This window comes from Nocardia sp. NPDC051900 (genome assembly GCF_044452545.1).
Taxonomy (GTDB): Bacteria; Actinomycetota; Actinomycetes; order Mycobacteriales; family Mycobacteriaceae; genus Nocardia; species Nocardia sichangensis.
This window is the reverse complement of the sequence record NZ_JBITBU010000003.1, coordinates 228251-285246: the sequence shown is the minus strand read 5'-3', so window position 1 is coordinate 285246 and position 56996 is coordinate 228251. Positions and strand designations below refer to the sequence as shown.

The 56996-nt window shown below is 68.4% G+C and carries 52 protein-coding genes (2 of these 52 running past the window's edge); 29 read left to right on the top strand and 23 right to left on the bottom strand.

Translation table 11 applies throughout. The features are described from left to right. Positions 1 to 458 carry the beginning of an alkene reductase gene (locus tag ACIA5H_RS06050; protein WP_397074245.1) on the bottom strand. It extends 631 nt beyond the left edge of the window, so 458 of the gene's 1089 nt are visible here — the first part of the coding sequence; the start codon lies at positions 456 to 458; its stop codon lies off the left edge, out of view. Between the two features lie 46 nt (positions 459 to 504). Here ACIA5H_RS06050 and ACIA5H_RS06045 point away from each other — a divergent pair, with 46 nt between their 5' ends. The 3 genes from ACIA5H_RS06045 to ACIA5H_RS06035 all read left to right on the top strand — a co-directional run bounded on the left by ACIA5H_RS06045 (position 505) and on the right by ACIA5H_RS06035 (position 3901). After that, positions 505 to 876 (top strand): MerR family transcriptional regulator, encoded by a 372-nt coding sequence (locus tag ACIA5H_RS06045; RefSeq protein ID WP_397074508.1) that lies wholly within the window; start codon positions 505 to 507, stop codon positions 874 to 876. Positions 877 to 886: 10 nt separating this feature from the next. Continuing rightward, a complete protein-coding gene (locus tag ACIA5H_RS06040; protein WP_379250402.1) occupies positions 887 to 3055 on the top strand; it encodes a S9 family peptidase in 2169 nt (722 codons plus the stop codon). Between the two features lie 144 nt (positions 3056 to 3199). Beyond that, positions 3200 to 3901, top strand: coding sequence for a DUF2334 domain-containing protein (locus ACIA5H_RS06035; protein WP_379250403.1), 702 nt, complete (start codon positions 3200 to 3202; stop codon positions 3899 to 3901). Between the two features lie 121 nt (positions 3902 to 4022). Here ACIA5H_RS06035 and ACIA5H_RS06030 read toward each other — a convergent pair whose 3' ends face one another. Continuing rightward, the gene (locus tag ACIA5H_RS06030) at positions 4023 to 5414 is read right to left on the bottom strand and encodes a glutamate decarboxylase (RefSeq protein WP_397074242.1); all 1392 of its coding nucleotides are present in this window, start codon (positions 5412 to 5414) and stop codon (positions 4023 to 4025) included. A gap of 193 nt (positions 5415 to 5607) precedes the next feature. Here ACIA5H_RS06030 and ACIA5H_RS06025 point away from each other — a divergent pair, with 193 nt between their 5' ends. After that, positions 5608 to 6963 (top strand): dipeptidase, encoded by a 1356-nt coding sequence (locus ACIA5H_RS06025; protein ID WP_397074240.1) that lies wholly within the window; start codon positions 5608 to 5610, stop codon positions 6961 to 6963. A gap of 2 nt (positions 6964 to 6965) precedes the next feature. Here the strand turns inward: ACIA5H_RS06025 and ACIA5H_RS06020 are convergent, their stop codons facing one another. Next, complete coding sequence (locus ACIA5H_RS06020) at positions 6966 to 7610, bottom strand: MBL fold metallo-hydrolase (protein ID WP_356963656.1); 645 nt, start codon at positions 7608 to 7610, stop codon at positions 6966 to 6968. A gap of 131 nt (positions 7611 to 7741) precedes the next feature. Here ACIA5H_RS06020 and purS point away from each other — a divergent pair, with 131 nt between their 5' ends. After that, positions 7742 to 7978, top strand: a complete 237-nt coding sequence (gene purS / locus ACIA5H_RS06015; protein WP_195078153.1) for a phosphoribosylformylglycinamidine synthase subunit PurS — start codon at positions 7742 to 7744, stop codon at positions 7976 to 7978. Next, on the top strand, positions 7975 to 8652 hold the full coding sequence (purQ, locus tag ACIA5H_RS06010; protein WP_397074238.1) for a phosphoribosylformylglycinamidine synthase subunit PurQ: 678 nt from the start codon (positions 7975 to 7977) through the stop codon (positions 8650 to 8652). Before purS ends, purQ begins: the two co-directional genes overlap by 4 nt. A gap of 18 nt (positions 8653 to 8670) precedes the next feature. On the opposite strand, the gene ACIA5H_RS06005 is transcribed toward purQ, so the two are convergent. Further along, positions 8671 to 9747: a substrate-binding domain-containing protein gene (locus ACIA5H_RS06005; protein WP_397074236.1), complete on the bottom strand. Its 1077-nt coding sequence runs from the start codon at positions 9745 to 9747 to the stop codon at positions 8671 to 8673. Between the two features lie 49 nt (positions 9748 to 9796). Here ACIA5H_RS06005 and ACIA5H_RS06000 point away from each other — a divergent pair, with 49 nt between their 5' ends. Beyond that, positions 9797 to 10228 carry a MarR family winged helix-turn-helix transcriptional regulator gene (locus ACIA5H_RS06000; RefSeq protein WP_379250407.1) on the top strand — a complete coding sequence of 144 codons (432 nt, stop codon included), beginning with the start codon at positions 9797 to 9799 and terminating at the stop codon, positions 10226 to 10228. Positions 10229 to 10456: 228 nt separating this feature from the next. Continuing rightward, the gene (locus tag ACIA5H_RS05995; RefSeq protein ID WP_397074233.1) at positions 10457 to 11755 is read left to right on the top strand and encodes a M18 family aminopeptidase; all 1299 of its coding nucleotides are present in this window, start codon (positions 10457 to 10459) and stop codon (positions 11753 to 11755) included. Here the strand turns inward: ACIA5H_RS05995 and ACIA5H_RS05990 are convergent. Next, entirely contained in the window at positions 11704 to 13017 is a 1314-nt protein-coding gene (locus tag ACIA5H_RS05990) for a glycosyltransferase 87 family protein (protein ID WP_397074231.1), read from the bottom strand. The two genes, ACIA5H_RS05995 and ACIA5H_RS05990, sit on opposite strands and share 52 nt — an antisense overlap. A gap of 170 nt (positions 13018 to 13187) precedes the next feature. Between ACIA5H_RS05990 and purL the strand changes: the two genes are divergently transcribed. Next, complete coding sequence (purL, locus tag ACIA5H_RS05985; protein ID WP_397074229.1) at positions 13188 to 15482, top strand: phosphoribosylformylglycinamidine synthase subunit PurL; 2295 nt, start codon at positions 13188 to 13190, stop codon at positions 15480 to 15482. 61 nt (positions 15483 to 15543) lie between these two features. Here purL and ACIA5H_RS05980 read toward each other — a convergent pair whose 3' ends face one another. Next, positions 15544 to 15834 carry a YiaA/YiaB family inner membrane protein gene (locus ACIA5H_RS05980; protein WP_355076953.1) on the bottom strand — a complete coding sequence of 97 codons (291 nt, stop codon included), beginning with the start codon at positions 15832 to 15834 and terminating at the stop codon, positions 15544 to 15546. Positions 15835 to 16019: 185 nt separating this feature from the next. On the opposite strand from ACIA5H_RS05980, the gene ACIA5H_RS05975 reads away from it, so the two are divergent. The 3 genes from ACIA5H_RS05975 to ACIA5H_RS05965 all read left to right on the top strand — a co-directional run bounded on the left by ACIA5H_RS05975 (position 16020) and on the right by ACIA5H_RS05965 (position 19000). After that, the gene (locus tag ACIA5H_RS05975) at positions 16020 to 17753 is read left to right on the top strand and encodes an alpha/beta hydrolase (protein ID WP_397074227.1); all 1734 of its coding nucleotides are present in this window, start codon (positions 16020 to 16022) and stop codon (positions 17751 to 17753) included. Positions 17754 to 17767: 14 nt separating this feature from the next. Further along, positions 17768 to 18472 carry a CPBP family intramembrane glutamic endopeptidase gene (locus ACIA5H_RS05970; protein WP_379250417.1) on the top strand — a complete coding sequence of 235 codons (705 nt, stop codon included), beginning with the start codon at positions 17768 to 17770 and terminating at the stop codon, positions 18470 to 18472. Positions 18473 to 18610: 138 nt separating this feature from the next. Next, positions 18611 to 19000: a sterol carrier family protein gene (locus ACIA5H_RS05965; RefSeq protein WP_355076959.1), complete on the top strand. Its 390-nt coding sequence runs from the start codon at positions 18611 to 18613 to the stop codon at positions 18998 to 19000. 30 nt (positions 19001 to 19030) lie between these two features. Here ACIA5H_RS05965 and ACIA5H_RS05960 read toward each other — a convergent pair whose 3' ends face one another. Further along, positions 19031 to 20299 carry a YhgE/Pip domain-containing protein gene (locus ACIA5H_RS05960; RefSeq protein WP_379250837.1) on the bottom strand — a complete coding sequence of 423 codons (1269 nt, stop codon included), beginning with the start codon at positions 20297 to 20299 and terminating at the stop codon, positions 19031 to 19033. Positions 20300 to 20504: 205 nt separating this feature from the next. Here ACIA5H_RS05960 and purF point away from each other — a divergent pair, with 205 nt between their 5' ends. From purF to purM, 6 genes are all read left to right on the top strand, one after another. Next, positions 20505 to 22094, top strand: a complete 1590-nt coding sequence (gene purF / locus ACIA5H_RS05955; RefSeq protein ID WP_355076960.1) for an amidophosphoribosyltransferase — start codon at positions 20505 to 20507, stop codon at positions 22092 to 22094. Positions 22095 to 22505: 411 nt separating this feature from the next. After that, positions 22506 to 24077 (top strand): ABC transporter substrate-binding protein, encoded by a 1572-nt coding sequence (locus ACIA5H_RS05950; RefSeq protein ID WP_397074506.1) that lies wholly within the window; start codon positions 22506 to 22508, stop codon positions 24075 to 24077. A 125-nt stretch (positions 24078 to 24202) separates the two neighbouring features. Beyond that, positions 24203 to 25213, top strand: a complete 1011-nt coding sequence (locus ACIA5H_RS05945; protein ID WP_397074504.1) for an ABC transporter permease — start codon at positions 24203 to 24205, stop codon at positions 25211 to 25213. Beyond that, a complete protein-coding gene (locus tag ACIA5H_RS05940) occupies positions 25213 to 26211 on the top strand; it encodes an ABC transporter permease (RefSeq protein ID WP_379250419.1) in 999 nt (332 codons plus the stop codon). The genes ACIA5H_RS05945 and ACIA5H_RS05940 overlap by 1 nt, the downstream gene beginning before the upstream one ends. Beyond that, the gene (locus ACIA5H_RS05935; RefSeq protein WP_397074223.1) at positions 26204 to 27892 is read left to right on the top strand and encodes an ABC transporter ATP-binding protein; all 1689 of its coding nucleotides are present in this window, start codon (positions 26204 to 26206) and stop codon (positions 27890 to 27892) included. Before ACIA5H_RS05940 ends, ACIA5H_RS05935 begins: the two co-directional genes overlap by 8 nt. Before the next feature lie 130 nt (positions 27893 to 28022). Continuing rightward, on the top strand, positions 28023 to 29099 hold the full coding sequence (gene purM, locus ACIA5H_RS05930) for a phosphoribosylformylglycinamidine cyclo-ligase (protein WP_355076965.1): 1077 nt from the start codon (positions 28023 to 28025) through the stop codon (positions 29097 to 29099). A 149-nt stretch (positions 29100 to 29248) separates the two neighbouring features. On the opposite strand, the gene ACIA5H_RS05925 is transcribed toward purM, so the two are convergent. From ACIA5H_RS05925 to ACIA5H_RS05905, 5 genes are all read right to left on the bottom strand, one after another. Then, complete coding sequence (locus ACIA5H_RS05925) at positions 29249 to 29461, bottom strand: DUF3073 domain-containing protein (RefSeq protein ID WP_039794982.1); 213 nt, start codon at positions 29459 to 29461, stop codon at positions 29249 to 29251. 175 nt (positions 29462 to 29636) lie between these two features. Further along, complete coding sequence (locus ACIA5H_RS05920) at positions 29637 to 30590, bottom strand: asparaginase (RefSeq protein ID WP_355076967.1); 954 nt, start codon at positions 30588 to 30590, stop codon at positions 29637 to 29639. Then, positions 30587 to 31303, bottom strand: coding sequence for an MOSC domain-containing protein (locus ACIA5H_RS05915; RefSeq protein ID WP_397074220.1), 717 nt, complete (start codon positions 31301 to 31303; stop codon positions 30587 to 30589). Before ACIA5H_RS05915 ends, ACIA5H_RS05920 begins: the two co-directional genes overlap by 4 nt. A 101-nt stretch (positions 31304 to 31404) precedes the next feature. After that, complete coding sequence (locus ACIA5H_RS05910) at positions 31405 to 32517, bottom strand: YgfZ/GcvT domain-containing protein (RefSeq protein ID WP_379250427.1); 1113 nt, start codon at positions 32515 to 32517, stop codon at positions 31405 to 31407. 89 nt (positions 32518 to 32606) lie between these two features. Further along, positions 32607 to 32852 (bottom strand): hypothetical protein, encoded by a 246-nt coding sequence (locus tag ACIA5H_RS05905; RefSeq protein WP_355077071.1) that lies wholly within the window; start codon positions 32850 to 32852, stop codon positions 32607 to 32609. Between ACIA5H_RS05905 and ACIA5H_RS05900 the strand changes: the two genes are divergently transcribed. The 5 genes from ACIA5H_RS05900 (at position 32757) to cydC (ending at position 40201) form a co-directional block, all read left to right on the top strand. Beyond that, complete coding sequence (locus tag ACIA5H_RS05900; RefSeq protein ID WP_397074502.1) at positions 32757 to 33620, top strand: aminodeoxychorismate lyase; 864 nt, start codon at positions 32757 to 32759, stop codon at positions 33618 to 33620. The genes ACIA5H_RS05905 and ACIA5H_RS05900 overlap by 96 nt on opposite strands. Positions 33621 to 33796: 176 nt before the next feature. Continuing rightward, positions 33797 to 35287: a cytochrome ubiquinol oxidase subunit I gene (locus ACIA5H_RS05895; protein WP_379250428.1), complete on the top strand. Its 1491-nt coding sequence runs from the start codon at positions 33797 to 33799 to the stop codon at positions 35285 to 35287. Between the two features lie 9 nt (positions 35288 to 35296). Beyond that, the gene (gene cydB, locus ACIA5H_RS05890; protein WP_379250430.1) at positions 35297 to 36328 is read left to right on the top strand and encodes a cytochrome d ubiquinol oxidase subunit II; all 1032 of its coding nucleotides are present in this window, start codon (positions 35297 to 35299) and stop codon (positions 36326 to 36328) included. Positions 36329 to 36332: 4 nt separating this feature from the next. After that, positions 36333 to 38420 (top strand): ABC transporter ATP-binding protein/permease, encoded by a 2088-nt coding sequence (locus ACIA5H_RS05885; RefSeq protein ID WP_397074217.1) that lies wholly within the window; start codon positions 36333 to 36335, stop codon positions 38418 to 38420. Positions 38421 to 38491: 71 nt separating this feature from the next. Then, complete coding sequence (gene cydC, locus ACIA5H_RS05880; RefSeq protein WP_397074500.1) at positions 38492 to 40201, top strand: thiol reductant ABC exporter subunit CydC; 1710 nt, start codon at positions 38492 to 38494, stop codon at positions 40199 to 40201. 475 nt (positions 40202 to 40676) lie between these two features. Here cydC and ACIA5H_RS05875 read toward each other — a convergent pair whose 3' ends face one another. The 6 genes from ACIA5H_RS05875 to ACIA5H_RS05850 all read right to left on the bottom strand — a co-directional run bounded on the left by ACIA5H_RS05875 (position 40677) and on the right by ACIA5H_RS05850 (position 44771). Next, positions 40677 to 41384, bottom strand: coding sequence for an FABP family protein (locus ACIA5H_RS05875; RefSeq protein ID WP_355076977.1), 708 nt, complete (start codon positions 41382 to 41384; stop codon positions 40677 to 40679). Positions 41385 to 41573: 189 nt separating this feature from the next. Then, positions 41574 to 41879 carry a DUF1416 domain-containing protein gene (locus tag ACIA5H_RS05870; protein ID WP_063023277.1) on the bottom strand — a complete coding sequence of 102 codons (306 nt, stop codon included), beginning with the start codon at positions 41877 to 41879 and terminating at the stop codon, positions 41574 to 41576. A gap of 5 nt (positions 41880 to 41884) precedes the next feature. Beyond that, positions 41885 to 42718, bottom strand: a complete 834-nt coding sequence (locus ACIA5H_RS05865; protein ID WP_355076979.1) for a sulfurtransferase — start codon at positions 42716 to 42718, stop codon at positions 41885 to 41887. Between the two features lie 29 nt (positions 42719 to 42747). Further along, the gene (locus tag ACIA5H_RS05860; RefSeq protein WP_364425042.1) at positions 42748 to 43242 is read right to left on the bottom strand and encodes a DUF4395 domain-containing protein; all 495 of its coding nucleotides are present in this window, start codon (positions 43240 to 43242) and stop codon (positions 42748 to 42750) included. Positions 43243 to 43530: 288 nt separating this feature from the next. Continuing rightward, positions 43531 to 43974, bottom strand: a complete 444-nt coding sequence (locus ACIA5H_RS05855) for a thioredoxin family protein (protein WP_379250435.1) — start codon at positions 43972 to 43974, stop codon at positions 43531 to 43533. Then, on the bottom strand, positions 43971 to 44771 hold the full coding sequence (locus ACIA5H_RS05850; protein WP_379250437.1) for an LmeA family phospholipid-binding protein: 801 nt from the start codon (positions 44769 to 44771) through the stop codon (positions 43971 to 43973). Before ACIA5H_RS05850 ends, ACIA5H_RS05855 begins: the two co-directional genes overlap by 4 nt. Positions 44772 to 45065: 294 nt before the next feature. Between ACIA5H_RS05850 and ACIA5H_RS05845 the strand changes: the two genes are divergently transcribed. From ACIA5H_RS05845 to pstB, 6 genes are all read left to right on the top strand, one after another. Further along, a complete protein-coding gene (locus ACIA5H_RS05845; protein WP_355076986.1) occupies positions 45066 to 45830 on the top strand; it encodes a response regulator transcription factor in 765 nt (254 codons plus the stop codon). 114 nt (positions 45831 to 45944) lie between these two features. Continuing rightward, on the top strand, positions 45945 to 46865 hold the full coding sequence (mshD, locus tag ACIA5H_RS05840) for a mycothiol synthase (protein ID WP_397074213.1): 921 nt from the start codon (positions 45945 to 45947) through the stop codon (positions 46863 to 46865). A 241-nt stretch (positions 46866 to 47106) separates the two neighbouring features. Further along, positions 47107 to 48219 carry a phosphate ABC transporter substrate-binding protein PstS gene (gene pstS, locus ACIA5H_RS05835; protein WP_355076989.1) on the top strand — a complete coding sequence of 371 codons (1113 nt, stop codon included), beginning with the start codon at positions 47107 to 47109 and terminating at the stop codon, positions 48217 to 48219. A 90-nt stretch (positions 48220 to 48309) separates the two neighbouring features. Continuing rightward, positions 48310 to 49281 (top strand): phosphate ABC transporter permease subunit PstC, encoded by a 972-nt coding sequence (gene pstC, locus ACIA5H_RS05830; RefSeq protein ID WP_379250441.1) that lies wholly within the window; start codon positions 48310 to 48312, stop codon positions 49279 to 49281. Continuing rightward, complete coding sequence (gene pstA, locus ACIA5H_RS05825; RefSeq protein WP_379250443.1) at positions 49281 to 50183, top strand: phosphate ABC transporter permease PstA; 903 nt, start codon at positions 49281 to 49283, stop codon at positions 50181 to 50183. Before pstC ends, pstA begins: the two co-directional genes overlap by 1 nt. A gap of 21 nt (positions 50184 to 50204) precedes the next feature. Continuing rightward, complete coding sequence (pstB, locus tag ACIA5H_RS05820; RefSeq protein WP_039795034.1) at positions 50205 to 50981, top strand: phosphate ABC transporter ATP-binding protein PstB; 777 nt, start codon at positions 50205 to 50207, stop codon at positions 50979 to 50981. Positions 50982 to 51079: 98 nt separating this feature from the next. On the opposite strand, the gene ACIA5H_RS05815 is transcribed toward pstB, so the two are convergent. From ACIA5H_RS05815 to dusB, 5 genes are all read right to left on the bottom strand, one after another. Then, positions 51080 to 52615 carry a hypothetical protein gene (locus tag ACIA5H_RS05815; protein WP_397074209.1) on the bottom strand — a complete coding sequence of 512 codons (1536 nt, stop codon included), beginning with the start codon at positions 52613 to 52615 and terminating at the stop codon, positions 51080 to 51082. A 32-nt stretch (positions 52616 to 52647) separates the two neighbouring features. Next, on the bottom strand, positions 52648 to 52941 hold the full coding sequence (locus ACIA5H_RS05810) for a hypothetical protein (RefSeq protein ID WP_397074207.1): 294 nt from the start codon (positions 52939 to 52941) through the stop codon (positions 52648 to 52650). A gap of 119 nt (positions 52942 to 53060) precedes the next feature. Then, entirely contained in the window at positions 53061 to 53723 is a 663-nt protein-coding gene (gene phoU, locus ACIA5H_RS05805; RefSeq protein WP_355076998.1) for a phosphate signaling complex protein PhoU, read from the bottom strand. Between the two features lie 685 nt (positions 53724 to 54408). Continuing rightward, positions 54409 to 56175, bottom strand: coding sequence for an LCP family protein (locus ACIA5H_RS05800; protein WP_379250449.1), 1767 nt, complete (start codon positions 56173 to 56175; stop codon positions 54409 to 54411). Positions 56176 to 56930: 755 nt separating this feature from the next. Beyond that, on the bottom strand, positions 56931 to 56996 hold the 3' portion of the coding sequence (dusB, locus tag ACIA5H_RS05795; RefSeq protein WP_379250845.1) for a tRNA dihydrouridine synthase DusB. The gene runs 1062 nt beyond the window's last position; the window shows 66 of its 1128 coding nt (coding positions 1063-1128); its start codon lies beyond the right edge, outside the window — the gene reads right to left on this strand; the stop codon is at positions 56931 to 56933.

Sequence of the window (56996 nt, the reverse complement as noted above, 5' to 3'; positions counted from 1 at the left end):
ATCGTGGCCTCGATATCCGCGCGATCGAGTTCGGCGGGAGTGATCGGATCGGCCTTGCCGCCGTCGATCAGGTGCACTCTGTCGTCGTCCAGCACCGCCGACGGTCCGGCGGGCCAGGATCCATCGATCCGGGCGAGCGGATGACCCTTGCGCCCGCCGTGCATGAGCTGCGCGAAGATCCGTCCGCCGTGCGTGTGCACCGCCTCGGTGACCCGGCGCCACGCCGCGACGTGCGCGAGCGTCTGCAAGCCGGGCACCCACGCTTCGCTCTGGCCGGTCGAATGCGGCCAGATGCCCTCGGTGATGATGAGCCCCGCCGTGGCGCGCTGGGCGTAGTAGGCGGCGACGTCCGCCGTCGGCGAGCCGTCGGGCAGCGAGCGGAGCCGGGTCATCGGCGCCATGACGATCCGGTTGGGGAGGTCGAGCGGGTGGTTGCGGTATTCGGTCAACAGCAGCATGGCTGTACCGTAAAACCTGACATTGATGTTAGGTCAAGGAGCGATGGTGCGGATCGGTGAACTCGCCGAGCGGACCGGCGTGAGCGTCCGGTCGCTGCGGTACTACGAGACGAAGGGACTACTGGCCTCGGAGCGGACCTCCGGCGGGCAGCGAGAGTACCCGGAGGCGGCGGTCGACCGCGTCCGGCGCATCCAGCAGATGTTCGCCGCCGGCCTGCACAGCGACACGATCGGCGAACTGCTGCCGTGCATCCACGACGTCGACGGCACGCCCAACGCCAGGGCGACGCCGTTCCTGGTGGAAAAGCTCACCGAGGAGCGCGCCAGGATCGATCAGGCGATGCGCGATCTGCGCCGGACCGGTGACGTGCTCGACGGCATCATCCAGGCGGCGGGCGGCGAGGCATCCGAACAGTAGGGTGGACGCCATGGCTCTCGACAGCGGAACGATCTCCGAACCCGGTAGCGGCGCGGTGGCGCCGCCGGTCGCCAAGACGGTGCCCACCGAGCGGGTGCACCACGGCGACGTGTTCGTCGACGAGTACGAGTGGCTGCGGGACAAGGACAACCCCGACGTCATCGCCTACCTGGAGGCGGAGAACGCTTACACCGAGGCGCAGACCGAGCACCTGAGCACGCTGCGCGAGACGATCTTCGACGAGATCAAAGCGCGCACGCAGGAGACCGACCTGTCGGTGCCAACCCGGCTGGGCGACTACTGGTACTACTCGCGCAGCTTCGAGGGCAAGCAGTACGGCGTGCACTGCCGGTGCCCGATCGCGGCGAGCGCCGAAGGCATCGACGCGTGGACTCCGCCGCAGCTGAACGCCGAGACCGAGGTCCCGGGCGAAGAGGTGCTGCTCGACAGCAACGAACTGGCCGAAGGACACGATTTCTTCTCGCTCGGCGCGTTCTCGATCAGCCACGACGGCACGCTGCTCGCCTACTCGGTGGACAACGTCGGTGACGAGCGGTACGTGCTGCGCTTCAAGGACCTGCGCACCGGCGAACTGCTCGGCGACGAGATCGCGGGCACCGCTCCGGGCGCGACCTGGTCGCTGGACGGTAGCCACGTCTTCTACCAGACCGTCGACGAGTCGTGGCGGCCCGATACGGTGTGGCGGCACCGGCTCGGCGCCACCGATCCCGACGTCAAAGTGTTCCACGAACCCGACGAGCGCTATTGGGTCAGCATCGGCGCGAGCCGCTCGGAGAAATACCTGATGATCTGGGTCGGCTCCAAGATCACCAGCGAGGGCTGGGTCCTCGAGTCCGACGATCCCGAGGGCGAGTTCCGTGTGCTGCTGCCGCGCCGCGAGGGCGTCGAGTACTCCGCCGAGCACGCGGTGATCGGCGGCGAGCATCGCTTCCTGATCCTGCACAACGACGTGGTCGACGGCGTCAAGGCGGAGAACTTCGTGCTCGCCGAGGCCCCGGTGGACGACCCGTCGAACCTCACCCAGCTGATCGGCCATCGCGAGGACGTGCGGCTGGAGGATATCGACGCGTTCCGCGACCACCTGGTGCTCAGCTACCGGCGCGAGGCGCTCACCCGGATCGCGGTGTGGCCGCTGACCGACTCCGGTTACGGCGAGCGCCGCGAACTCGACTTCGATCTGGAACTCTTCGCGGTCGGCGTCGGCTCCAACCCGGAGTGGGCGCAGCCGACCCTGCGCATCGGTGTGACGTCGTTCATCACGCCGATGCAGGTGTTCGACTACGTCCCGGTCACCGGTGAGCTGCTGTTGCGCAAGGAACAGCCCGTGCTCGGCGGCTACGACGCGAACGAGTACGAGCAGCACCGGGATTGGGCCGTGGCCGAGGACGGCACCCGGATTCCGATCTCGCTCGTGCGGAAGAAGACGACCGCCGACGGGCCGAAGCCGCTGCTGCTGTACGGCTACGGCTCCTACGAGGCGAGCATCGACCCGTCCTTCTCGGTTGCCCGATTGTCGCTGCTGGATCGCGGCATGGTCTTCGCGGTCGCGCACGTGCGCGGCGGCGGCGAGATGGGCAGGCTCTGGTACGAGCACGGCAAGACGCTCACCAAGAAGAACACCTTCACCGACTTCGTCTCCGCCGCACGGCATCTCGTCGACACCGGGGTCACGGCCCCGGACCGGTTGGTCGCCGACGGCGGCAGTGCGGGCGGCTTGCTGGTCGGCGCGGTGGCGAACCTGGCTCCCGAACTGTTCACGGGCATCCTGGCGAACGTCCCGTTCGTCGATCCGCTCACCTCCATCCTCGATCCGTCGCTCCCGCTCACCGTGATCGAGTGGGACGAATGGGGGAATCCGCTCGCCGACGAGGACGTCTACGCGTACATGAAGTCCTACTCGCCGTACGAGAACGTCGAGGCCAAGGACTATCCGGCGATCCTGGCCATCACCAGCCTGAACGACACCCGCGTGCTCTACGTCGAGCCCGCGAAGTGGATCGCCAAGCTGCGCGCCACCGCGACCGGTGATGCGCCGCTGTTGCTGAAGACGGAGATGAGCGCGGGCCACGGCGGGGTCAGTGGGCGCTACGAGAAATGGCGGGAAGTGGCCTTCGAGCACGCTTGGATTCTGGACACGCTCGGTCTCGCAGGCGCGTAGCGCACCGGCGCGCCGACGCCCGCCATCGGGTGGCATCGGCGCGCCGACCGCGGGGCGACCACTCGGCACAGGCGTGGCGGAGTGTTCGCCACGTGGTCATACACTCTGCACATCACGGACACGTGCGGCTGGCACCGTGGGGTCATGAACGCTGAGTTGATCGTGTCGATTTCCGGGATCAGGGACACCACCCGGGACACGGCGATCGAATTCGCCGAAGAGATGGATCGGCGCGGCGTGCCGCTCTCGCTGCTGGTCGCGCCGCGGCTGAAGGGCAAATACCGGCTGCTGGCGGATCCCGCGACGCAGGCCTGGCTGCGCGGCAGGCGGGCTCGCGGCGACGCGATCGTGCTGCACGGCTACGACCAGGCGGCCACCAAGCGGCGGCGCGCCGAGTTCGCCACGCTGCCCGGCCACGAGGCGCGGCTGCGGCTGACCGCCGCGGACCGGGTACTGGAGCAGGCCGACCTGCGCACCCGGCTGTTCGCCGCTCCCCGCTGGGATGCCTCGACGGGGGCGCTCGAGGCGCTGCCAGGAGCCGGTTTCCGGCTGGCGCTCGGCCTCACGTCGATCGTCGACCTGGAGCGCAACACGGCGCAGAAGGCCAGGGTGTACGGCATCGGGGAGGGTTTCCGCGCGGAACCGTGGTGGTGCCGCGCCCTGGTCATGGGCGCCGCGCGCACCGCCCGTCGCGGCGGGGTGCTGCGGCTGGCCGTGTCCGCCGCCCAGCTGGGGCGGTCCGGCCCGCGCCAAGCCGTGCTCGACGCCGTCGACCTCGCGCTGTTCCACGGTGCGGTGGGGGCCACCTACCGGTGGGAGCCCTTCGCGGCGGCTCGGGCTGCATGACTGACGCCGCGGGCGACGGTGGGTCGGCTCCGTCGCCCGCGGCCGGTCGGGACCGCCTTCGCGCGACCGATCGGCGCCGCCGCCCGCGAATGGCGTAGCCGGGCGGCGGCGCTGTCATTGCTCAGGACGCGGCGATCGATGGCTTCGCTACGGCGGGCGCCGCGTCGTGTGTGAATCCGCCCGCCTCGGCGCGCGTGAGCGAGGTCGAGAACGGCCGCTGCCGCAGCTGCCGCATGCAGCGGTCGAGGTCCGCGAGCAGCAGGTCGGCCATGTCGATGGTGAAGCCGTGGCGCAGCACCGCCCGCATCACCGTCTCGTCGTTCCGGTCGGCGGGCAGCGGATAGGCGGCGATCAGCCAGCCTCGGGAACGCAGCCGGTCGGACAGGTCGTAGAGGTTGAAGCCGGGATCGCCGGTCAGACGCCAGCACACCGCCGTGATGCCGCGTTGCGGGTCGCCGTCGTGGATCAGTTCGAAGACCCCGAGCCCGCGCACTCCCGCGGCCAAGTGCTGCGCCGCGCGGTAGATCGCGGACTGCACCCGCGCGTAGCCGGTGCGCCCCAGCCGGATGAACTGGTAGTACTGCGTGATCGCCTGCCCGCCGGGCCGGGAGAAGTTCAGGTTGAAGGTGGCCATGCTGCCGCCGAGGTAGTCGACGTCGAAGATCAACTCCTCCGGCAGGTCGCCGGCTTCGCGCCAGATCGCCCAGCCCGCGCCGAGTGGGGCCAACCCGGTCTTGTGGCCGGAGGCGTTGATCGACTTAACCCTGGGCAGCCGGAAATCCCAGACCAGATCCGGTGCGGCGAACGGGGCCAGGAAGCCGCCGCTGGCCGCGTCGACGTGAATGGGGATGTCCAGGCCCTTCTCGCGCTGCAAGCCGTCGAGCGCCGCGCTGATCCCGGCCACATCCTCGAACAGGCCGGTGTAGGTCTGCCCGAAGGTGGGCACGACCATCATGGTGTTCGCGTCGCAGTACTGGGCGAGGTCGTCGGGGTGCATGGTGAGCCGCTCGCCACGTAGCGGAATCTGGCGGATCTCGACATCGAAATAGCGCGCGAATTTCTCCCAGCACACCTGGACCGGTCCACAGACGAAGTTGGGCGTCCCCGTGCCGCCGCGCTTGCGCCAGCGGAATTTCGCCGCCAAGCCGCCGAGCATGGCCGCCTCGCTGGATCCGGTGGTCGAGGTTCCGTGCGTGACGGCCGGATCCGGCGCGTGCCACAGATCGGCGACCATCCGGACGGCTCGGCGCTCCAGTTCGGCGGTCTGCGGATACTCGTCCTTGTCGACGATGTTCTTGTCCAGGCATTCGGACATCAGCCTGCGCGCCTGGTCGTCCACCCAGGTGGTGCAGAACGTGGCCAGGTTCATCCTGGAGACGCCGTCGAGCATCAGTTCGTCGTGCACGATCTCGTAGGCGACCTGAGGGAACATCTCGTGCGCGGGGAATCCGGACCGGGGCGCGGACCGGCTGAGCCCCGGCAGGGCGAACAGGTCATCGGCTGCTTCGGACATGAGAACGGCCTCCCGATTAGACGTTGTGCGGGTGTGCCTGCCGAGGATGCCGACAGTTAGCCAACGCCCTCGACGCTCAGCTTGGCACACCCTTTCCACCATCGGGCGCACTTCCCGCTTCCGCGCGCGGACCGTCCGAACACCCGGTCGGCGGCGCGAACTCCGCCCGAGGAACGGGGGATAGGGTGGGGGAATGGCGGAGGATGTGCGGGTGGCGGAATTGCGCGGTGCCGTGGCCGGATTGATGGACCAGGCGAAAACCGATTTGGCGCAGCTTGTTTCGTTCCAATCGGTGGCCGATCCACGGCAGTATCCGATCGAGGAGTGCGACATGGCGGCCCAGTGGGTGGCGGACGCGTTCGTCGCCGCCGGGCTGACCACGGTCGGCTTACACGAAACGCCGGACGGCACCAAGGCGGTCGTCGCGTCCCGGCCTGCCCCCGACGGCGCGCCCACGGTGTTGCTCTACTGTCACTACGACGTTCAGCCCCCGATGGACGAGGCGGCGTGGCGCACCCCGCCGTGGGAACTGACCGAGCGCGACGGGCGCTGGTACGGACGCGGCAGCGCCGACTGCAAGGGCAACATCGTCATGCACCTGACGGCGTTGCGCGCGCTCGGCCCGGATCTGCCGTTGGGGGTGACCGTCGTCGCCGAAGGTTCCGAGGAGCAGAGCACCGGAGGACTGGAGCGCTTCGTCGAGGCCAATCCGGAACTGCTGCGCGCGGACGCGATCGTGGTCGGCGACTGCGGCAACTTCGCCGCAGGTGTGCCGACCCTGACCCAGACGTTGCGCGGCGGCGTGAACGTGGTGGTCGCCATCGAAACGCTCTCCAGCCCTTTGCATTCCGGCATGTTCGGCGGCCCCGCCCCGGATGCGCTGGCCGCGCTGATCCGCTTGCTGGCCTCGCTGCGCGACGAGCGGGGCAACACCACCATCGACGGGTTGTCGAACGATCAGGTCTGGCCGGGGGTCCAGTACCCGAGCGAGCAGTTCCACGCCGACGCGCGCGTCCTGCGCGACGTCGAACTCATCGGTGACGGCACCGTCGCCGACATGCTCTGGGCGCGACCGGCGCTGACCGTGCTCGGCATCGACGCGCCGCCGGTGGTCGGGTCGGCCGCCGCGATCCCCGCGACCGCGCGGGCCCGCCTCAACCTGCGTATTCCGCCCGGCACCGACCCGGAAGACGCGTACCAGGCGCTGCTCGCGCATCTCGAGGCCAACACGCCGTGGCGCGCCAGGCTGACCGTCGAACTAGAAGGCACCGCAGCGCCGTTCCGTTCCTCGACCGGCGGACCCGCGCGCGCCGCGATGGAAGCGGCGCTGGCCGCGTCCTACGGCCGCCCGGCGACCACCCAGGGGCAGGGCGGCTCGATTCCGCTGTGCAACGTCTTCGCCACCACCTATCCGGACGCGGAGATCATGCTGATGGGTGTCGAGGAGCCGAAGTCCTTGATCCACGCGCCCAACGAGAGCGTGGATCCGAAGGAGATCGAACACATGGCGCTGGCCGAGGCGATATTCCTCGCCACCTACGCCGGGTAGCGCTACAGATCGGTGTCTTTCTCCGCCTCGAGCACCCGGAATTCGGTTCCGGCCGGGGCCATCTCCGACAGCCTGCCGAAATAGATGCCCTGGGCCTCCTCCCGGATGATGCCGTAGTGGATGGGCAGCGCCACACGCGGAGCGACCGCGCGGAGGTAATCGACGGCTTCGCTGATCCGCATCCAGGGCGCGGCGGCCGGAGCGGCGAGCACGCCGACCGGGACCGGCGGCACCCACAGCGAGTCGCCGGGGTGGACGAGCTGGGCCGGGTCGTCGGCGGTGCCCAGCTGGAAGACGGTGTTGTCGATCACGGGGATCTCCGGATGGATGACCGCGTGCCTGCCCCCGCCGCCGGTGATCCGGAGATCGCCGAGGGTCAGCACGTTGCCCGCGTGCACCGCCTCCCACCGTTCGCCGCGCTGCTCGGCGGTCTGCGGGTCCGACAGCAACCGTGCGCCTGGGTTCGCGTCGATCAGCGCCTCGATCCGGTTCGGGTCGATGTGGTCGGGATGCTGATGGGTGACCGCGATCGCGTCCAGGCCGGTGAGGCCCTCGAAGCCGTGCGAGAAGGTGCCCGGATCGAACAGGATCTTCTTGCCGTGCAGCTCGACGAGGAGGCAGGAATGACCGAAGTGGGCTATGCGCATGCCGCCATGCTAACCACGCCAGGTGTGTTCTCCACGACAGCGCCACGGTCTCGGCCGACCCCGCGGATGACGCACGCGACCAGCACAACTACGCTGCTGAGGTAACCCCCCAACCACATGAGGAGCAACGCGTGGCACGAGTCGTGGTCGAGGTGATGCCGAAGGCCGAGATCCTGGATCCGCAGGGGCAGGCCATCGTCGGCGCACTCCCGCGTCTGGGATTCGAGGGCATCTCGGACGTGCGGCAGGGCAAGCGATTCGAACTCGACGTCGACGACAGCGTCGACGACGCGGCGCTCGAGCAGATCGCCGAATCGCTGTTGTGCAACACGGTGATCGAGGAGTGGAAGGTGGTTCGCGTCTCATGACCGCGCGCATCGGGGTCATCACGTTCCCCGGCACGCTCGACGACATCGACGCGGCCAGGGCGGTGCGTCTGGCCGGCGCCGAGGCGGTCGACCTGTGGCATGCCGACGCCGACCTGAAGGGCGTCGACGCGGTGATCGTGCCCGGCGGCTTCTCCTACGGCGACTACCTGCGTGCGGGCGCCATCGCCCGTTTCGCCCCGGTGATGGGCGAGGTCGTGCGAGCGGCGGGCTCCGGGCTGCCGGTGCTCGGCATCTGCAACGGCTTCCAGGTGCTGTGCGAGGCCGGCCTGCTGCCCGGCGCGCTGACCCGCAACGAGGGGCTGCACTTCATCTGCCGCGACGAGTGGCTCGCCGTGGAGTCGGCGTCGACCGCGTGGACCTCCCGCTTCGAGACGGGCGCGCAGATCCTCGTCCCGCTCAAGTCCGGGGAGGGGCGCTACCAGGCGTCGGAGGCCGTGCTGGACCAGCTCGAAGGCGAGGGCCGCGTGGTCTTCCGCTACGCGAGCGACAACCCGAACGGCTCGCAGCGTGGTATCGCGGGTATCGCCTCGGCCAACGGTCGCGTCGTCGGCCTGATGCCGCATCCCGAACACGCCACCGAGCCGCTGACCGGCCCCAGCGACGACGGGCTCGGCCTGTTCCTCTCGGTGCTGGACACGCTGGTCGGGGTGTGATCGTCCCGCGGCGTCGGGTCAGCTGATCCGGTCGACGATCTCGAAGTCGACGCCGTTCGCGCGGGCGATGTAGCCGTGCTGAATCGCCTGATTGCCTCGGAAACCCCTGATTCCGGAAGGGGTTTCGAGGTGCAGGCCGTGGTCGAGGGCGTCGAGGATCTCCGGCACCTCCAGTGATCCGACCGTCCGCGCGAGCGCGCCCAGCGTGTGGACGGCTTCGTAGGTGGCGTTGCTGAAACTGGTCAGCGCGGGAGCGAACGCGCCGTGCCGCGCGCGATAGCGGGTCATCCGGTCGCGTCCGTCGGACATACGGTCGTCGAGGAAGAAGCTGGACGCCACGAAGAAGTCGTGGTTCGCCTCCGCACCCGCTGCCAACAGCACGTTTTCGTCGGCGGCCGGACTCACCCGCAATTGCGTCGCGGCGCGGCCACTGGCCGCGTACTGCCGGTTGAAGCGGGCGACATCGGCGCCGACCATCAGGATCACCACGGCGTCGGCCAAGTCCAGCGCCGGATGGGCGAGGAAGTCCGCGAAATCCGCGTATCCCAGTGGCACATACCTTTCCAGCACGATCGCGGCCGGGTCGGACAGGCTTTCCCGAATCACCTTGGCGGACCGGCGCGGCCAGATGTAGTCGTTGCCGATGACGGCCCAGCGCCGCACGCCGTACTCGCGTTCGAGCCAGTGCACGGCGGCCACGGTCTGTCCGGCCGGGTGCTCGCCGAGCATCAGCACGCCGGGTAGCTCGTCGGTCAGTCCCTCGTGGCTGGTGGCGTACAGGTACGGCACCCGGCCCGCACCGGCTCGCGCCACGGCCCGCCGCACCGCGGAGGTGTGCCAGCCGGTGATGGCGTGCACCATGCCGGTGGCCAGCAGGGCGGAGACCTCGGCGGCCACCTCGTGCGGCGACCGTCCCCCGTCGATATTCGTAGTACGAATTTCCCGCCCTAGAATTCCCGCGCCTCGGTTGATTTCGTCGACCGCGAGCGATATCGCCGCATCGCAGGACGGCGCGACGATACCCCCAGGTCCCTGCCGTGGCACTATGTTCAGGACCTCGATCGTGCCGTCGGGGCTCTCGATCGGCGTCGACATTCGGTACTCTTCTTCTCGTTCGAACGGAATTCACGGCAGGCGGGAAATAATGACGTCCATTGTAAGCGGAAATTCGACGCTGCATGGCGCGCTGCGTGCCGCGGAGCGCGGTTGGGTACGGAATTTGGACGCGGCGCTGTGCGCCAGGCAGCTCTCGCCGGATCAGTGGTCGATGCTGTCGAATCTGTGCGGCGACGCGGGTATCACGATGACCGAGCTGGCGGCCAAATCGCAGCTCGCGCCGTCCTCTGCCACCAGGCATGCCGACTATCTGGCCGAGCGCGGCCTGATCTTCCGGCTCGCCGCGCAGGACGATCGGCGCCGCATCCTGATCGGCCTGAGCAGGCTCGGCGCCGACTTGGTCGGCGAGGTGCGCGCGGAGGAGGCGCGCGCCGAGCAGGAGTTGCGCGGCCGAATCGGCGCACGCCGATATACCGAACTCATGCGATTGCTCGACCTGGTTTCCATCGCCTCGGAGTAAATACTCCGGCGTACCGGACATTCGTCCGATGAATGCCGCGTACGTCCGATTCGTGATCGGTCGCCGGACCATTATTGCCCTTATGTTGTGGGATGAATCGACGGGCGCCTCGAGCTGATCTCGGTGCGGCTATAACGGCATAGTCCGCACCGTTTCGGACGGTATTCGCCACGCGTGCCCAGCGACCGGGACACGCCGGTCGCGCCCCGCTTGCCTAGGATCGCAGGCATGCCCGTCTCCACCACCGCAGCCACGGCCGCCGGGCTGTGCGCGTTCATCGATGCGTCCCCGTCGCCGTTCCACGTCTGCCGCACGGTCGCCGCGGAATTGGACGCGCGCGGGTTCACCCGGCTCGCGGAGTCGCAGACCTGGTCTGCGGAGAGCCCGGGCAGGCATTACGTGATTCGCGGTGGGTCGCTGGTCGCCTGGGCGGCGGGGGACACCGAGGCCCCGACGGGGTTCCGCGTGGTCGGAGCGCACACCGACAGTCCCAACCTGCGCGTCAAGCAGCATCCCGACCTGACCTCGGCGGGCTGGCAGCTGGTCGGGCTGGAGCCCTACGGCGGTGCGTGGCTGAACTCGTGGCTCGACCGGGAGTTGGGTGTTTCCGGTCGGCTGAGCGTGCGGGACGGAAACTCGGTGCGCGAGCGTCTGGTTCGCATCGATGAGCCGATCCTGCGGGTGCCGCAGCTTGCCATCCATCTGTCCGAGGACCGCAGGGGTGTGACGCTGGATCCGCAGCGGCACGTCAACGCGGTGTGGGGCGCGGGGTACGAGGCGGCCGCCTTCATCGATTTCGTGGCCGACTGGGCCGAGGTCGATCCGGGCGACGTGCTCGGCTGGGAGCTGATGACCCACGACCTGACGCCGAGCAGGCTGATCGGGCGGGACCAGGACTTGGTCAGCGCGCCGCGACTGGACAACCAGGGCACCTGCTTCGCGGGCTTGCAGGCGTTCCTGGCCGCGATCGAGGAGCCGGGCACGGTCGTCCCGGTGCTGGCCATGTTCGACCACGAGGAGGTCGGCAGTCAGTCCGACCGCGGCGCGCAGTCCGATCTGCTGCCCGCGGTGCTGGAGCGGATCGTGCTCGCGCGCGGCGGCGGCCGCGCCGAATATCTGGCCGCACTGGCCGGTTCGGTGTGCGCGTCCGGCGACATGGCGCACGCGACGCATCCGAACTATCCGGAGCGGCACGAGCCCGCGCACCGGATCGAGGTGAACGGCGGGCCGGTGCTGAAGGTCAACCAGAATCTGCGCTATGCCACGGACTCCACCGGCGCGGGCGCGTTCGCGCTGGCCTGCGCGCAGGCCGCGGTCCCGTTGCAGCGTTACGTCCATCGCGCCGACCTGCCCTGTGGCTCCACCATCGGGCCGATGACCGCGGCGCGTACCGGCATGTCGACCGTCGACGTCGGTGCGCCGCAGCTGGCGATGCATTCGGCGCGCGAGCTGATGGGCGCGTTCGACGTTCCGGCCTACACCGCCGCGCTGGCCGCCTTCCTCACGCCCGAGACCACCGGGCGATAGGTGAATACCGCGACGACGAACACGGCGAAAGTGGCGAGCACGTAATTGCTTCCGATGATCTGCTGCCACCAGGCCCAGTCCAGCTCGCGGTCGCGCGAGTGCGGCAGCAGCCAGTGCGGGCCGACCAGGAACAGCGCGGCGACGACCGTGACCACGCCGATCGCCCGCGGGCTGCGCGCACCGCGCACCATGAAGTCGGCGGCGACGACCAGTGCGGGCGCGATCCACACCCAGTGATGCGACCACGACACCGGCGAGACCAGCAGCACCGCCGCGGCGTTCACCAGCAGCGCCGCCACGGTGGCGCCCGCCTCGATCAGCCTGCGCATCCACACCGCGGCCAGCGCGACCGCCAGCACCGACAAGGTGATCCACACCAGTGTGGCCGCCGTGTCGCCGATGCCGAGGCGGAAGGCCATGCCTTTGATGGACTGGTTGCCCGCGAAGTAAGGAGGTCCGATCCGGCCGGTGTCGGCGAGGGTGTGAAACCAATAGTCCACGGAATCGCTAGGGAACAGCAGGAATCCGAGACCCACGGCCGCGATCGCGGAGACCACCAGCGTGCCCGCGGCTTTCCAGTCCTTGCGCAGCACGAAGTACAGCAGATAACCGGCGGGGATCAGCTTCACCGACACCGCGATGCCGATCAGCATGCCGCGCGGCCAGAAAGGCTTGCGCGCCAGGCAGTCCAGTGTGATCGCGGCCATCAGCACCAGGTTGATCTGGCCGAAGCCGAAGGTCTGGCGGATGGGTTCGAAGAACTGCGCCACCGCGACCGCGCCGATGACCAGCGTGAGCAGGATCGGGCGCGACAGCTCGGGCCGCAGGCGGGTCAGCACCAGCCACAGCGAGATGCCAAGGCTGACTACATTCGTGACGACCACCAGCACCTCGGCGGCGACCAGCGGCATCAGGGCCAGCGGCGCGAAGAACAACGCGGCCAAGGGTGGATAGGTGAACGGCAGTCCGATTCCCTCGACCGGCGGCATCGGGCCGTACAGGTCGCCGTTGTCCAGCCAGACCCGGGCGCCGTTGCGATACACCTGGAGGTCGATGTAGCCGTGCCACCAGTGCGCGAGCAGCGAGACTATCGCCGACACCGCGAACAACGCGATCGCAGCAATCAGCCAGCGTACTTGCGGGGTCAGTGGGTTCGGCGACGCCTGACCGGATGCGGTCCCCGATCCGCCGCTGCCGGTCGGCGCGGCATCCGAGGTGACCGATCTCTCACCCGGATTCGCGACCCCCGATCCTTCGTTCACGGGCCCAGAGTAGCCGGTGCGCATGGTCGGTACCCAGTGCCTCTAGACTTACACCTAGGCATCTCGCCGCCGCCCAGTGACAACGCTCGTCGCTTCGCTGAGCTCGCCCACCCCGCCGGCTCCGCCGGCTTGCCGACCCCCATGCCCGGCCGAAAGGACCCTGGTACTCCGTGACTCCGCAGGTCGACACCGTCAGCGCAGCCGCAGCAAACCCCGACGTGGCGCAACCCTACAAAGAACTCGGCCTCAAAGACGACGAGTACGCCCGCATCAAGGAGATCCTCGGTCGCAGGCCGACCGACGCCGAGCTGGCGATGTACTCGGTGATGTGGAGCGAACACTGCTCCTACAAGTCCTCCAAGGTGCACCTGCGCTACTTCGGCCAGACCACCACCGACGAGATGCGCGAATCCATGCTCGCGGGCATCGGCGAGAACGCGGGCGTCGTCGACGTGGGTGACGGCTGGGCGGTCACCTTCAAGGTGGAGAGCCACAATCACCCCTCCTACGTGGAGCCGTACCAGGGCGCGGCCACCGGCGTCGGCGGCATCGTGCGCGACATCATGGCGATGGGCGCGCGCCCGATCGCGGTGATGGACCAGCTGCGCTTCGGCGCGGCGGACGCGGCCGACACCCGTCGCGTAGTGGACGGCGTGGTGCGCGGCGTCGGCGGCTACGGCAACTCGCTCGGCCTGCCGAACGTCGGCGGCGAGACCGTGTTCGACGCCTCCTATCAGGGCAACCCGCTGGTGAACGCGCTGTGCGCCGGCGTGATGCGAGTCGAGGACCTGCACTTGGCCTTCGCCTCCGGCACCGGCAACAAGATCGTGCTGTTCGGCGCGCGCACCGGCCTGGACGGCATCGGCGGCGTCTCGGTGCTGGCCTCGGACACCTTCTCCGGCGACGAATCCGGCTCCGGCCGCAAGAAGCTGCCGTCGGTGCAGGTGGGCGACCCGTTCACCGAGAAGGTGCTCATCGAGTGCTGTCTCGAGCTGTACGCGGCGAAGCTGGTGGTGGGCATCCAGGACCTCGGCGGCGCCGGATTGTCTTGTGCCACATCCGAACTCGCGGCGGCCGGTGACGGCGGCATGCACATCGAGCTGGACAAGGTGCCGCTGCGCGCGACCGGTATGACGCCCGCCGAAGTGCTCTCCAGCGAATCGCAGGAGCGCATGTGCGCGGTCGTCACTCCCGAGAACGTGGACGCTTTCATGGCCGTGTGCCGCAAGTGGGACGTGCTGGCCACGGTGATCGGCGAGGTCACCGACGGTGACCGGCTGGTGGTCACCTGGCACGGCGAGACGGTGGTCGACGTGCCGCCGCGCACCGTCGCGCACGAGGGTCCGGTGTACGAGCGCCCGGTCTCGCGCCCCGACGAGCAGGACGCGCTGATCGCCGACGCCCCGGACCGGCTCGCCCGTCCGAAAACCGCCGACGAACTGCGCGCGACGCTGCTGCGGATGATCTCCAGCCCGCAGCTGTGCAGCCGCAAGTGGATCACCGAGCAGTACGACCGCTACGTGCGCGGTAACACCGTGCTGGCCGATCAGGCCGACGCGGGCGTCATCCGGATCGATGAGGAGACCGGCCGCGGCATCGCGCTGGCCACCGACGCGTCCGGCCGCTACACCAAGCTGGACCCCTATGCCGGTGCGCAGCTGGCGCTGGCCGAGGCCTACCGCAACGTGGCCAGCACCGGTGCCACGCCGAAGGCGGTCACCAACTGCCTGAACTTCGGTTCGCCCGAGGATCCCGGCGTGATGTGGCAGTTCCAGCAGGCGGTGCGCGGCCTGGCCGATGGTTGCGTGGCGCTCGGCATCCCGGTCACCGGCGGCAACGTCAGCTTCTACAACCAGACCGGCCAGACGGCGATCCTGCCGACCCCGGTGGTCGGCGTGCTCGGCGTGATCGACGACGTGCACCGCCGCATCCCGACCGGGATCGGCCTGGAGCCGGGCGAGACGCTGATCCTGCTCGGCGAGACCCGCGACGAGTTCGGCGGGTCGATCTGGTCGCAGGTGGCCCACGACCATCTCGGCGGCGTCCCGCCGAAGGTCGACTTCGCCCGCGAGCAGCTGCTCGCCGAGGTGCTGACCGCCGGTTCGCGCGACGGCATGATCAGCGCCGCGCACGACCTTTCCGAGGGCGGTCTCGCTCAAGCTGTCGTCGAAGCGGCGCTCGCCGGTGAGACCGGTTGCCGCATCCTGCTTCCCGAGGACGCGGATCCGTTCGTCACGCTGTTCTCCGAGTCGGCGGGCCGTGTGCTGGTCGCCGTTCCCCGCTCGGAGGAGACCAGGTTCACCCGCATGTGCACCGCGCGCGAACTGCCGTGGGTGCGCATCGGCGTGGTCGACCAGGGCTCGGATTCGGTCGAGGTGCAGGGCCAGTTCTCGATCACCATGGACGAGTTGCGGACCGCGCACGAGGGCACGCTGCCGAAGCTGTTCGGCGCCGGAACCGTCTGACGAGACGCCCACCTGGGCGGGCCTGAACCCCTCGTTGCCGGGCCCGCCCAGGTGCGCGTACTCAGGCGACGGAATTGAACGGATCGTGCTCGGAGAGCAGCTTCTCCATCCGCGCCTGATCGATGCGACCGTGAACGGTCGCCGCCTCGTGCTGGTCGCGCACCACTTTCGCCAGCGTGAAGGTGCTGGTCACCAGGAAAAACACGGACATACCGAGGAATCCGCGCTGCCAGACGTCCAGCGGCAGCGCGTAGATCCCGATGCCGATGCCGACGAAACTGATGCCGAAGGCGATCGCGGCCTGTGCGACGTAAGCGGCGCTGGCTTTCTGCGCCGCGGTCGTTGTGCTCATGGACCAAAGTTTCCGGATGGCGCGACCCGCGCACCCGTGTACAACTACTCGAGCGAAATGGGTAGTTGCCATCCGCGCGAAGGCGTCCGATCACGGGGTCGCGCAGGGTGTGATCCGCGTCGTGCGCGCCCGCGTCACGGTGGGCGACGCGCCGGGCCGTCGGTGGCGACCGCCATACTGATCGAATGCTGGAGACCGCCGGGACCATGCGGAAACTGCGCACGCGCGCGGTCGCGGTGATCCGGCGCGTCGAGGACGTCATCGATCTCAATTACGTCGGCTTGGTGGTGGCGACGGTGTTCTTCGCGCTGTCGGTGACGCCGTCGCTGCTGCCGCGCGACTGGCTGTTCCAGGGGCTGATCAGCGGGATCAATGCCGCCATCGGATACGGCGCCGGCTGTTTGCTGGAGTGGCTGTTCCGGCTGTGGGTGCGGCCGCGGCTGAAGATCGCGCCGCCGCCGACGTGGGCGCGTTACGCCGTCAAGTCCGCAGTGCTGCTCACCGCGGCGCTGAGCGCCGCGCTGATGCTGGTGCAGTCGGCGCGCTGGCAGCGGGAGATCACGGCGTTGATGGGCATGGCGGGCACCACCACGCCCGCCTATCTGCGCACCGGACTGCTGAGCATGGCGGTCGGCGCCGCGGCGGTCGCGGTCTACCGGACCGTGCGCGAGTTCATCCTGTTCCTGGCCCGCCTGCTCAACCGGTGGGTGAAGGTGCCCCGCGAACTCGCTCCGGCCGCCGGATTCCTGGTGCTGGTGGTGCTGGCGGTGACGATCTTCAACGGTGTCGCCACGCAAGCGTTCTTCGCGGTGGCCAACTCCGCGTTCAGCGTGCGCAACGACCACACCTCAGCGAACGCGGTGCAGCCGCAGCAACCGGAGCGCTCCGGCAGCCCCACCTCGCTGGCCAAATGGGAGACCCTCGGATTCGAGGGGCGCTGGTTCGTCTCGCACGGACCCACCGCGAGCCACATCACCTCGCTCACCGGCCGCCCGGCCAGGGAGCCCATCCGGGCCTACGTCGGTCTGGAGTCGGTCGACGGGAACCAGGAACCGGCCGAGCTGGCGGTGTCCGAGCTCGAGCGAACCGGTGCGTTCGACCGGAAGGCGCTCGTGGTGGTCACCACCACGGGGACCGGATGGGTGAACTCGCTGGCCGCGTCCGCGCTCGAGTACATGTACGACGGCGACACCGCGATCGTCGCCACCCAGTACTCGTATCTGCCCAGCGTGCTGTCCTTCCTGGCCGACCGGAGCAAGGCCGCCGCGGCGGGCAGGGATCTGTTCGACGCGGTGTACCAGCATTGGACCGCACGCCCGCCGCAGGCACGACCCAAATTGCTGGTGTACGGGGAGAGTCTCGGTTCGCAGGGTTCCGAGGCGGCGTTCGACGGTCTGGCCGATCTGCGCGCCAAGGTCGACGGCGCGCTGTGGGTCGGCCCGCCCAATTCCAACCGGCTGTGGCAGCAGTTCGTCGCCCGCCGCGATCCGGGCTCCCGTGAGGTGGAGCCGCTGTACGCCGACGGGCTGGTGGTCCGGTTCGCCTCCGACAGCGGTGACCTGGCGCGCCCGTCGTCGGAATGGCGGCCGCCGCGCATCGCGTATCTGCAGCACGCGTCCGATCCCATCGTCTGGTGGTCGCCGGATCTGATCTTCTCGCGGCCGGATTGGCTGTCGGAGCCGCGCGGTTCGGACGTCTCCTCCCAGATGCGCTGGTGGCCGTTCGTCACCTTCTGGCAGGTGGCCGCCGATCTGACCAACGCGCAGGGCGTCACCGACGGGCACGGACACCGCTACGGCAGCCTGGTCCTGGACGGCTGGGCCGCCATCGCCGCGCCACCGGACTGGACCGCCGAGCGTTCCGAACGGATCCGGGTCGAAGTCGAGGCCGCGGAGGAATTCGAGCGGAAGATCAAGTGAGCCGGGAACGGGCCGTGCGAACCATTGCGGCCGTTGCCGTTCCGTTGTTCTGGAGCAACGCGGTCCTGCCCCGCCTCCGTCTCGGCATCCGCGGACGAACCGCCGCCAATGCCGGTTTCGCCACCGCCTACGCAGTCGCGCTGCGCGCCGAACCTGGCCGGTGGTCGAAGAGCGGCGTGCGCTGCGGGCTGCTCGCCGCCTCGGTCGTCGTGGTTGGTTACGCAGCGGCCCTTGCCGTTCCGTCGCTGCGATGGCAACTGGCCGAACTCGCTGAACGGGGGCCCGCTGTGTCGACGCAGGAGTGGGTGGCTGTGCACATTCCCCTCGGGACTGTCTACAGCGAGGAACTCGTCTTCCGCGGCACGCTGGATCCCATGCTGGACCGCCTTTTCGGTCCGCGAGCCGGTGCATTGGTCGGCGCGACGACCTTCGGACTCTGGCACATCACTCCCGCGCGGGCCGTGGGCGACAGTGTTCCCGCCACCGTGGCGGTGACTACGGCGGGCGGACTCGTGTTCGGTTTGCTGCGCCGCCGCACCGCGGGCACCGCCGCCCCCGCGCTGCTGCATCTCGCCATGAACGCGGGCGGAGCGATCGCTCCGCGCCTGGCCCGCCACTTCCCCGGTTCCGCGCGTGCGATGCGGGTGGCACGTTCGGACCTCGGGACGACTGTGGATGAATTCGCAACTCCGGCTTCGGATATACCGCGAGCCCGTTGACGGGCGGCCGACGCCGGGCACCGCGCCGCCGCCGTTCCGAAGCCGCGCCGACACCGTCGTGTCGACCGCCCTCGCCGAAGCACGGCTGAGGTCGATCACGTGCGCGAGGCGAACGGAGCGCGAAGTAGGGTCGGGCAGGTGGCAGGACGAGGCACGGTCGACCCCGCGCAGACGCGGGCAGCGGTAGCGGTGGTGAGCGAATGGTTGCGTGACGAGTCGGTCGACGCGCCCGCGCGCGCCGAACTCGCGGCGGCTGTGCGTACCACGGCGCGCTCGCTGGCGGCCTCCGCGCCCGGGCACTCGGTCGAGGTCCGGGTGCCGCCGTTCGTCGCGGTGCAGTGCGTCGAGGGCCCGCGGCACACCCGGGGTACACCGCCGAACGTCGTGGAGACCGACCCGCGTACCTGGCTGCTACTGGCCACCGGACTGCTCGAGTTCGACGACGCGCTCGACTCCGGCGCGGTGAGCGCATCCGGCACCCGCGCGGCCGAGATCACGCACTGGCTGCCGATCGTCCGAGTCGACTGAGACCGAGCCGATCGTTTCGGCGCGGACAGTTCACGCCCGGACGATATTGCGGCGCTCCAGCCCCTTGCGGTCGTAGAAGCGGGTGACCGACGCGCCGAAGATCAGCCCGATCGCGAGCCCGAGGACCGCCATCCATACACCGCGCGTGAGCCCGGCCTCGAAATCGGCGTCGAAGTACAGGATCGACCGCACACCGAGGAACACCTGGTGCATGGGTTCGAAGGAGGCGAGCCAGCCGAAATATCGCGGCGTCGCCTCGATCGGCACGGTGCCGCCCGAGGACGGCAAGCCGAGGATGACGAACAGGATGAGGTTCACCAGCAGGCCCGCCGAGCCGATCGCCGCCAACATGGACAGCCCGGTCACGCCGACGGCGATCATGGCGAGCGCGCTGTAGAGGTACAGGGCCAGCGGATTGCCGATCGGCATGTCCAGCAGTTCGCCCACGATGAGGAAAACCCCGGCGACGATGTTCGCCGCCAGCACGAACACGCCCCACTTGATCAGCAGCGTCCTGAACCGCGAGATCGGCGTGGGCGGGTAGTGCACGTACCACGGGCCGTACTCGGTGGGCACGAATCCGAGCTGCGCATCGATCATGGTGTGGATGACCATCGCGCCGACCACGCCGGCCAGCAGCAGCAACAGGGAGTAGAAGAACGCGGTCAGGCCCTGGCCGCTACCGTGCGGCAGCGGGTGGTACTGCTGATGCACCACCTCGATCGGCGACGCCAGCGCCACCCTGGTCGCGCCGGTCAGTTCGGGCGCGGGCGGACCGCCCGGACGCGGAGCCAGCTGCGCGTTCACCTGGTCGAGCAACTGCTTGCCGACCTGCTTGTTCACCTCGGTCAGCGCCTCGTTGCCGACCCGCAGCACGATCTGCGTGCCGAACGCGCCCGCGCGCGGGTTGGTCTGCACCGTGATGATCGGGCGCGGGATGTCACCGGGTATGACACTGCCCACACCCAGATTGCCGAGCTGCTTGCTGAAATCGCCCGGGATGACGATCGCGCCGTAGACCTGTCCGGACTGCATCTGCCGCTCGGACTCGTTGATGCTGAGCACGCGCAGGTCGACCTTGTCCGACGGCACTCCGGCGGCCAGCGCCTTGGTGATCTGATCGCCGAAATTGACCTTCTGCTCAGCGCTCCCGCTGCCGATGGTGTCGCCGACATCCTGGTTCACCAGCGCGATCGGGAAGTCGTGCAGGTTCTGCTCCGGGTCGACGACATAGTCGAGGTACATGATGCCAAGCAGCGCGGTGAGCAGGCTCAACACCGCGACGGGAAACAGCACCATCCGAGGCCATGGCCTGCGCACCGGCCCCGTCGCGCCCGCGTCGTCCGTAGTCGTCACGGTCCGCACCGTAACAGCCGAAGGCGTCGCGGCGACCCCGCTTCGGTCACCTGGAATTGCTGCTCGGATGCGGCGGCGGTGCGCGGGCACCGCCGTGGCATCCGTAGAATGAAATCTGCCCCCAGCCCGCCCGAACAGGGAGCAAACGGTGACCAACGCCGAACTGCCGGTCCAGAGCATTTCCGCCGCCTCGTGTCCCACCCCGGACGTCGACGAGAACGAGCCGCGCGAGGAGTGCGGAGTCTTCGGAGTCTGGGCGCCGAGCGAAGAAGTGGCGAAACTCACGTATTACGGGCTTTATGCTCTGCAACACCGTGGACAGGAGGCGGCGGGCATCGCGGTGTCGGACGGCTCGCAGATCCTCGTGTTCAAGGATCTCGGTCTGGTCAGCCAGGTGTTCGACGAGCAGACGCTGGCGGCCATGCCGGGTCACATCGCCGTCGGTCACTGTCGCTACTCCACAACGGGCGGGGTGACCTGGGAGAACGCTCAGCCCATCTTCCGCACCACCGCGGTGGGCTCCGGACTTGCCTTGGGGCACAACGGCAATCTGGTCAACACCGCCGAATTGGCGGGCCGCGCACGGGAACTCGGCCTGCTCGCCTCCGTCCGGGGCGGGCGCCCGCAGCCCGCCGCGGCGACCTCCGACTCCGACGTGGTCACGGCGCTGCTCGCGCACGCCGCCGCCGACTCCAGCATCGAGCGGGCCGCGATGGAACTGCTGCCCACCCTGAAGGGCGCGTTCTGCCTGACCTTCATGGACGAGCACACCCTCTACGCCGCGCGCGACCCGCACGGCGTGCGCCCGCTGTGCCTGGGCAGGCTGGAGCGTGGCTGGGTCGTTGCCAGTGAGACCGCCGCGCTGGACATCGTCGGCGCCGCCTTCGTCCGCGAGATCGAACCCGGCGAATTGCTGGCGATCGATGCCGACGGCGTGCGCTCGATGCGCTTCGCCAACCCCGAGCCCAAGGGCTGCGTCTTCGAATACGTGTACCTGGCGCGGCCGGACAGCACCATCGCGGGCCGGTCGGTGCACGCCACCCGGGTGGAGATCGGCCGTCGCCTGGCGAAGGAGCACCCGGTCGACGCCGACCTGGTGATCCCGGTTCCCGAATCCGGCACACCGGCCGCCGTCGGCTACGCGCAGGGGTCGGGCGTGCCCTACGGCCAGGGCCTGATGAAGAACGCCTACGTCGGCCGCACGTTCATCCAGCCCAGCCAGACCATCCGTCAGCTCGGCATCCGGCTCAAGCTCAATCCGCTGCGCGAGGTCATCCGCGGCAAGCGCCTGATCGTCGTGGACGACTCGATCGTGCGTGGCAACACCCAGCGCGCGCTGATCCGGATGTTGCGCGAGGCGGGGGCGTTGGAGATCCACGTGCGGATCGCCTCGCCGCCGGTGAAGTGGCCCTGCTTCTACGGCATCGACTTCGCCTCGCGGGCGGAACTGATCGCCAACGGCGCGGGCACCGAGGGCGACGTCGCGGACATGGTCGAGGGCGTGCGCCGGTCGATCGGCGCCGATACCCTCGGCTACATCTCGCTCGACGGCATGATCGCCGCCACCGAACAGCCGCGCTCGCGGCTGTGCGCCGCGTGTTTCGACGGCAACTATCCGATCCCGCTGCCCACCGAGGCCGCGATCGGGAAGAACGTGCTCGAGGGCATGCTCACCGGTCAGACCGAGGCCGAGCTACTGGGCGACAACGCGAATGCGAGCGCGCTGAGCCGTCCGTGAATCGCTGATCATGTGCGCCGGGCGGTCACCGACTCTCGGTAATCGCCGTAAGGCCGATCGCTTCGGCGCGTGATGGTTTCCACCGATGCGTTTGTGGGTACGGTCGGTTGCTGTCGCGCGCCGTGATGTGGCCTGCTCGAGACATCGCGCCGTGCACCGTCCGGCGATTCTGGACGTACGACCGGTTTTTGGGCCGGTCGTAGTCGCCGCGCATAACACCTGCTGAGAGCGCCGCGGATTTTCTTCGAAAACGTAACGTGCCGAAAATGCTTCGTAGGTACGGTGCCGATCAGATCGGAAGTTCACCCGTGTCCGCACCGGGCCTGCGATCCAGGGCAACGCGTGCGGCGCTCGAGAAGTGGGGCCGTGATGAGGAATTCGAGGTTGGGGCGACAGATCGGGACGCGAACCATCGCGGCCGTCGGCTTGCTGGCATTGGCGGGTTCGGTGCTGGCGGGATGCGGTTCCGGGCGAACCGGGGAGGGCGGTGATGGCGGCGGCTTGGTGGCGGGCACCACCGACAAGATCTTCTCGCTCGATCCCGCGGCCGCCTACGACAACGGGTCGCTGGTCGCCGAGACGCAGATCTATCAGTACCTGCTCAACTTCGCACCCGGTGACGCGACGCCGAAGCCGGACGCGGCCCAGAAGTGCGAGTTCACCACGCCCACGGTGTATACCTGCACGTTGAAAGACGGCCTGAAGTTCGCCAACGGCAACCCGCTGACCGCGACCAGCGTGAAGTTCTCCTTCGACCGGATGCTGCGGATCAACGACCCGAACGGTCCCGCCTCGCTGCTCGGCAACCTGGAGAAGACCGACGTAGTGGACCCGCGCACCGTCGCGTTCACGTTGAAGGTGGCCGACGACCAGACCTTTCCCGCGATCCTGCCCACCCAGGCCGGGCCGATCGTCGACGAGAAGGTATACGCGCCGGACAAGGTGATGCCGGACGAGGACGTGGTGAAGGCCAAGGGTTACTCCGGCCCGTACGCCATCGCCAGTTACGACAAGAACAAACTCGTCGAGTACCAGGCGTTCGCCGATTACAACGGCATCCTCGGCAAGCCGAAGACCGAGACGGTGTCCACCAAGTACTACGCCACCACCGACAACATGAAGCTCGACCTGCAGAACGGTTCGCTCGACGTCGGATATCGGTCGTTCACGCCCACCGACATCGAGTCGCTGCGCAACGATGGCAAGGTCGCCGTGCACGAGGGTCCCGGCGGGGAACTGCGCTACATCGTGTTCAATCTGAACACCATGCCGGGTGGCACGCCCGCGCAGAAACTGGCCGTGCGCAAGGCCGTCGCGGCCACCGTCGACCGTGCCGCGCTCGCCGACGGCGTCTACAAGAAGACCTACCTGCCCGCGTATTCGTCCGTGCCGCAGGGCATGCCGGGCGCGGCCGAGCCGTTCAAGGAAATCTACGGCCCCCAGCCGAACAAGGACCAGGCGGCGAAGTTCCTCGCCGACGCGGGGGTCGCGACGCCGGTCGAGCTGAATCTCCAGTACAACCCCGACCACTACGGGTCCAGCAGCTCCGAGGAGTACGGGGCGATCAAGTCGCAACTGGAGGCCACGGGTTTGTTCAAGGTCGATCTCCAATCCACCGAATGGGTGACCTACCAGCGAGAACGCGCCCGTGATGGCTACCCGCTCTTCCAATTCGGCTGGTTCCCGGACTTCCCGGACCCGGACAACTACCTTTCCCCGTTCTTCGGGCCGAACAACTTCCTGCAGTCGCATTTCGAAGACCCCGGCATCTCCGCCCAGCTGATCGCCCAGGCGACCCAGCCCGACAAGGACAAGCGGCTCGCGCAGATCCAGCAGGTGCAGCGTGATCTCGCGCAGAACTTCCTGCCGATCGTTCCGCTGCTGTCCGGCAAGCAGATCGCGGTCTCCGCCACCGGGGTGCGGGGTGTGGAACAGACGCTCGACGCATCGTTCAAGTTCCGCTATACGGTGCTGAGCAAGTGAGTTCCGGCGGTCCGGCCGGGCCCGGGACGACCACATCGGCGGACATCGCGCCGACACCCGTCCGGGCCCGGCCCTTCGCCCTGCGGCGAACCGGCAAGGGTGGCGACGATTCTCGCCACGGCGCGTTGCTGCGCTATCTCGGCGTCCGCCTGCTGCTGATTCCGGTGACCGCGTGGATTCTGGTCACGGTCGTGTTCTTCCTGATGCGCGTGGTCGGCGACCCGATCAGCGCGGCGATGGGCGGACGCATGACCCAGGAACAGATCGAGGCGCGCAAGGAGGCGGCCGGGCTGAACCGGCCGATGCTGACCCAGTACTGGGACTATCTGTCCGGGCTTCTGCACGGGGATCTCGGTCGCTCCCAGGACAACCGGGAGATCAGCGAGGTGGTGGTCACCTACGGCGCCGCCTCGCTGGAACTGGTGTGCTGGGCACTCGTGGTCGCGTTCGCGATCGGCGTCCCGCTGGGCGGGTACGCTGCCACCCGGCGGGATTCCGCCGCCGACACCACGTTGCGGTTGCTGGCCATCTTGTTCTACGCCGCGCCGGTGTTCTTCGTCGGCCTGCTGCTGAAGCTGGTGTTCGCGGTGCGACTCGGCTGGCTGCCGGTGGCGGGCCGGGCGAGCACCAACGTGGAACTGCGGCTGCAACACGTCTCGCCGAAGACCAACATCATGGTGATCGACGCGATCCTCTACGGCGACGCCGGATACCTGATCGACGTGCTGGAACACGCCGTGCTGCCCGCGATCGCGCTCGGCTTGCTCACCGCGGGCATCTTCTTGCGGCTGGTGCGGATCAACCTGATCCAGACCCTCCGCGCCGACTACGTGGACGCGGCACGGGCCCGTGGCTTGTCCCGCCGCGTGGTGACCGGGCGGCATGCCTTCCGCAACGCGCTGATCCCGATCGTCACGGTGATGGGCATGCAGATCGCCATGATGCTCGGCGCCTCGGTGCTCACCGAGACCACGTTCGAGTGGAAAGGCCTCGGCTATCAATTCGCGCAATACCTCTCGGCGCGCGACTTCATCGCCGTGCAGGGCATCGTCGCGTTCATCGCGCTCATCGTGGCGGTGATGAGCTTCCTGGTCGACGTCCTGGTGGCGCTGATCGATCCGAGGGTGAGGTTCTGATGACGGCTCCGGAACTGCTGAACGAAACCCTGGTCACGCCACCCGCGGCGCGGCGGGGTGTACCCGGCCTCCGGTTGTTCTCGATGACCTCCGGTTTGCAGCGTGCGACGCTGGTCCTCGGACTGGCTCTGGTCGGTGTCTTCGTGGTCGCCGCGCTCTTCGCCCCGCTGATCGCACCGTACGGATTCGCCCAGAGTGCCGCCGACGGCGTCGATTTCGTTCGCCAGCAAGCACCGTCGGCCGAGCATTGGTTCGGCACCTCGGTGCGCGGGGAAGACGTGTTCTCCCGGGTGATCTATGGCGCGCGGACAGCCTTGTGGGTGATCACGATCTCCCTGCTGCTCTCGCTGCTGATCGGGGTACCGCTCGGACTGCTGTCCGGCTACGTCGGCCGGTGGCCGGACCGGTTGCTCGTGCTGTTCATGGACGCCATGTACGCGTTCCCGACACTGTTGCTGGCGATCGTGGTGTCCATCGTGGTCGCGGGCGGTCGCTCGACCAGCCTGGGCGGTGTGCTGTCCGCGGCGGTGGCCATCACGGCGGTCTTCGTCCCGCAGTACTTCCGGGTGGTACGCAACGCGACCGTGGCCGTGAAGCAGGAGCCGTACGTCGACGCGGCGCGGGTAACCGGCGCGTCGACCACGCGAATCCTGTTCCGGCACATCCTGGCCAATGTCACTCAATCGCTGCCGGTGATCATCACGCTAAACGGGTCGGAAGCCATCCTCACCCTGGCCGGCCTGGGTTTCCTCGGTTTCGGCATCGAACCGACCCAGGCCGCGGAATGGGGTTTCGATCTGAACAAAGCGCTGCCGGACGTGTCCAACGGCATCTGGTGGACGGGCATCTTTCCCGGTGTCGCCATCGTGCTCGTCGTGCTCGGCATGACCTTGGTAGGTGAAAGCCTCAACGAAGTGCTGAACCCCGTCCTGCGCACCCGCCGCGCCGCGGCGGTGGCCGGACCGGACGGCGGCGGAAAGGACGCGACCGATGCCTGAGTCCTCCGCGACGGAGCGGGGCCGCCCCGCCCTGTCCATCGAATCGTTGTCGGTCACCTTCGCCACCGACGCGGGGCCGGTGCACGCGGTCACCGACGTCTCCTACGAGGTCTACCCCGGCGAAGTGCTGGCCATCGTCGGGGAGTCCGGTTCGGGCAAGTCCGTGAGCTCACGCACCGCGATGGGCTTGCTGCCGGAGACGGCCACGGTGCGCGGCCTGGTCACCCTGGGGACCGAGCAGGTCACCACGATGAACGAGAGGCAGCTCACCGCATTGCGCGGCGGCGCGATCTCGATGGTGTTCCAGGAACCAGGCCTGGCCCTGGACCCGCTGTTCACCGTCGGCTTCCAGATCGGCGAGGCGCTGCGCGCCCACACCGACCTGACCAAGAAGGCGGCCAAGGCGCGGCCGGTGGAACTCCTGCGCCTGGTCGGGTTGCCCGATCCGGAGCACCGGGTGGACTACTACCCGCATCAGCTCTCCGGCGGGCAGAAACAACGCGTGGTGATCGCCATCGCCATCGCCTGCGAGCCGAAGGTGATCATCGCCGACGAGCCGACCACGGCGCTGGACGTCACGGTGCAGGCCGAGATCCTCGCCCTGCTGCGGGACCTGCGCGACCGGATCGGCAGCGCGATCGTGCTGATCACCCACAACATGGGCGTGGTCGCCGACATCGCCGACCGCGTGGTGGTGATGCGCGACGGAGCGGTGGTCGAGCAGGCGCCGGTGGACGAACTGTTCGCGCGTCCCACGGCGGACTACACCCGCGCCCTGCTTGCCGCGGTCCCGCACCTGGGTACCGAGCAGATCGAGCACGGCCCGCCCGACAGTGCCGAGACCGAGGGCGATCCGGTACTCGAGGTCCGTGATCTGGTGGTCGAATTTCCCGGCCCGTTCGGCAGGCCGCGTTTCCGCGCTGTCGACGGCGTGAGTCTGCGCATCGGTCCCGGCGAGACGCTCGGCCTGGTCGGTGAGTCCGGCTCGGGCAAGTCGACCATCGGCCGCTGCGTCGCGGCGCTGCAACGGCCCACCTCCGGAACGGTGCGAGTGCGCGGGCAGGACATCGTGGGGTTGTCACAGCGCGAGCTGCGACCGATTCGGCGGCGCTTCGGATTCGTCTTCCAGGACCCGGCCAGTTCGCTGAATCCCCGGCTCACCGTGGGCGAGTGCGTGTCCGAACCGCTGCTCGTGCACAAGGCGGGCAACTCGGCGGAGATTCGCGCCAGGGTGCGCCTGCTACTCGACGACGTGCGGTTGCCCGCGGGCGTCGAACGCCGGTACCCGCACGAGTTGTCCGGCGGGCAGCGTCAGCGTGCCAGCCTCGCCCGCGCGCTGGTGCTCGACCCGGACCTGCTGGTCGCCGACGAGCCGACCAGCGCGCTGGACGTCTCGGTGCAGGCCGCGGTGCTGGAGCTGTTCGGTCAGCTACAGCGCGAGTGCGGCTGGGCCTGCCTGTTCATCAGCCACGACTTGGCCGTGGTCGACCAGCTCGCCGACCGGATCGTGGTGCTGCGCGACGGTGCGGTGGTGGAAGCGGGCGATCGGAATCGCATCCTGCGCGCCCCACGGGAGGAGTACACCCGCCGCTTGGTCGCCGCGGTGCCGGTACCGGATCCGGTGCGGCAACGCCACCGCCGGGCACAGGCCGCGGGGTTCGATGGCGACGAGACGGACTGATCGTCCGCTTTACGGTTGGCTCTGCCCTATTGTCAAGAGGGCGAGCCAACACCGGTGCGGGGTCGTTATCCGGCTCCGGTAGCGTGAGCAGGCATCTATCCGCCGATTCGGTTTGGAGCTTTCCCCGAAAATGACTGAACAGACCCCCAGTGGTGGTGCTTCGTACGCCGCGGCAGGCGTGGACATCGAGGCAGGTGATCGCGCAGTCGAGTTGTTCGGGCCATTGGCGAAGAAGGCGACCCGGCCCGAGGTCCAAGGCGGCCTCGGCGGCTTCGCCGGGCTGTTCGCGCTGAAGGGCGGCTACCGGGAACCGTTGCTGGCGGCCTCCACCGACGGCGTCGGCACCAAGATCGCGGTCGCGCAGGCGATGGACAAACACGACACCGTCGGCCTCGACCTGGTGGCCATGGTGGTGGACGATCTCGTGGTCTGCGGCGCGGAGCCGCTGTTCCTCCAGGACTACATCGCCATCGGCAAGGTCGTCCCGGAGAAGGTCGCCGAACTCGTATCCGGCATCGCCGAGGGCTGTGTGCGCGCCGGGTGCGCGCTGCTCGGCGGCGAGACCGCCGAGCATCCCGGGCTGATGGATCCGGACGACTACGACCTGTCCGCCACCGGCATCGGCGTGGTCGAAGCCGACGCGGTGCTCGGACCCGACCGGGTCCGTCCCGGCGACGTGGTGATCGCCATGGGGTCCTCGGGACTGCACTCCAACGGCTACAGCTTGGCCCGCAAGGTGCTGCTCGAGATCGATCGCATGTCGCTCACCGGCCACGTCGAGGAGTTCGGCCGCACCCTGGGCGAGGAACTGCTCGAGCCGACCAGGATCTACGCCAAGGACTGCCTCGCGCTGATCGCCGAAACCGATGTGCGCACGTTCGCCCACGTCACCGGCGGTGGCTTGGCGGCCAATCTCGCCCGGGTGCTGCCCGCGGGCATTGTGGCCGAGCTGGATCGAGGCACCTGGAACCCGGCGCCGGTGTTCAAGATGATCGCCCAGCGCGGCCGGGTCGAGCGGCCCGAGATGGAGAAGACGTTCAACATGGGCGTCGGCATGGTCGCCGTCGTCGCTCCCGAGGATGTGGACCGGGCGCTGGCGGTGCTGACCGCACGGCATATCGAGTGCTGGACGCTGGGCACGGTCAAGAAGGCCAAGGACGCCGACGCCGCGCGCGCCGTGCTGGTGGGTGAGCATCCGCGGTTCTGATTCGCGGCGAAGACACGTGAGAGTCCCGCATCTATGTACGATGCGGGACTCCGGTGTGTTGCAAGCCTTTTCGGCGCCAGAGACGTCAACCCGCGACAACGATCGAAGGGGGAGGCCCGTCGGCCTCCCCCTTCAGACGTAAATCCGAGTCAGCGGCGCCAGTCGTCGTAGTCGTCGTCCTCGTCCCAGCGGGACAAGGAGTCGTCCGCGTCGTGCTCATCGGACAGCACACCACCACTCCGCTGGGAGTTGGGGCTTCCCGAAAGCTCGCGCTGAAGGCTCGCGAAGTCGGTCGTGGGCGAGCTGTACTTCAGCTCGCGTGCGACCTTGGTCTGCTTTGCCTTAGCCCGGCCACGGCCCATGGCTGACCCCCTCGCGTCACAGCGGGGCGGCCTGGGGTTTGGTGGCGGCCCCGTTCGAATTAATACTCTTCCTGACAGACACTTTAGCGTGTGTCCGGCGGTCTCGCTTCCAGGAGTGGGTGAAGAACTCCGGAACCAGTGCCGTTTGCCCGCTTGTCGCCCTGCCGTGGAATACCTAGACGACCCCGGGTATAGCACGAATCACACCGACTCGGATACCCCCGCCCAGCACCGCGGGGGCCGCCAGCTCCGCGTGCGCATCGGTCCACTCGATTCCCATTCGATGCAGAATCGCCAGCGTCAGCGGCATTCGCGCGCGATCGTGGCCGTCTTCGATCTTGTACGCGAAAGCCGATCCGTCCGGCAGCGCGCCCGCGTGCACACCATCCGCGCCGATCTTGCACACCAGCCCGGGAGTGGCCAGCATGGTCAGCAGATCGGGCGCGTTCGTGCCGGAAATCACTCGCGGATGCGCGCGCACCGCGTCGGCGACCCGGCGTTCCGGGCTCCCCGGCTCGGCCGTCGCGATGGTCGAGAACACCCGCGCGAGGTTGACGAGTGAGACCGGGATGATCGGCAATCCGCAGCCGTCGATGCCCAGATCGGCTTCCGGCTCGCCGGTCAGGTCGGCCACGGTCGCGATCACCGCGCGCTGCAGCGGATGCGCCCGGTCCTGGTAGCCCTCGGTCGGCCAGCCGTTGATCGCGCAGGTCGCGAGCATCGCCGCGTGTTTGCCCGAGCAGTTCATGTAGATGGGGCGGGGTTGTCCTCCGCCGGACAGCAGCGCGGTGCGGGCGCCCTCGTCGTACGGCAGATCGGCCGGGCAGGCCAGGGCGGATTCGGGCAGGCCGAACCGGTCCAGCAGCCTGCGCACCAGCGCGACATGGTCGGGTTCGCCGTAGTGCGAGGCGGTGGCGATCGCCAGTTCGGCGTCATCGACCGGCTGGAAACCATTGCGCAGCAGGGTGATCGCCTGCATCGGCTTGTTCGTCGAGCGCGGGAAGATCGGCAGGTGCACTTCGCCGAGTTCGAGGGTGGGCTCGCCCGCGGCGTCGAGCACCACCACCGAGCCGCGGTGCACGCATTCACGGAAGCCCGAGCGGACCACTTCGACCAGTTCCACACTCACGATTTCGCTCCCGTGCCGATGTCGTCGGTGCTCGTCGTCGCGTGCCGGTGCGCGGTGGCGCGCACGGCGTTGCCATGCCTGCGCGCGTGCCGTTCCACTTGCATGCGCACGTCGTCGGAGATGGTCGGCTCGTCGGCGAGCAGGATCGCCAGCAGATCCGGATCGGCGCCGGTGAACAGATCGCGGACCGTGATGCCGTGCTCGGGGACGTGCACCACCGAGATCCGGTCGCCCGCCGCGATCGTGCCCTCGGTGAGCACCCGCAGATAGGCGCCGGTATCGCTGCGCAGGGCGAACCGTTTGACCCACTGCTGCTCGCCGCTCCAGTGCTGGAACGTGGCGCACGGCACGCGCGGAGCGCTCACCTCCAGCACGGTGTCACCGACCGCCCAGCGCGCGCCGATCACCGAGTCGCTGACCGGAAGGCCACGCACGCGCAGGTTTTCGCCGAACCAGCCCGCGGGCAGTTCCCGGCCGAGCTCCGTGCCCCAGCGGCGGGCGTCCTCGTCGGCGTAGGCGTAGACGGCCTGGTGCACGCCGCCGTGATGCTTGGTGTTGCAGACGTGATCGCCGTCCAAGCCGAGGGCGCGTACCGCGACTCGTCCCGCCGCCGGGCGCTTGTCGATGGCGCTGCGACCGACTCTTCCCGGTACCTCGATATCGGCGTGCACGACGCACGCCGCGAGCACCTCTCCGGAATCACCGACGCGCATGAACGGCGCTCCTCTCGTCGCGAATGGGGAGCTCGGCGCTGAGCAAGAGTGCGGATGTCGGCTGAGGAAAACGTCCCGTTCGCCGGTGGCCGGTCAACAGGTCAGCGCCCACGCAGCCGGTCGACCGCGAGCCGGCCCGCTTGCGGTTCGTCGTCGGAGGGCATCGAATCGGGATCGATGGACGCCGCGACCGGGCCGGCGACCAGCGCGGTGTCGGCCGGAACCGCGCGCTTGACCAGCGCGAGGGCGATCGGGCCGAGTTCGAAGTGGTCGACGACCGTGCCGAGCCTGCCGACCGCGCGGCCGCCGGCGGTGACGTCGTCGCCGATGACCGGGCGCTCGTCCGCCGAGCCGTCCAGGTGCAGCAGCAACAGGTGCCGCGGCGGCTTGCCGAGGTTGTGCACCCTGGCCACCGTCTCTTGGCCGCGGTAGCAGCCCTTGTCCAGGTGGACGGCTCCGTGTTCGGCGACGCCGCCGATCCAGCGGGCCTCGTGCGGGATGGTCCGATCGTCGGTGTCCAGTCCGATCCGCGGCCGGACGGCCGCGACGCGCAATGCCTCGAACGCCCACATTCCGGCGGGAACGGCGCCTGCCGCGGTGAGCCGGCCCCACAGGCCGGTCAGCTGATCGCGCGGGACGACCAAGTCGAAGGAGTCGGCCGTCGGCCACGGCATCCGGCGCAGGAATCCGCCGCCGGGCAGCGGCGTCGCCTCGTACACGCCGGGAAGGGCGGTGATGCCGAGTGTTTCGGCCAGGTCTGCCACTCCGGGGCCGAGCAGGCTGAGTACCGCGTGGTCGGCGGCTTCGGGTTTGGCATCGGCCCAGAAGACCATCTTCTGCAGGAACGCGAGCAGGTCGGGTCCGCGCTCGGCTTCGGTATCGATCCAGACGGCGCCGTCCAGTTCGGTGAGCACGAAGTGATGCTGGACCCGGCCGTTCAAATCCAGGTCGAGGTTCTCGGCGGACTGCCCGTCGCCGAGGGCGGCGACATGCTGACTGGAGATGGTGTGCAACCAGGAGAGCCGCTCCGCGCCGGTGATGCGCAGTACGAATCGGTGTGACCGGTCGACGATCGCGGCGCGCTGCGTCGCGGCGCGCTGCTCGCCGAACGGATCGCCGTAATGCCACGCGACGGCGGCGTCGGGCGAACCCGCCGCTCCCGCGACGGCTCCCGACACACTGAGGATGGGGCTGGGCGCAACGACCACGGACACCTCTCCCACTCTAGGCGGGCCCGCCCGGCGGTGCGCGAACCGGGCCAGGGCGCCGGAGAACGGCATAGCCGATCGGCATTGTCCGAGCATTACAGCGGGCCTCGTGGGGCGGCTGCACAAAAGGTCTGGCAAAAGCGGCCGTGACATAGGCATTGTCCGCTCACACCGCCTACGCTCGTCGCATGGTGGATCGAGTTCTGGTAACTCTCGATGGCGCGGTCCGGGATGCGGATGCGCCGTTGTTGTTTGCGGACGATATTGGCGTATTGCGTGGCGATGGTGTCTTCGAAACGGTGCTCGTGCGCGCGGGCGTCGCGTGTGCGATCGAATTTCATCTAGGCAGATTGCGCCGCTCCGCCCAGGCGCTCGATCTGCCCGAGCCGGAACTGGGCAAATGGCGCGAGGCGGTGGAGACCGCCGCCAAGGAGTGGGGCAGCGAGCGCGAAGGCGTGATGCGGCTGGTGCTCACCCGCGGGCGCGACTCCGAGCTGGCCGCAACGCCCGACAAGGTCAAGACCGGTGACCTCGCCGCCGCCGTGCCCGTGCCGACCGCTTTCGTGCTCGTGGTGCCGGTGCCCGAGCGCGTCGAGAAGGCCCGCACCGAGGGCGTCGCCGTGGTGAGCCTGTCGCGGGGCATCTCGGTCGACCTCGCGCAAGCGGCGCCATGGCAACTGCTCGGTGCCAAGACGCTGTCCTATGCCACCAATATGGCCGCCCTGCGGTTCGCCGCGCGGATGGGCGCGGAGGACGTGATCTTCACCAGCACGGAGAACCGGGTGCTGGAGGGGCCGCGATCCACCGTGGTGATCGCCCGCGACAAGCAGCTGATCACGCCGCCCGCGAAGAACGGGGTGCTGCCCGGCGTCACCCAGCGCGCGCTGTTCGCCGAAGCCGAGAAGGCCGGCTGGCAATGCCGCTACGACTCGCTGTTCACCGCCGACCTGCTCACCTGCGACAGCATCTGGATGCTGTCGAGCATTTCGCTTGCGGCGCGGGTGAATTCGCTGGACGGGCTGCGGATGTCCGCGCCGGACAACGCCGAAGAGATCATCGGGCTGGTCGATCGCGGTATCGAGCGGGCAGGAGCCATCGGCGACTGGTGAGTGTGCGCCGCTCCGTGATCTCCGTCCTACTCGGGCGGGCACGGGGCGGTGATGAGCACGGAAAACAGGCCGAACAGGCCGTATCAGCCCTGGTGGCGTGGCCTAGGACTCATTTTTCGAGGTCTGCTCCGGCGTAGGCTTTACTACGACATGTCGTAGACACGCAGGAGGTCGGCTTGAACGCCTTGGACATCTCCCGATGGCAGTTCGGCATCACAACCGTTTACCACTTCCTGCTGGTGCCGCTGACCATCGGTCTCGCGCCGCTGGTCGCTGCCATGCAGACGGCATGGGTCGTCACCGGCAAGCAGCACTGGCTGCGGCTGACGAAGTTCTTCGGCAAGCTGTTCCTGATCAACTTCGCGCTCGGCGTCGCGACCGGCATCGTGCAGGAGTTCCAGTTCGGCATGAACTGGAGCGAGTACTCCCGCTTCGTCGGTGACGTGTTCGGCGCCCCGCTCGCGCTGGAAGGGCTGATCGCCTTCTTCATGGAGTCGACCTTCCTCGGACTGTGGATCTTCGGCTGGACCCGGTTGCCGAAACTGTTGCACCTCGGTGCGATTTGGATGGTCGCGATCGGCGTGAACGCCTCGGCGTACTTCATCGTCGCGGCCAACTCGTTCATGCAGCATCCGGTCGGCGCCCGCTATAACCCGGAAACCGGTCGCGCGGAGCTGGAGAGCATCGTGAAGGTGCTCACCAACAACACCTTGCTGGCGGCTTTCCCGCACGTGGTGGCCGGATCCTTCCTCACGGCGGGCACCTTCGTCGTCGGCATCGCCGGCTGGTGGATGGTGCGCAACGCGCGCAGTGGCGACGAGGCGAAATCGGCTGACGCGCGCGAGATGTGGCGGCCCGCCGCGCGTGCGGGCATCGTCGTGGTGATCGCGGCGATGGCCGCTCTGGTCTACACCGGCGACGTGCAGGGCAAGCTGATGTTCGAGCAGCAGCCGATGAAGATGGCCTCGGCGGAATCGCTGTGCCACACCGCCCTCGACCCCGATTTCTCCGTGCTGACCGTCGGCACGCACAACAACTGCGACAGCGTGACGCACGTGCTCGAAGTGCCCTATGTGCTGCCCTGGCTGGCGAAGGGGGAGTTCACCGGTGTGACGCTGGACGGCGTCGTCGACCTGCAGAAGACCTACAACGAGAAGTTCGGTGTCGGTGACTACCGGCCCAACCTGTTCGTCACCTACTGGTCGTTCCGTGCCATGATCGGGCTGTCGGCGGGTTCGGTGCTGCTCGCGCTGGCCGGGCTCTGGCTGACCCGCCGCGGACGAGTGCCGGACCAGCGCTGGTTCGCCTGGCTGAGCCTGCTGGCCATCCCCACCCCGTTTTTGGCCAACAGCGCCGGGTGGGTGTTCACCGAGATGGGGCGGCAGCCCTGGGTGGTCGCGCCCAACCCAACCGGCGACCCGAATCTGCGCCTCACCGTTCAGCAGGGCGTCTCCGATCACGCGCCGGGCGTCGTGCTGTTCTCGCTGATCACCTTCACGCTGCTGTACGGCGCGCTCGCGTTCGTGTGGTTCTTCCTGATGCGCCGGTACGTGATCCACGGACCGGATCCGGCGGCGCCCGCCGCCGAGCCGCACGACACGGATACGACTTCGGGCGACCGCCGCCTCGAAGAGCCCGCCGTCGAACAACTTTCGTTCGCCTACTAGGAGCCGGCGATGAGTTTGCAAGAGTTCTGGTTCGTCCTGATCGGTGTGCTGTTCACCGGCTACTTCGTGCTGGAGGGCTTCGATTTCGGCGTCGGCATGCTCATGCCGATCCTCGGCAAGGGGTCCGACCGGCGCAGGCGCGCGGTGCTCAACACGATCGGGCCGGTGTGGGACGCCAACGAAGTCTGGTTGATCACCGCGGGCGCCGCGATGTTCGCGGCGTTCCCGGAGTGGTACGCAAGCCTGTTCTCCGGCTTCTACCTGGCGTTGCTGCTGGTGCTCGTCGCGCTGATCCTGCGGATCTGCGCCATCGAGTACCGCGGCAAGATCGATGATCCGCGCTGGCGGGCCCGCTGCGACATCGGCATCGGCATCGGCTCCTGGGTTCCGGCGCTGGCGTGGGGCTGGGTGTTCGCCAATGTGGTGCACGGTGTCCCGCTGAACGAGAAGAAGCAGTTCGCGGGCTCGGTCGCCGACTTGTTCGGGCCCTACGCCCTGCTCGGCGGGCTGGCGACCGGACTGCTGTTCGCGCTGCACGGAGCGATGTTCCTGGTGCTCAAGACCGCGGGCGAGGTCCGCGACGACGCACGACGCACCGCTCGGCTGCTGCTGGTCCCGACCGTGGTCGTCGTCGGCGGATTCGGATTGTGGACGCAGCTGGCCTACGGGAACGGCTGGACCTGGATCCCATTGGGGCTGGCCGTGCTCGGTCTGGTCGTGGCGGCGGCGGCCGATCTCGCGCAGCGCGACGGGTGGGCGTTCACCGGCACCACGGTGACCGTCGCGGCGGCGACCGCGCTGCTGTTCGGTTCGCTGTTCCCCGCGGTGCTTCCCTCGACGATCGATGCGGCGTTCGACCTGACGGTTTACAACGCGTCCTCCACGCCGTACACGCTGAAGGTGATGAGCTGGGCCGCCGCGCTGGTCACGCCGGTCGTGCTGGTGTACCAGGGCTGGACGTACTGGGTGTTCCGCAAGCGCATCACCGTCGAGCAGATCCCGCCCCCGGTCGGCCTGCCCCTGCGGGTCGCGCAGGATTGACGCCATGGCCCGCCCGCCGATCGATCCGCGCCTGTGGCGTTATGCCCGCTCGGCGCGCAGCTACCTCGCGCTGAGCGTCGCGCTGTCGCTGGTCGTCACCGGCGCGATCGTGGTCGCGGCGGTGACGATCGGGCGGGTGCTCGCCGGGGTGGTCACCGATCCGAGTGCGCGCACGCTCGGCGCATGGACGGTCGAACTCGTCGTGCTCGCGGTCGCGATCGCGGCCCGGGTGCTCGCCACGTGGGCGCAGTCCCGGCTGGCGCACCGAGCGGGCGCGAGCGTGGTGGCGGAGCTGGAAGGCGCGGTGCTCGGTGCGGGCGCACGGCTGTCGCCTCGCGAACTCGACGCGCGTCGAACCGAATTGGCCGTGGTCGTCGGCTCGGGCCTGTCCGGGCTGCGCGGATATCTCGTCGGCTACCTGCCCGCTCTGCTGCTGGCGGTGCTGGTTCCGCCGATCGTGCTCGCGGTCATCGCGGCCCACGATGCGACTTCCGGTGTGATCGTGGTGATCACCTTGCCGCTCATCCCGATCTTCATGATCCTCATCGGGCTGCTGACCCAGGGCCGGGCGGAAGCCACGCTCGCGGCCACCACCCGGCTGTCGGACCAAATGCTCGATCTGTTCGCGGGCATGCCGACATTGCGTGCGCTCGGCCGGGAGACCGGCGACGCAGAACCCGAGCCCACTGCGCGGGGCCAGCGGAACGACACCGGGACGGGCGGTTCGACCGGACACGCGCACACCATGCGGCACCGTGTTCGCGATCTCGGCGACGCGCTGCGCCGGCGCACCATGGGCGCGCTCCGCATCGCCTTTCTGTCTTCCATGGTGCTGGAGTTGCTCGCCACGCTGAGCGTGGCACTGATCGCGGTCTCCATCGGGCTGCGACTGGTCTTCGGTGAGATGAGTCTTTACGCGGGCTTGGTGGTGCTGGTGCTCGCCCCGGAGGTGTATCTGCCGCTGCGTATGGTGGGCGAACGTTTCCACGCCGCCCAGGACGGTATGGCGGCCGCGGACCGAGCGTTCGCGATCCTCGAGTCCACGCCCGGCGAGCCGACCGAGCGGCTACCCGGCCGCGGCGCGCGGCGAGCGGCGGCGCACGCCGGTGTGGGCGCACCGGACGAGTCGGCCCACGCGGGTACATGCGACTGTCGACGCACCGAGCCGGAGAAGGCCGTGGTGACGGCTCGCCGCAGCAGTCCCCAGGACTCCGGCACGGCGACGGCGCCTGACCACGAGCCGGTCGAGTCGCTGCACAGCCGGGGCGTGCAGGGGGCGGCGCTCATCGGTGCGGTGCGGGACGAGTCGGCGCGCGCCGGTGCATGCGACCGCTGTGCCTTGCCGGAGGAAGCCGTGGTGACGGCTCGCCGCAGCAGCTCCGAGTGCCCCGGCACGGTCGAACTCCGCGACCTGTCGGTCCAGGCGCGGGACGGGTTCGCTCCCGCGGGCCTGTCGGCGATCTTGCGGCCCGGTGCCCTCACGGTGCTCGCCGGTCCCAACGGAAGCGGTAAATCTACCGCGATACAGGCGATTCTGGGCCTGATCACACCCGACCGAGGTGCCGTGACCGTCGACGGAGTGGACGTCCGCGAACTGGACCAGGACCAATGGTGGGCGCGTGTGGCTTGGCTGCCGCAGCGGCCGGTGCTGGTGCCCGGCACATTGCGCGACAACCTCGAATTGCTCGGCGCGCGCACGGTGGACCACGCCGCACACGGCCCGGCACGCGTCCCCGATGATCTCGAAGTCGCTTGTCTGGCAACCGGTTTCGATGCCGTGCTCGATGACCTACCCGAGCGCTGGAACACGGTGGTCGGCCCCGGCGGCGTCGGCCTGTCGCTCGGTCAACGCCAACGCCTCGCGCTGACCAGGGTGCTGGCCACCGATCGCCCGATCCTGCTGCTGGACGAGCCGACCGCGCACCTCGACGCCGCCGCCGAAGCCACCGTGCTGGCCGCACTCCAAGCCAGGGCCCGTATGGGCGCGACGGTCGTCGTCGTCGGCCACCGCCCGACCGTGCTGGCCGCCGCCGACCATGTCGTGCAGGTGCGCGCGGACCTGCGCACCTCGCGAGAGGAGGTGCCGGGATGAACACCGGCGGACGCGCGACGCGGGCCGTTCCGCGTGCCACCGGTTGCACGGTGCCCGGTGATCTGCGCCGAATGTGGGCGCTGCTCGAATTGTCCCGTTGGCGGGTCGCGGTGGCGATCGGATGGGGCGTGCTGGCGCTCGGCAGCGGGCTCGGGCTCGCCGCGTTGGCGGCCTGGCTGATCGCGCGCGCCTGGCAGATGCCGCCGGTGCTCGATCTGAGCATCGCCGTGGTGGCGGTGCGCGCGCTCGGCATCTCCCGTGGCTTGTGCCGGTACCTGGAACGTCTCGCCACGCACGACGTCGCACTGCGCGCTATGACAACAGCGCGAACCACGGTCTACCGGACGCTGGCTCGTTCGGATTTCTGGCTGCGCCGACCCGAGGTGTCGCCGAGTGGCGGCGATCGGTCGGGCAAGCCGCTGCGCCGCGGAGATCTCCTGGTCCGGATCGGCAGCGACATCGACGACTTGGGTGCCGTGGTGGTCCGCGCGTTCGTGCCGGTCGCGGTCGCCCTCGTGCTCTCACTCGCCGCCGTCGCTCTGCTGGCCACGATCTCGCCTGCCGCCGCCGCGATCCTGGCGGGTGCGCTGGTCCTCTCGGGCATCGTCGCACCGTGGTTGTCGGCCAAGGCGGCGTCCGAGGCGGAACGGGCCGTGCGGGCCGACCGGGCGGAGTTCACCGCTGCGGCCCTCACCATGCTCGACCACGCCGCGGAACTACGCGTAGCCGGTCGCCTGGATGCCGCCCTCGCCGCGGCCGGGCAAGCGTCGCGCCGTGCGGTCGCCGCGGAAGACCGGGCGGCCGCGCGCAGCGCCTGGTCGGCCGCGGCCACGCCCCTGTCCATCGGCGCGGCTGTCCTCGGCGCGCTGCTGATCGGCATCACCCTCTACGGCCCGGACGGCGGCTCGCCAGGCGCGATGACGCCCATGGCGCTCGTCGTCCTGGTCCTCTTGCCCTTGTCGGCCTTCGAAGCGGTCGGCCCGCTGCCCACGGCGGCGCAGACGCTGACCACGGCCCGCGCGGCCCTGCATCGCCTGGATGGACTCGACCCCGATTCGCCCCCGAGCGCGTCGGTCGGCCCGTCGGCGCGGCAGACCACCCGCCCCTCACATGCCGAAGACGCGGCGAACGTCGCTCGGACTCCTCCCATCGACGCCCATGTGCCGGAACGGCCCTGCGGACGGCGGATCGCGGTGGTCGGCCCAAGCGGCGCGGGCAAGACGACTCTGCTCATGAAGTGGGCCGGGTTGTTCGACACGCCGCGCCCCGGCGTCACCTTCTTCGCCGAAGACGCGCACCTGTTCGGCACCTCCGTGCTGGAGAATCTGCGGGTCGCCCGCGGTGATCTGACCGCGGAAGAAGCCGAAGAAGCTTTGCGAACGGTCGGTCTCGGGAACTGGTTGGACGGGCTTCCGCAGGGTGTGCACACCGATCTCGTCGGGGGAGCGGCCGCCGTGTCGGGTGGCCAGCGTCGCCGGATCCTGCTCGCGCGCGCCCTGGTGTCACCGGCGCGGGTATTGCTGCTCGACGAACCGACCGAGCACTTGGAAGCCGAAGCCGGGGCGAAGCTGCTGCGCGACCTGTTGGACGCCGACAGCGGTCTCGTGGAACCGGATCGGATCGTGGTCGTCGTCACGCATCAGCTCCCGGAAGACCATCGGGCCGACGCGGTGCTGCGAGTATCCGCATCAGGGCAGGTCACGACGGACTTCGCGGGGCACGGAACGCCATGTGGCAGCGCCGATTCAGCCCAACGAGAAAATCCGTTGCCGAGCTACTGACGCATCGCTAGATTCGTTCGTACACAGGAAGGAGGTGGTTCGAAGAATGATTATTCATAGGACACGTGAGGTGGCTGTCCGCTAGCGCCACCGCTGCAGGTGGATTTCGCCCGCGCGAGCGCTAGCGAATTCCAGGCAGTCACCCGGCCCCCGAGCCCCGGTCCGTCCGACCGGACCCGTGCGACCACAATCGCACCGGTATGGCTCGGGGGCTGTTCTGTTCCGCCTCTCCGGGTATTCAGGCTGTACCAGTGGGGTGGGGTGTGGGTTGGTCACAGGGCCTGCGTCGGGGATTTGGGTGGGTTTTGGGCGTTCCCGGTGAGTTACCCATGTGCTCGCGAGATCGGGTGTTGCGTTGGGGTGGAGTCGGTCAGGCGTTGCAGCAGACCACGTACTGCGTTCCGCTGCGGCTAGCCTGCGATTGCGTTGGGCAGCGTCGAGCGCGGCGGGGTTCCGTGCTGGCGAGGAGGAAATCTCAGCCGATGTAGCGCTGGAGGCGGGCCGAGAGGCGGGGTTGGAGGGGGCCGTCGGCTACCACGCGTTCTTCGACGTAGGCCAGGTCGCCGCCCTCGACGATGCCGTAGAGGCGCTTGGCGCCGCCCACGACGATGCCGGACTGGCTGCGGATCACCACGTCGGTGGCCAGCTCCCAGGACGACTGGGACAGCGCTTGCCCGTAGAACAGCTCCACAATGCCGCCGCTGTGTGACAGCAGCAGTTCGATGACCTCGTCGTTGCCGTCGATGCCGACCCGCCAGAAGCCGCTCTCGCGCAAGTCGGGGCCGCCGTAGGCGCCGTCGGCCTCGATGACCCAGGACCGGGATTCCCAGGCGAGATAGTCGCCGCCGTCGTGTGAGACGACGATCTGCTGGCCGAAGTGGTAGTCCCCGCGCTCGGGATCGTTGCCCTCCCCCTCGCCGCGCCACACGCCCACCAGCGGGAGCAGCGCGAGCATCGAGGCGCTGAGGTCCGGGCCGAGGCGCAAGTTGGCCGTGTCCTCGGGCAGCGGAAGATCCGGTAGGACCGGGATGTTGCGGGCACCGGTCGATTTCGCCCGTTCGGCAGCCTCGGCTACGGCCTGGTCGCCGCTGCGGCGACCGGCGGAATCAGCCGGAGCGTTGCCGTTCAGTTGTTCACTCGCTCGCTCGGCCGGATTGGAACCTTCGCTCGCGAGTTCGCTCATGATTCGGTGAACAGCCGGTAGAAGACGTAGAGGCCGAACCAGCCGATCAGGACGGCCACGGCCACCAGCAGAATCTCGAAGAAGAGGACCACGTTTCGAGTCTAACGACCCCGCTTTCGCGGCGCGCAAACGGCCCCGGTGCTTCCGCGGAGCGGAAAGCGACCGGGGCCGTTCGACGACTGCGAGGTCTTACTTGGCGACCGCGACGTCCACCGCGTGGATGCCCGCGCCTTCGGGGCGCACCTCGGCGGAGCCGTTGCCCGCCGAGGACAGCGCGCGGACGGTCCACGAGCCGGGAGCCGCGAAGAACCGGAAGTCACCGGTGCCCGACGCGACGACCTCGGCGGTGAAATCACCGTTGCCGTCGAGCAGGCGCACGAACGCCCCGCCCACCGGCTGGCCGTCGGTGCTCAGGACACGGCCGGTGATGACCGTCTCCTTCTCCACGTCGACACCGGCCGGGATTGCCTGGCCCTGGGTAGGTGCTGCACACATATGGATTACTCTCCCAACTCGATCGGAGCGCCGACGAGCGAGCCGTACTCGGTCCAGCTGCCGTCGTAGTTCTTGACGTTCTGGTGGCCCAGCAGTTCCTGCAGCACGAACCAGGTGTGCGAGGAACGCTCGCCGATCCGGCAGTACGCGATGGTCTCCTTCTCGCCGTCCAGGCCGGCTTCCTGGTAGATCTCGGTCAGCTCGGCGTCGGACTTGAAGGTGCCGTCCTCGTTCGCGGCCTTGCTCCACGGCACGTTGATGGCGCCGGGGATGTGGCCGGGACGCTGGCTCTGCTCCTGCGGGAGGTGCGCGGGCGCCAGGATCTTGCCGCTGAACTCGTCGGGCGAACGCACGTCGACCAGGTTCTTGGTGCCGATGGCCGCGATGACCTCGTCACGGAAGGCGCGGATGTTCAGGTCGGGCGCCGACGCCTTGTACTGGGTGGCGGGCCGGTTCACCGGCTCGGTCGACAGCGGACGGCCGTCGAGTTCCCACTTCTTGCGACCGCCGTCGAGCAGCTTGACGTTGTTGTGGCCGTACAGCTTGAAGTACCAGTAGGCGTACGCGGCGAACCAGTTGTTGTTGCCGCCGTACAGGATGACCTCGTCGTCGTTCGAGATGCCGCGCGCCGAGAGCAGGTCGGAGAACTGCTCCTGGTTCACGAAGTCGCGACGAACCTGATCCTGCAGGTCCTTCTTCCAGTCGAGCCGGACGGCACCCTCGATGTGACCACCGTCGTAGGCGGAGGTGTCCTCGTCGACCTCGACGAACACGACGCCGGGGGCGTTGAGGTTCTCTTCGGCCCAGTCAACGGAGACCAGGACATCGGAGCGAGCCATTGTTTTCCTTTCAGAGATGACGTGCAGGGTCAGTTCGATGCCGGTGACGGGGTCCGGCGGAGGCGGGCTACCAGCGGATAGATCCGGCAACCCAGGCAGAGCCCGAACGCCGCGTTCAGGAACGCCGCGAACAAGGCGAAGCCGGCGAACACCGCGCCGACGATCGTGGAGCCGAGCGCGAAGCCCAGCAGGCTGACGGCCGCGAACACGAAACCGAGCAACTGCGCGAACCGCAGCGGGGCCGTCGGCTCGGTCTCGGTGGTCGGCGCGAGACGCGGCGCGACGACGGCCGCGTAGATCCGGCCGTAGGGGTGGCGGCGCGGGCCGAGGGCGGCGCCGACCGCGAAGACGACTGCTTGCAGGGCGATCAACACCCCCGCGGCGACCGGCGAGAACGCGGCGGCGAGCAGCACCACGACGAGGACGCCGGTGGTCACCCATGCGGCGAATCGTGGTCCGCGCACGTCGACCCGGTCGGAAGAAACGGGGATCGCTTCGGAAGTATTACGGATCTCGGTGGACATTGTGCGTACTCCTGCGCTGAATAAGTCCGATGACTGAAAATTTGCCAATTCGCCGGGGGATCGTGAGATCGCTCGCGCGGCGGACAGGGGTCGGCGTCAGGAAATCCGGAAAAGCCGACCGCTCAGCGGCACAGGCAGCAACAACCACCGAGCCGACACAGATCCACTGTGCGGCGTCGGGTGAGCATCAGCTCGTGGTTGGTAAGCACGTCAGCAGTTTACCCAATTCGGCGGGAGAATATGGACCCGGGGTGGATCACTTCCGTCCAGGGGGCTTGTCGTCGCAGCTCAGGCCGCCGCGGTCAGCGGCTCGAGCGCGGAGTGCAGATCCGTGGCCTTGGGCACGCCGGAGATGCGGAACCGTTCCCTGCCCGCGATGTCGAAGACGAACGTGGTGGGCAGCGAGAGCACGTTCAGCTCCCGGGCGAGCGCAGGCTCGGCGTCGATGTCCACCTCGATGTCCTGCGGCGGCTGCGGTGAGCCCGCGAGCTGGCCTGTGACGTTGGCAACCACCCGGCGAACAGCGGAGCACGGTCCGCACCACTCGGCGGAGAAATGCAGTACCGCGGGACCGGCGCCGGTCACGCCGACGGACGCCAGCAGTTCCGCGCGGGCGGTGTGGGACAGGTCGATGCCGTCGGCCGCGCGGATCTTGCCGTCGCGCCGGCGCAGCAGGACGCCCACCGCCAGCGCGGCGAGCAGTACTACTGCGAGGATGGTGACTTGGATCATGGTCGCTGCAATCGGTCGAGGTCGATCGTGACGTTCACGCCCTTGCCCTCCACGACGATCTGACCGCCTTGAGCGGAGACCTTGGTAGGCCGGACACCGAACGGCAACTCCTTGGTGTCGATGGTACGGGTGAAGCGGGCGAGGACCGCCGGGCGATCGGCCTCGGTGATCACCGCCACAGGCATGGTCTCGGTGCCGGGCGGGCCGCGGTAGAACCCGGTCGCCACGATCTTCACCTGATCGCCGTCGAGCAGCAGATCGGCCTGCACGCTGACTTTTTCACCGCCGTACTGCGCGCCCGGCGTCTCCGGCATGGTTCCGGTGAGCACCAGTGCGCCCGTGGTGGTCATGCCGGAACCGCCCGATCCGCCGGTCCCGTCGGACTTGTCGGCAGGCCGCGAGTGCACCTGCAGATCGGGAATGGCGAACAGCCTGCCGAGTTCGGTCGGCTCCACCCGCAACCGGCTGTCCACGCGCTCCACCGGGACGCCGCGCAGGCTGCCGTCGACGAGTTCGCCGACCGGCAGCCGCACCCCGGTCAGCGTCGCCTCGAGCGCGATCTCTCCCGGGATGTCCAGTCGCTTCGCGCGGGCCCGGATCTCCACGTGGTCGTAGCGGCTGTCCCAGGACTGGCCGAGGAAGGGGAAACCGTGGATCGTCACTTCGGGATCGGCGGTGAGATCGGCGCCGTCGCGCAGCGCTCGGGACACGCGATACTCCGAATAGGCCGCGGTACTGAAGTCGACGACGACGGCGAACCCAGCCAGACACAGCAGGCCGATGATCAGCTTGCGCATGCTCCCCCGTCTCTCCGGGTCTCGGGCCGCGGCGGCCGGGAGCCGCGCGGCGCGCGTTCGGCTACCGCCTCGGGGGCCTCGCCGGCGGCGGGCATGCCCGATGCGTAACCCATGTACGCACCATATCGGTTGGCCCGGGCGGGGCTCCCGAGTGTCCTCCGGTGCGCTCGCCGACCCCGGAATGCGTGGTCATGCCTTGTTACGCGCTAATCTTGCATCCGATTACCTGTGATTAGCGACGTGGCCGCGGCGGTGCTGCCGCATCCACGTGGCTACGAGATGGGAGGAGGGCCCGTGGAGCTGCTCCTGCTTACCTCCGACCCCAACCCCGAGTCGGTGTTGCCCTCGCTCGCGCTGCTCGCGCACAACGTGCGCCCTGCGCCCACGGAGGTGGCCTCGCTGCTCGAGGCAGGCACGGCGGATGTCGCGCTGGTGGACGCCAGGACGGACCTGGCCGCCGCCCGCGGTCTGTGCCGCTTGCTCGGCAGCACCGGGTCCTCGGTGCCGGTCGTCGCGGTGCTCACCGAGGGCGGCCTGGTCGCCGTGAACGCGGACTGGGGACTCGACGACATCCTGCTGCCCGGCACCGGCCCCGCCGAACTCGACGCCAGGCTGCGGCTGCTGGTCGGCCGCAACGGCGGCGTGGCCAGCCCGGAGAACACCGGCAAGATCACCCTCGGTGAGCTGGTGATCGACGAGGGCACTTATACGGCGCGTCTGCGTGGCCGCCCGCTCGATCTCACCTACAAGGAGTTCGAGCTGCTGAAGTATCTGGCGCAGCACGCGGGCCGGGTGTTCACCCGCGCGCAGCTGCTGCAAGAGGTCTGGGGCTACGACTTCTTCGGCGGCACGCGCACCGTGGACGTACACGTGCGGCGGTTGCGCGCCAAGCTCGGCACCGAATACGAGTCGCTGATCGGCACGGTGCGCAATGTCGGCTACAAGGCCGTGCGCCCCTCGCGCGCGGCGGTCAAGGGGGAGCCGGTGAGCTTTCCGGACGACGACAACGAGGGCACCGACGATTCACCGCTCACGCCGGTCAACGGCTCCGTGCAGTAATCGTCGGCGGACCGTGCCCGCATCGCTTCGGCGGGGCCGAAATGCCACCTGCCGCTACGACGTTGCCAGGAGTGGACTCCATGCGGGGTCCGCAGGCTCGATGAACGGAGGCCGATGAGCGGCGCGACGACACAGTGGACCGACCGCCCCGACGCGGGCGACGCGCGGGCGGTCACCGATCTGCTCGCGCGCGCCACCGAGGCCGACGGTGTCGCCCCGGTCTCGGAACAGGCCGTGTTATCGCTGACTTCGGGCGCGGATACCGGAGCGCGCCATCTGCTCGCGCGGCGCGAAGGCGCCGTCGTCGGCTACGCGAATCTCGTTCCGGCCCACGGCGAACACCCTGCTATGGCCGAGGTCGCGGTCGACCCGGCTCGGCGCGGTCACGGCGTCGGTACCGATCTGGTCGCGGCAGCGCTGGCCGCGGGCGGTCCGGGCGCGCGGGTCTGGGCGCACGGCGACCGGCCGGCGGCCAAAGCCGTCGCAGCGCGGCTCGGGCTGCGGACCGTGCGTGAGTTGTGGCAGATGCGCCGGTCTCTAGCAACTCCTGAGCTACCGGAATTGGCCGTGCCGGACGGCATCGTGCTGCGCACCTACGCCGGTCCCGCCGACGACGCGGAATTGCTGCGAGTGAACGGCGCCGCCTTCGCCTGGCACCCGGAACAGGGCGCGTGGACCCGGCGCGACATCGAGATCCGCCGTGACGAGTCGTGGTTCGACCCGGCGGGCCTGTTCCTGGCATTCGACACCGCGGCCCCTGATCGTCTGCTGGGATTCCACTGGACCAAGGTGCATCACGCGGAGCAACCGCCGCTCGGCGAGGTCTACGTGGTCGGCATCGATCCGGCGGCGCAAGGGCGCGGACTCGGCCGGCTGCTCACCTTGACCGGTTTGCATCACCTGCGAGAGCGCGGGCTGGCCGAGGTTCTGCTCTACACCGAGGCCGACAATGTCGCCGCAGTGCGCACTTATACCCGTCTCGGATTCGCTCCGGCACATGTCGACGTCGCCTACGCGGCGGCGGAGGTTGAATAACAGGCGGCAGAATGGATGCGCGCCAGTAAAACTGCGGCAAACGTCACATCTACCAGGCGCAATCGCGCCGGGCTGTTCACTCTCCGTTCACTCAGGTCGGTCCAACTGTCAACCACATGACCTTAGGTTGAGTGAGGGCAGCACACTGCTGCCTGGTGCGCAAGTTCCCCGCGAACAGCACCACAACACCCGTCCGGGCCGGTGAGGGACCGGACGAGTAGGACGCCATTCCGGAGGAATAGTGAATCTCAAGCGCAGCAGCGCCCTCGTTGGTGTGCTGGCCGTCGGCGCCATGGCGCTGGCCGCCTGTGGCAGCGACGACAACACCTCGGCCGATTCGGGCAACGTGGCCAAGGTCGACGTCGCCTGCGGCGGCAAGAAGGCCCTCAAGGCCAGCGGCTCTTCGGCGCAGAAGAACGCGATGGAGCGCTTCATCGCCGCGTACGAGAAGAACTGCGACGGCGCCACGCTCAACTACACCTCGAGCGGCTCGGGCGCCGGTGTGAGCGAGTTCCTCGGTGGCCAGACCGATTTCGGTGGTTCCGACTCCCCGCTGAGCGCGAAGAAGGACGAGCCGAAGAAGGCCGCCGACCGCTGCGCCTCGCCCGCGTGGAACCTGCCGACCGTGTTCGGCCCGGTCGCGATCACCTACAACATCGACGGCGTGACCGATCTCGCGCTGGACGGCCCGACCGCCGCCAAGATCTTCAACGGCACCGTCACCACCTGGGACGCGCCCGAGATCAAGGCGCTGAACCCGAACGCCAAGCTGCCGTCCGAGCCGATCGCCGTGATCTTCCGCAGCGACGAGTCGGGCACCACCGACAACTTCCAGCTCTACCTGGACTCCGCCTCCGACGGCGCCTGGGGCAAGGGCGCGGGCAAGGCCTTCAACGGCGGCGTCGGCGCGGGCTCGAAGGGCAACGAGGGCACCTCGGCCGCGGTGAAGAGCACCAAGAACTCGATCACCTACAACGAGTGGTCGTTCGCGAAGGCGCAGAACCTGTCGATCGCGCGCATCATCACCTCGGCGAGCAAGGACCCGGTGACGCTGAGCGTCGCCTCGGCGGGCAAGGCGATCGAGTCCGCGAAGGTCTCCGGCCAGGGCAACGACCTGGTCATCGACACCTCCTCGTTCTACAAGCCGTCGGTGGCGGGCGCGTACCCGATCGTGATGCCGACCTACGAGATCGTGTGCTCGAAGTACTCCGACGCCGACACGTCGAAGGCGGTCAAGGCCTTCCTCACCTCGGCGGTCACCAACGGCCAGCAGGGCTTGGACGAGGCCGGGTACATCCCGATCCCGGAACAGTTCAAGACCAAGCTGACCACCGCCATCAACGCCATCTCCTGATAGCAGTCCCACATGACCGTGCACGACGAGGTTGCCGCCGCTGGTCCGTCTGATTCGACCGACCAGCGAGCAGGCGGAGATACTGCGCTCATGCCGAGCAAGCCGAGCACCGAACCGACCGCGAAGAGCGGTCGCCAGCACAGCCCGCGGGCGGAGATCATCTTCCGCTCGCTGGCGACGACGGCCGGTGCGATCATCGTCGCGTCCATCGCGTTGATCGCGCTGTTCCTGCTCATCCGGGCGGTGCCGTCGGTGCTGGCGAACGAGGCGAACTTCTTCACCAGCACCGAGTTCAACACCTCGGACGCCAACCACTTAAGGTTCGGCATCCGGGATCTGTTCATGGTGACGGTGCTGAGTTCGGTCTTCGCCTTGGTGATCGCCGTTCCGATCGGCATCGGCATCGCGCTGTTTCTGACGCACTACGCGCCGAAGACGCTGGCACGGCCGTTCTCGGTGCTCGTCGATCTGCTCGCGGCGGTGCCCTCGATCGTGTTCGGTCTGTGGGGAATCCTGGTGCTCGCTCCGCAACTGGAGCCGATCCAGAACTTCTTGAACGACAACCTGGGATGGCTGTTCCTCTTCGATGACGGCAACATCCCGCTCGCCAGCGGCGGCACGATCTTCACCGCGGGCGTCGTGCTCGCGGTGATGATCCTGCCGATCATCACGTCGGTCAGCCGTGAGGTGTTCAACCTCACCCCCCGTGCGCACATCGAGGCGGCGCAGGCGCTCGGCGCGACGAAGTGGGAAGTCGTGCGGATGACGGTGCTGCCCTACGGGCGCAGCGGCATGATCGCCGGCGCCATGCTCGGCCTCGGCCGCGCGCTCGGTGAGACCATCGCCGTGTTGATCGTGCTGAAGACGGCCGCGCAGCCAGGACACTGGTCGGTGTTCGACGGCGGCTACACCTTCGCCTCCAAAATCGCCTCGGCCGCCGCGGAGTTCAGTGCCCCGCTGCCGACCGGCGCGTACATCGCGGCAGGCTTCGTGCTGTTCGCGCTGACCTTCGTCGTGAACGCGCTCGCTCGACTGGCCGCGGGCGGAAGGGTGAACGGGTGATGACCTCCTCGACTCTGGACCGGCCGATCAAGCCGCCCACCTTCCGCGATGTGAGCCTGGCGCGAAAGGTGCGCAACAACGTCGCGACCGGCTTGGTGTGGCTGGCCTTCGCGGTCGCGCTGGTACCGCTGGCCTGGGTCCTGATCATGGTGATCAGCAAGGGCTTCAGCGCAGTGGTCCGGGCGGACTGGTGGCAGAACTCGCTGAAGGGTGTGCTGCCCAACCAGATGGCCGGCGGCGTCTACCACGCCATCTACGGCACCCTCGTGCAGTCGCTGGTCGCGACGGTGATCGCGGTGCCGCTCGGCATCATGGCCGCGGTGTACCTGGTCGAGTACGGCCGCGGCTTGCTGGCCAAGGTCACCACCTTCATGGTCGACATCCTGGCCGGCGTCCCGTCGATCGTCGCGGCGCTGTTCATCTTCGCGCTGTGGATCGCGACGCTCGGATTCCCGCAGAGCTCGCTGGCGGTGTCGCTGGCGTTGGTGCTGCTGATGTTGCCCGTGGTCGTCCGCAGCACCGAGGAAATGCTGAAACTGGTGCCGGACGAACTGCGTGAAGCGTCCTACGCGCTGGGCATCCCGAAGTGGAAGACCATCGTGCGGATCGTGGTGCCCACCGCGCTGCCCGGCATGATCAGCGGCATCCTGCTGGCCATCGCCAGGGTGATGGGCGAGACCGCTCCCGTGCTGGTGCTGGTCGGCTACAGCAAGTCGATCAACACGAACATCTTCGACGGCAACATGGCGTCGCTGCCGCTGTTGATCTACCAGGAGCTGGCCAACCCCGAAGCTGCCGGACGCGAGCGGGTCTGGGGCGCGGCACTGACCCTGATCCTCATCATCGCCCTCCTCTACCTGGCGGCTGCGGTCCTCAACCGCCTGCTCACCCGGAACCGATAGAAGCGGAACGGATTACCGACAATGGCCAAGCGGATCGACGTCAAAGATCTGAACATCTACTACGGCAAGTTCCACGCCGTGTCCGATGTCTCGCTGACCGTGCTGCCGCGCAGCGTGACCGCCTTCATCGGTCCCTCCGGCTGTGGCAAGTCCACCGTGCTGCGTTCGCTCAACCGGATGCACGAGGTAACCCCGAACGCCAGGGTCGAGGGCGCGGTGTTGCTGGACGGCGAGGACATCTACGGCACGCAGGTCGACCCGGTGGGTGTGCGCCGCACGATCGGCATGGTCTTCCAGCGGCCCAACCCGTTCCCCACGATGTCCATCAAGGACAACGTGGTCGCGGGTCTGAAGCTGCAGGGCGTGCGCAACAAGAAGGAACTCGACGAGGTCGCCGAGCGCTCGCTGCGCGGCGCCAACCTGTGGAACGAGGTGAAGGACCGCCTGGACAAGCCGGGCGGCGGCCTCTCCGGCGGTCAGCAGCAGCGTCTGTGCATCGCGCGCGCCATCGCGGTTTCGCCCGACGTGCTGCTGATGGACGAGCCCTGTTCGGCGCTCGACCCGATCTCGACCCTGGCGATCGAGGATTTGATCACCGAGTTGAAGAAGGAATTCACCATCGTCATCGTCACCCACAACATGCAGCAGGCCGCGCGCGTGAGTGACCAGACCGGTTTCTTCAACCTGGAGGCCCAGGGCAAGCCGGGCAAGCTGATCGAGATCGACGACACCGAGAAGATCTTCTCCAACCCGTCGCAGAAGGCCACGGAGGACTACATCTCCGGTCGCTTCGGCTGATCTCGAGGCGGGTTCCGCATCCGCGGACACGCCGCATACGCAAAACGAAGGCCCTGGGCGGTGACCACCCCCAGGGCCTTCGGATATTCGGGCCTCGGCTATTCGTCGAGAGGCGGGGTCTCGAACAGCGGCGTCGGCGTGGATTGCACTCGGCGCGTGTGCTCCGAATCCGATTCACGATTCGCCGCTGATATTCCTCCGAGCAGTCCGGTGCTCGCGGGTGCGGTGGACGGGGAACCGGACGCGGACGCGGGAGCAGTGCTCGGACTGCCGGAGTCGGCATTGGTGTAGCTCGCCTGCCGGACGGACGCCGGTTGGTCCTGCTTGGTTTCCGCGTGTTGCGACGAATTCGGTTTATCCGTCTTGCTGTTCTCGGTGCCTGCCGGATGGTCGGTCTTCGAATCGGTGGACTTCGCGTTCGGATCGGTGGCTGCGGGTTGTCCGGTCGTGGGATCGGTGGCCGCCGGATCCTGCTTCGGGGTCCCGGTTCCGGCGGGGTCACCCGTGGACGGTGAGTCCGTGTGCGTGCCGTCCGTTTGGTGCGTTCCGGCGATCGTGTCGACGGCGTTCGCGAACTTCTCGGCGCTGGTACCGGCGGCCTCGATCAGACCCTTTCCGGCCTCCCCGCCTGCTTTGATGATGTCGTCGAGATCGTCGTCCAGTTTGCCGATGGATTCGATCAGCGTGGGCACATTGCCGGTGATCTGGCTGACCGAGGTGATCAAACTCGTCACATCCGACGGCTTCCACGAGTTCGGGTCGCTGGCCGCACCGGTGGAGGCGGACTTGTCCTCGGACCCGTTGCCGGTGCCTTTGTCTTTGCCGTCCCCGGTGTCTTTGTTCTTTCCGTCGCCGGTGTCTTGCTTGTCTTTGCCGTCGCCCGTTTCTTTCTTGTCCTTATCATCGCCCGACTCGCCGCTGTCCTGTTTGTTCTCGGCGCCGGTCTGGTCGGCGGACTGCTGTTGGGCGGCGATCGGACTCGCCTGCGGTGTGCTCGCGGGGGCCGTCTGGTCGGACTGCTTGCTGTCGTCCGCCGGTGTGCCTGCGGCCTGGTCCGTGGCCGAGGCGTCGGACTGTTTGCTGTACAACGCGAGGGCCGGGTCCGTCCCGTCGGCGGACTTGTCGCTGTCGAGCGGGTCGCCGTCGCCGAGTTGAGCGGCTCGGGTGCTGACGTCACCGCTCGCCTGCTCGATCTTCGCCGCGACGTCCGTCTGGGTGCCGAGCAGTTCGTTCATGGCGGTGGTGATGGCGGTCTGGTAGGTGAACTGCGCATCACCGTCCTCGTCCGAGGCGCCCGGCCCGGGAGTGACCTGCCAGTCCTCGGAGACGGTGAATCCGGCCGCCACGGCCTCATCGACCTTGTCCAGCAACGTTTGGCGGAATCCGACGAGGCTGGTACCACTGTCGATCAATGTCTGGGCGAGCGTCTCGGTATCCAACGCCACCTTGTTCGCCGTGTCGCGGTCGCCTGCGATGCGGTCGTACGCGGCGTAATAGGCGTCACCGCTCCAATGCGCGCCCGCAGCCCGGATCTGCGTCACCGTTTGATCGATCAGGGAAACGAATTCGCCGTTGCGCGTGCGTATTTCGGTACCGGCTTCGCTCAGTTTCCACGGCTGCCATTCCGACCGCACCTGGCTGAGGGTTGGCGTACTGCTGGTAGACCTCACAGCTGTGCGCCCATCGCGTCGAGACCCGCGCGAAACTCCTGGTCGGACACCTCGTAATTCGCGGCGCCGCCTTTCGCGATATTCGAAACTCTTTTGCAGCGCATGGCCATTCGCCGCCATGCGTCTTCGACGTGGGAACCCGCTGTGGAACACGCTTCACCCACCGTCGAACCGGGCAGCACGCCACCGAGCGCGTCGGTGGTGGCACGCACGGTCAATGCGCCGATCTCGCCGCCGATTCTGTCCATCGACGCGGCCAGCGCGCGCAGCTCCGCTGGATCGACGTCCATAACGCCCCCCTTCATGCCGGTTCCCCTCCGGCGTAACGCTATACCAGAGCAATCTCGCCCTGTGCGGCTCAATCTATCATTCGCCGCCTGCGAAACGTCAAGCGCAGCAAGCTTTTCGTTTACGACTCCGAGTCGGGGTCCGGCGGGAGCACTCCGGTGACCAAGAAGATGACACGGCGGCCGATTTCCACCGCGTGGTCGGCGAAGCGCTCGTAGTAGCGACCGAGCAGCGTGACATCGACGGCAGCCGCGACGCCGTACTTCCAGTCGCGGTCCATGAGCAGTGTGAACAGGTGACGGTGCAGATCGTCCATCGCCTCGTCGTCTTCGTTCAGCTGCGCGGCGCGCTCCGGGTCACGGGTCTCCAGCACCTCACGCGCACTGGCTCCCATGTTCACGGCGATGCGGCCCATCTCGGCGAAGTAGCCGTTGACGGACTCCGGTAGCGCGTGGTTCGGATGACGCCTGCGCGCGACCTTCGCCACGTGCAGCGCCAGCGCGCCCATCCGATTCACATCGGCGACGATCTGGATCGTGCTCACCACTTGCCGCAAATCACCGGCGACCGGAGCTTGCAGCGCGAGCAGAGCGAAGGCCTTCTCCTCGGCGTCCTGGATCAGCTCGGCGATCCGGTCGGACTCGCTGATCACCTGCTCCGCCAGGGCGAGGTCCGCCTGGAGCAGCGACTGGGTAGCCCGCTCCATGGCCGAGCCGGCCAACCCGGCCATCTCACCCAGCAGGTGGGCGAGCTCAGCCATTTGCTCGTTGTAGATGACACGCATGGAAACTGACACTAGTTCGCCGCGCTGACCAAGTCACGAACAGGGAGTGAATGACCGGTGTGCATCATTAGCGCGGGGGTTGCCGTTGATCATTCAACGACCGCGATCCGCACCCTCGCCGACCGCGAAACGGCAGCATCACGGCGATCTGTGATTTGCGTCGCATCTGTGCTGCCGTGTGCGCCGGGTGCAACGTGCAGTCGTCGGCGGCGTTGATGTGCTCCAGATCGGAGGGCGGGTCCCGTTTCACCCCGAGAACTCCGATGGCGACCGAGCGCTCGCGCAGTCGCCGTCGGAGTTCGGCCCGAACTTAGCTGTAAATGCGATACCCCCAGGCGTCGCCGTCGCCGAACGAGCTGCCGTTGGGGACCAACTGGCACCCGCTTACGCGGCTTCCGTGATTTAAGGCGTCCTGTCGGGAGTGCTCACATTCCTGTGGCGTTTCGTACTGCCACCACCCGTCCGCTTGGGCGGGACCTGCGAACAATGCCAAGGCGGCCGCCGCCGCGGTTGCTCCGAAGATTAGTTTGCGTACCACTGAAACCCCCTCCATGTCGATGGTCACGTTCTCGACACTAGCAGCCACTGAACTGGAGTCCCAGCGAATATCGTTGCGGTAGTACGTGACTCGGTACGCACTCAAGGGGCGGGCGGAGCCAGGTGGGGCAGGGGTGCACCCGGTCGTCTACTTGCAGGCCTCGTCGGCCGCATTGACATGTTCCAGGTCGGAGGGCAGGACGGCGGGCGTCGAACTCGTCGAGGTGCTCGTCGTGACGTTGGTGATCTCGTCACTCACCGGCGTCGGCGCCTTCACGGTGACGCCGTTCTTCGAGTCGCCTCCGATGACAACCTCGACGATGCCGCCCAGATCGTCGGCTGCCTCGATGGTTGCGCCGGGAATCGAGGTGGCCACGGTGGCGGCCTCGGCTTCCAGGCCCGGGGCGTAGCGGACCTTCGTCGTCGTGGAGGTGCCGTTGGCGTAGTTTCCGGTGTTATAGATCATGAAGCCCTGGTTGCCGAGCTTGGTGGCCGCCGTGCGCGCCAGACCTTCGATTCCGGAGCCGTTGGACACCAGCAACGAGACCGTGGAGGGATCCACCGCCCTGTACTTGGTCGGTGTCGGCGCGGCCTGGGCCGGAGCGGGTGTGTTCGCCTGAACGGTCGGCTTCTCGCCCGGCAGAGGCTGGTCGTCGCGGATCGCCTTGAAGATCGCCTTGATGTCGGATTCGCGGGGAATCTCGTTGCCGTAGGAGGTGGTGCCCGCGGTCGGAACGGTGATGAAGGTGACTGCGCCCGCGTCGATCTTCTGTAGTGAACGTCCCAGCGTCAGCAGGTCGCTCGGTTCGACCTTCTGTACCCAGGTGTGCTGGCTGAACGCGCTGATGAAGCCGTTCAGCTTGCCCGGATTGAACAGCACCTTGCTGGACAGCGTGCCGCGAAGCAGCGAAGCGAGGAAGCGTTGCTGTCGGTTGATACGGTCGTAGTCGCTGCGCTCCTCGCCGTAGACATGCCTGGCGCGCACGTAGTTCAGCGCGGTTTGGCCGTCGATGCGCTGCTTGCCCGGGTGCTCGAGGATGGTGCCGAGCACGTCGTCGACGAGCGGCTTGGACGCGCAGACCTCGACGCCATCGATCTGGTTGACCATGGACTCGAAACCGGCGAAGTCGATGCCGATGAAATGATTGATCGACGCGCCGGTGAGGCGCTGGATCGTGGAGACGAGGCACATCGGGCCGCCGAGGTTGTAGACGGCGTTGAGCTTGTCGCCCATGGCAGACGGGAACTTCTCGTTGGTGTATCCGTTTTTCTCGTTGTCCCACCCGTTGCACTGGGGCCTGGTCACATCGAGGTCGCGCGGGAAGGAGACTACGACGACCCGATTCCGGGCCTTCGGGATGTGGACCAGCATGGTGGTGTCGGCGCGGGCGCCCTCGGCGTCATCCAAAGTGCCCGCGCCGAGCTGGCCGTTGGCCCCTGCACGGGTGTCGGTGCCGACGAGCAAGTAATTCTCGTCGCCGAGCTGGGCATCGGAATCGACAATGTCTTGCGAGTTCTCGTCGAGGGCGGAGACCTGGGTGAAGCCGTCCGTCGTCGACCGTAGGTAACTCCAGCCGCCGCCGGTGACCAGCAGAGCGAGCACAGCGCACACTGCACCCCCCGCCCTTCCCGCGGTGCGCAGACGCTTGTTGCGGCGCTCCTTGGAGGCCTGCAGACGGGTCTGGGCGGTGCCGACGGGCTTCGGCTTGGCGTCCTTGCCGTCCTTGGTCGGCCAACTCACGCCCTTGCGCTTGGCGCGCGTGGGCTCGTCGAGCGGAGGTAGGACGTCGGTGACCTCTTCGGCCTGTTCCGGTTCCGGGGGAGCGACGGGTGGTGCGGCGGATGCCGAGCGCTCGGCAGGGCGGCGGTTCGCGGGACGGGCGGCCGGTGTCGCGCCCGTGATGTCCTGGACCACCGGTGAGCTACCGGTCTGGCGTGGCGGTGGTGAGTCCGGTGCGCGCCGGGGACCGGCTGCCGCGCCACGGCCGTTGGCGGCGGCCGGGTCGGCGGGTCGGCGCGGAGCTTCTTGACGTGGCTCGGCGCGATTGATTCGTGTGGATGGTGGTCCTGCCTGCGGCGGTACCGGCTCAGGGCGGCGGCCTCGGTTTGTCGGAGAGCCGGCAACCGGTGGCGTGGGCTCGGCGCGGCGGCCTCGGATGGGCGCGGCGGCGGGGTCCGGTGGGCCGGGCTCGGGGCGGCGGCCTCGGGTGGGCGCGGCGGTCGGGTCCGGTGGTTTGGGTTCCGCGCGGCGGCCTCGGCTCGGCGGGGCGGTCGGGTCCGGTGGCGTGGGTTCCGCGCGGCGACCGCGGCGGCCGGTGCGTTCGTTGTCGACTCGCTGGACGAGATCCTGCACCGTCAGGGGCGCGGAACTCTGGTCAGGAGCGGCGTCGGTATGGCGGGAACGACGAGACGTGCGTGCGACGTCTCCTTCGGGGTTGTCCGCCGCGGGATACCGCTCCCACGGGGCGCGACCTCCGGGCCGTGGCGAACGCCCGTGCCGATCGTCACCCACCAACGAACCTCGCTTTTCGTCTTGCTTTCCGCCTGGGTCATACCGGACCGGCGGCACCGATCCCGCAATGATAACGATTCCGCCACGGCAGGCCACCCCACGGCGAAATCGAACGGGTCACAACGGTTCGACGCCAGCGTTCGCTGTGCGATTGCCGATCACCCTCCGCTGTGCATCACATCTGCCGCGCGAGGCACCGCGGGATCGTCCGGGTCGTCGAGCCA

What these genes read in the sequence shown, in the direction of transcription:
- ACIA5H_RS06040 (WP_379250402.1), top strand. Translation starts at nt 887, where the DNA reads ATGGCTCTCGACAGCGGAACGATCTCCGAACCCGGTAGCGGCGCGGTG.
- ACIA5H_RS06035 (WP_379250403.1), top strand. Translation starts at nt 3,200, where the DNA reads ATGAACGCTGAGTTGATCGTGTCGATTTCCGGGATCAGGGACACCACC.
- ACIA5H_RS06030 (WP_397074242.1), bottom strand. Translation starts at nt 5,414, where the DNA reads ATGTCCGAAGCAGCCGATGACCTGTTCGCCCTGCCGGGGCTCAGCCGG.
- ACIA5H_RS06025 (WP_397074240.1), top strand. Translation starts at nt 5,608, where the DNA reads ATGGCGGAGGATGTGCGGGTGGCGGAATTGCGCGGTGCCGTGGCCGGA.
- ACIA5H_RS06020 (WP_356963656.1), bottom strand. Translation starts at nt 7,610, where the DNA reads ATGCGCATAGCCCACTTCGGTCATTCCTGCCTCCTCGTCGAGCTGCAC.
- purQ (WP_397074238.1), top strand. Translation starts at nt 7,975, where the DNA reads ATGACCGCGCGCATCGGGGTCATCACGTTCCCCGGCACGCTCGACGAC.
- ACIA5H_RS06005 (WP_397074236.1), bottom strand. Translation starts at nt 9,747, where the DNA reads ATGTCGACGCCGATCGAGAGCCCCGACGGCACGATCGAGGTCCTGAAC.
- ACIA5H_RS06000 (WP_379250407.1), top strand. Translation starts at nt 9,797, where the DNA reads ATGACGTCCATTGTAAGCGGAAATTCGACGCTGCATGGCGCGCTGCGT.
- ACIA5H_RS05995 (WP_397074233.1), top strand. Translation starts at nt 10,457, where the DNA reads ATGCCCGTCTCCACCACCGCAGCCACGGCCGCCGGGCTGTGCGCGTTC.
- ACIA5H_RS05980 (WP_355076953.1), bottom strand. Translation starts at nt 15,834, where the DNA reads ATGAGCACAACGACCGCGGCGCAGAAAGCCAGCGCCGCTTACGTCGCA.
- ACIA5H_RS05975 (WP_397074227.1), top strand. Translation starts at nt 16,020, where the DNA reads ATGCTGGAGACCGCCGGGACCATGCGGAAACTGCGCACGCGCGCGGTC.
- ACIA5H_RS05960 (WP_379250837.1), bottom strand. Translation starts at nt 20,299, where the DNA reads ATGGTGCTGTTTCCCGTCGCGGTGTTGAGCCTGCTCACCGCGCTGCTT.
- ACIA5H_RS05940 (WP_379250419.1), top strand. Translation starts at nt 25,213, where the DNA reads ATGACGGCTCCGGAACTGCTGAACGAAACCCTGGTCACGCCACCCGCG.
- ACIA5H_RS05935 (WP_397074223.1), top strand. Translation starts at nt 26,204, where the DNA reads ATGCCTGAGTCCTCCGCGACGGAGCGGGGCCGCCCCGCCCTGTCCATC.
- purM (WP_355076965.1), top strand. Translation starts at nt 28,023, where the DNA reads ATGACTGAACAGACCCCCAGTGGTGGTGCTTCGTACGCCGCGGCAGGC.
- ACIA5H_RS05925 (WP_039794982.1), bottom strand. Translation starts at nt 29,461, where the DNA reads ATGGGCCGTGGCCGGGCTAAGGCAAAGCAGACCAAGGTCGCACGCGAG.
- ACIA5H_RS05915 (WP_397074220.1), bottom strand. Translation starts at nt 31,303, where the DNA reads ATGCGCGTCGGTGATTCCGGAGAGGTGCTCGCGGCGTGCGTCGTGCAC.
- ACIA5H_RS05905 (WP_355077071.1), bottom strand. Translation starts at nt 32,852, where the DNA reads ATGAAATTCGATCGCACACGCGACGCCCGCGCGCACGAGCACCGTTTC.
- cydB (WP_379250430.1), top strand. Translation starts at nt 35,297, where the DNA reads ATGAGTTTGCAAGAGTTCTGGTTCGTCCTGATCGGTGTGCTGTTCACC.
- ACIA5H_RS05885 (WP_397074217.1), top strand. Translation starts at nt 36,333, where the DNA reads ATGGCCCGCCCGCCGATCGATCCGCGCCTGTGGCGTTATGCCCGCTCG.
- cydC (WP_397074500.1), top strand. Translation starts at nt 38,492, where the DNA reads ATGTGGGCGCTGCTCGAATTGTCCCGTTGGCGGGTCGCGGTGGCGATC.
- ACIA5H_RS05875 (WP_355076977.1), bottom strand. Translation starts at nt 41,384, where the DNA reads ATGAGCGAACTCGCGAGCGAAGGTTCCAATCCGGCCGAGCGAGCGAGT.
- ACIA5H_RS05870 (WP_063023277.1), bottom strand. Translation starts at nt 41,879, where the DNA reads ATGTGTGCAGCACCTACCCAGGGCCAGGCAATCCCGGCCGGTGTCGAC.
- ACIA5H_RS05865 (WP_355076979.1), bottom strand. Translation starts at nt 42,718, where the DNA reads ATGGCTCGCTCCGATGTCCTGGTCTCCGTTGACTGGGCCGAAGAGAAC.
- ACIA5H_RS05860 (WP_364425042.1), bottom strand. Translation starts at nt 43,242, where the DNA reads ATGTCCACCGAGATCCGTAATACTTCCGAAGCGATCCCCGTTTCTTCC.
- ACIA5H_RS05855 (WP_379250435.1), bottom strand. Translation starts at nt 43,974, where the DNA reads ATGATCCAAGTCACCATCCTCGCAGTAGTACTGCTCGCCGCGCTGGCG.
- ACIA5H_RS05850 (WP_379250437.1), bottom strand. Translation starts at nt 44,771, where the DNA reads ATGCGCAAGCTGATCATCGGCCTGCTGTGTCTGGCTGGGTTCGCCGTC.
- mshD (WP_397074213.1), top strand. Translation starts at nt 45,945, where the DNA reads ATGAGCGGCGCGACGACACAGTGGACCGACCGCCCCGACGCGGGCGAC.
- pstC (WP_379250441.1), top strand. Translation starts at nt 48,310, where the DNA reads ATGCCGAGCAAGCCGAGCACCGAACCGACCGCGAAGAGCGGTCGCCAG.
- pstA (WP_379250443.1), top strand. Translation starts at nt 49,281, where the DNA reads ATGACCTCCTCGACTCTGGACCGGCCGATCAAGCCGCCCACCTTCCGC.
- pstB (WP_039795034.1), top strand. Translation starts at nt 50,205, where the DNA reads ATGGCCAAGCGGATCGACGTCAAAGATCTGAACATCTACTACGGCAAG.
- ACIA5H_RS05810 (WP_397074207.1), bottom strand. Translation starts at nt 52,941, where the DNA reads ATGGACGTCGATCCAGCGGAGCTGCGCGCGCTGGCCGCGTCGATGGAC.
- phoU (WP_355076998.1), bottom strand. Translation starts at nt 53,723, where the DNA reads ATGCGTGTCATCTACAACGAGCAAATGGCTGAGCTCGCCCACCTGCTG.